The 55,539-nt window shown below is 55.7% G+C and carries 63 protein-coding genes and 1 other RNA gene (2 of these 64 running past the window's edge); 31 read left to right on the top strand and 33 right to left on the bottom strand.

Going from position 1 to position 55,539, the window contains the following annotated elements; translation table 11 throughout:
* From ccoG to ccoN, 5 genes are all read right to left on the bottom strand, one after another.
* Positions 1-1,277, bottom strand: the 5' portion of a protein-coding gene (ccoG, locus tag BUC32_RS10505; protein WP_073252343.1) for a cytochrome c oxidase accessory protein CcoG. Its footprint begins 151 nt before the window's first position; only the first 1,277 of its 1,428 coding nucleotides appear in the window; it begins with the start codon at positions 1,275-1,277; its stop codon lies off the left edge, out of view.
* A 566-nt stretch (positions 1,278-1,843) separates the two neighbouring features.
* Positions 1,844-2,710, bottom strand: a complete 867-nt coding sequence (gene ccoP / locus BUC32_RS10500) for a cytochrome-c oxidase, cbb3-type subunit III (protein WP_073252341.1) — start codon at positions 2,708-2,710, stop codon at positions 1,844-1,846.
* Positions 2,707-2,892 carry a CcoQ/FixQ family Cbb3-type cytochrome c oxidase assembly chaperone gene (locus BUC32_RS10495; protein WP_073252339.1) on the bottom strand — a complete coding sequence of 62 codons (186 nt, stop codon included), beginning with the start codon at positions 2,890-2,892 and terminating at the stop codon, positions 2,707-2,709. Before BUC32_RS10495 ends, ccoP begins: the two co-directional genes overlap by 4 nt.
* A gap of 12 nt (positions 2,893-2,904) precedes the next feature.
* Positions 2,905-3,633, bottom strand: a complete 729-nt coding sequence (ccoO, locus tag BUC32_RS10490) for a cytochrome-c oxidase, cbb3-type subunit II (RefSeq protein ID WP_073252337.1) — start codon at positions 3,631-3,633, stop codon at positions 2,905-2,907.
* Between the two features lie 13 nt (positions 3,634-3,646).
* A complete protein-coding gene (gene ccoN / locus BUC32_RS10485; protein ID WP_073252410.1) occupies positions 3,647-5,248 on the bottom strand; it encodes a cytochrome-c oxidase, cbb3-type subunit I in 1,602 nt (533 codons plus the stop codon).
* 208 nt (positions 5,249-5,456) lie between these two features.
* Here ccoN and BUC32_RS10480 point away from each other — a divergent pair, with 208 nt between their 5' ends.
* On the top strand, positions 5,457-6,296 hold the full coding sequence (locus BUC32_RS10480) for a universal stress protein (protein ID WP_073252335.1): 840 nt from the start codon (positions 5,457-5,459) through the stop codon (positions 6,294-6,296).
* A gap of 70 nt (positions 6,297-6,366) precedes the next feature.
* Here the strand turns inward: BUC32_RS10480 and fnrL are convergent, their stop codons facing one another.
* Positions 6,367-7,113: a transcriptional regulator FnrL gene (fnrL, locus tag BUC32_RS10475; protein WP_073252333.1), complete on the bottom strand. Its 747-nt coding sequence runs from the start codon at positions 7,111-7,113 to the stop codon at positions 6,367-6,369.
* Between the two features lie 64 nt (positions 7,114-7,177).
* Between fnrL and hemN the strand changes: the two genes are divergently transcribed.
* Entirely contained in the window at positions 7,178-8,533 is a 1,356-nt protein-coding gene (gene hemN, locus BUC32_RS10470) for an oxygen-independent coproporphyrinogen III oxidase (RefSeq protein WP_073252331.1), read from the top strand.
* A 102-nt stretch (positions 8,534-8,635) separates the two neighbouring features.
* On the opposite strand, the gene BUC32_RS10465 is transcribed toward hemN, so the two are convergent.
* The 5 genes from BUC32_RS10465 to BUC32_RS10440 all read right to left on the bottom strand — a co-directional run bounded on the left by BUC32_RS10465 (position 8,636) and on the right by BUC32_RS10440 (position 15,154).
* Positions 8,636-10,219 carry an ABC transporter ATP-binding protein gene (locus tag BUC32_RS10465; protein ID WP_073252329.1) on the bottom strand — a complete coding sequence of 528 codons (1,584 nt, stop codon included), beginning with the start codon at positions 10,217-10,219 and terminating at the stop codon, positions 8,636-8,638.
* Positions 10,216-11,322 carry an ABC transporter permease gene (locus BUC32_RS10460; RefSeq protein WP_073252327.1) on the bottom strand — a complete coding sequence of 369 codons (1,107 nt, stop codon included), beginning with the start codon at positions 11,320-11,322 and terminating at the stop codon, positions 10,216-10,218. The genes BUC32_RS10465 and BUC32_RS10460 overlap by 4 nt, the downstream gene beginning before the upstream one ends.
* Before the next feature lie 4 nt (positions 11,323-11,326).
* Positions 11,327-12,430, bottom strand: a complete 1,104-nt coding sequence (locus BUC32_RS10455) for a microcin C ABC transporter permease YejB (protein ID WP_073252325.1) — start codon at positions 12,428-12,430, stop codon at positions 11,327-11,329.
* Positions 12,431-12,437: 7 nt separating this feature from the next.
* Positions 12,438-14,372, bottom strand: a complete 1,935-nt coding sequence (locus tag BUC32_RS10450; RefSeq protein ID WP_073252323.1) for an extracellular solute-binding protein — start codon at positions 14,370-14,372, stop codon at positions 12,438-12,440.
* A gap of 251 nt (positions 14,373-14,623) precedes the next feature.
* Positions 14,624-15,154, bottom strand: coding sequence for a c-type cytochrome (locus BUC32_RS10440; protein ID WP_073252319.1), 531 nt, complete (start codon positions 15,152-15,154; stop codon positions 14,624-14,626).
* A gap of 120 nt (positions 15,155-15,274) precedes the next feature.
* Here BUC32_RS10440 and BUC32_RS10435 point away from each other — a divergent pair, with 120 nt between their 5' ends.
* The gene (locus tag BUC32_RS10435; RefSeq protein ID WP_073252317.1) at positions 15,275-16,111 is read left to right on the top strand and encodes a prephenate dehydratase; all 837 of its coding nucleotides are present in this window, start codon (positions 15,275-15,277) and stop codon (positions 16,109-16,111) included.
* 6 nt (positions 16,112-16,117) lie between these two features.
* On the opposite strand, the gene BUC32_RS10430 is transcribed toward BUC32_RS10435, so the two are convergent.
* Together BUC32_RS10430 and nudC are read right to left on the bottom strand one after the other, a co-directional pair.
* Positions 16,118-16,585 (bottom strand): SRPBCC family protein, encoded by a 468-nt coding sequence (locus tag BUC32_RS10430; protein WP_073252315.1) that lies wholly within the window; start codon positions 16,583-16,585, stop codon positions 16,118-16,120.
* A gap of 46 nt (positions 16,586-16,631) precedes the next feature.
* Positions 16,632-17,600 carry an NAD(+) diphosphatase gene (nudC, locus tag BUC32_RS10425; RefSeq protein ID WP_073252313.1) on the bottom strand — a complete coding sequence of 323 codons (969 nt, stop codon included), beginning with the start codon at positions 17,598-17,600 and terminating at the stop codon, positions 16,632-16,634.
* Between the two features lie 209 nt (positions 17,601-17,809).
* Between nudC and BUC32_RS10420 the strand changes: the two genes are divergently transcribed.
* From BUC32_RS10420 to rsgA, 3 genes are all read left to right on the top strand, one after another.
* Positions 17,810-19,696, top strand: a complete 1,887-nt coding sequence (locus BUC32_RS10420; RefSeq protein ID WP_073252311.1) for a bifunctional 2',3'-cyclic-nucleotide 2'-phosphodiesterase/3'-nucleotidase — start codon at positions 17,810-17,812, stop codon at positions 19,694-19,696.
* Positions 19,697-19,736: 40 nt separating this feature from the next.
* Positions 19,737-19,835, top strand: an RNA gene (ffs, locus tag BUC32_RS10415) — signal recognition particle sRNA small type.
* A gap of 145 nt (positions 19,836-19,980) precedes the next feature.
* Positions 19,981-21,015, top strand: a complete 1,035-nt coding sequence (rsgA, locus tag BUC32_RS10410; protein WP_245815163.1) for a ribosome small subunit-dependent GTPase A — start codon at positions 19,981-19,983, stop codon at positions 21,013-21,015.
* A 3-nt stretch (positions 21,016-21,018) separates the two neighbouring features.
* Here the strand turns inward: rsgA and BUC32_RS10405 are convergent, their stop codons facing one another.
* Positions 21,019-21,498, bottom strand: a complete 480-nt coding sequence (locus BUC32_RS10405) for a dual specificity protein phosphatase family protein (protein ID WP_073252307.1) — start codon at positions 21,496-21,498, stop codon at positions 21,019-21,021.
* Complete coding sequence (gene ypfJ / locus BUC32_RS10400) at positions 21,495-22,331, bottom strand: KPN_02809 family neutral zinc metallopeptidase (RefSeq protein ID WP_073252305.1); 837 nt, start codon at positions 22,329-22,331, stop codon at positions 21,495-21,497. Before ypfJ ends, BUC32_RS10405 begins: the two co-directional genes overlap by 4 nt.
* Positions 22,332-22,523: 192 nt before the next feature.
* Between ypfJ and BUC32_RS10395 the strand changes: the two genes are divergently transcribed.
* The 4 genes from BUC32_RS10395 (at position 22,524) to BUC32_RS10380 (ending at position 26,500) form a co-directional block, all read left to right on the top strand.
* Positions 22,524-24,275 (top strand): DNA polymerase III subunit gamma/tau, encoded by a 1,752-nt coding sequence (locus BUC32_RS10395; RefSeq protein ID WP_073252299.1) that lies wholly within the window; start codon positions 22,524-22,526, stop codon positions 24,273-24,275.
* 183 nt (positions 24,276-24,458) lie between these two features.
* Positions 24,459-24,803: a YbaB/EbfC family nucleoid-associated protein gene (locus BUC32_RS10390; protein WP_073252297.1), complete on the top strand. Its 345-nt coding sequence runs from the start codon at positions 24,459-24,461 to the stop codon at positions 24,801-24,803.
* 87 nt (positions 24,804-24,890) lie between these two features.
* Positions 24,891-25,481: a recombination mediator RecR gene (recR, locus tag BUC32_RS10385; RefSeq protein WP_073252295.1), complete on the top strand. Its 591-nt coding sequence runs from the start codon at positions 24,891-24,893 to the stop codon at positions 25,479-25,481.
* Between the two features lie 68 nt (positions 25,482-25,549).
* Complete coding sequence (locus BUC32_RS10380; protein ID WP_073252293.1) at positions 25,550-26,500, top strand: DMT family transporter; 951 nt, start codon at positions 25,550-25,552, stop codon at positions 26,498-26,500.
* 23 nt (positions 26,501-26,523) lie between these two features.
* On the opposite strand, the gene BUC32_RS10375 is transcribed toward BUC32_RS10380, so the two are convergent.
* Positions 26,524-27,273: a DUF1013 domain-containing protein gene (locus BUC32_RS10375; protein ID WP_073252291.1), complete on the bottom strand. Its 750-nt coding sequence runs from the start codon at positions 27,271-27,273 to the stop codon at positions 26,524-26,526.
* Positions 27,274-27,405: 132 nt separating this feature from the next.
* Here BUC32_RS10375 and BUC32_RS10370 point away from each other — a divergent pair, with 132 nt between their 5' ends.
* The gene (locus BUC32_RS10370) at positions 27,406-28,044 is read left to right on the top strand and encodes a ribonuclease T2 family protein (RefSeq protein WP_073252289.1); all 639 of its coding nucleotides are present in this window, start codon (positions 27,406-27,408) and stop codon (positions 28,042-28,044) included.
* A 16-nt stretch (positions 28,045-28,060) separates the two neighbouring features.
* On the opposite strand, the gene BUC32_RS10365 is transcribed toward BUC32_RS10370, so the two are convergent.
* The 7 genes from BUC32_RS10365 to BUC32_RS10335 all read right to left on the bottom strand — a co-directional run bounded on the left by BUC32_RS10365 (position 28,061) and on the right by BUC32_RS10335 (position 32,369).
* The gene (locus BUC32_RS10365; protein WP_073252287.1) at positions 28,061-28,447 is read right to left on the bottom strand and encodes a hypothetical protein; all 387 of its coding nucleotides are present in this window, start codon (positions 28,445-28,447) and stop codon (positions 28,061-28,063) included.
* A gap of 254 nt (positions 28,448-28,701) precedes the next feature.
* Positions 28,702-29,259, bottom strand: a complete 558-nt coding sequence (locus tag BUC32_RS10360) for a F0F1 ATP synthase subunit B (RefSeq protein WP_073252286.1) — start codon at positions 29,257-29,259, stop codon at positions 28,702-28,704.
* A gap of 5 nt (positions 29,260-29,264) precedes the next feature.
* The gene (locus BUC32_RS10355) at positions 29,265-29,810 is read right to left on the bottom strand and encodes a F0F1 ATP synthase subunit B' (RefSeq protein ID WP_073252284.1); all 546 of its coding nucleotides are present in this window, start codon (positions 29,808-29,810) and stop codon (positions 29,265-29,267) included.
* A gap of 89 nt (positions 29,811-29,899) precedes the next feature.
* Positions 29,900-30,124 carry a F0F1 ATP synthase subunit C gene (locus BUC32_RS10350; protein ID WP_022572950.1) on the bottom strand — a complete coding sequence of 75 codons (225 nt, stop codon included), beginning with the start codon at positions 30,122-30,124 and terminating at the stop codon, positions 29,900-29,902.
* Between the two features lie 55 nt (positions 30,125-30,179).
* Positions 30,180-30,938 (bottom strand): F0F1 ATP synthase subunit A, encoded by a 759-nt coding sequence (locus BUC32_RS10345; protein WP_073252282.1) that lies wholly within the window; start codon positions 30,936-30,938, stop codon positions 30,180-30,182.
* Positions 30,939-30,941: 3 nt separating this feature from the next.
* The gene (locus BUC32_RS10340) at positions 30,942-31,271 is read right to left on the bottom strand and encodes an AtpZ/AtpI family protein (RefSeq protein WP_073252409.1); all 330 of its coding nucleotides are present in this window, start codon (positions 31,269-31,271) and stop codon (positions 30,942-30,944) included.
* A 201-nt stretch (positions 31,272-31,472) separates the two neighbouring features.
* A complete protein-coding gene (locus BUC32_RS10335) occupies positions 31,473-32,369 on the bottom strand; it encodes a LysR substrate-binding domain-containing protein (protein WP_073252280.1) in 897 nt (298 codons plus the stop codon).
* A gap of 371 nt (positions 32,370-32,740) precedes the next feature.
* Here BUC32_RS10335 and BUC32_RS10330 point away from each other — a divergent pair, with 371 nt between their 5' ends.
* Positions 32,741-33,085, top strand: a complete 345-nt coding sequence (locus BUC32_RS10330; protein WP_073252278.1) for an ArsR/SmtB family transcription factor — start codon at positions 32,741-32,743, stop codon at positions 33,083-33,085.
* A 5-nt stretch (positions 33,086-33,090) separates the two neighbouring features.
* Positions 33,091-33,381 (top strand): hypothetical protein, encoded by a 291-nt coding sequence (locus BUC32_RS10325; RefSeq protein ID WP_139280695.1) that lies wholly within the window; start codon positions 33,091-33,093, stop codon positions 33,379-33,381.
* Positions 33,382-33,431: 50 nt separating this feature from the next.
* Here the strand turns inward: BUC32_RS10325 and BUC32_RS10320 are convergent, their stop codons facing one another.
* From BUC32_RS10320 to BUC32_RS10310, 3 genes are all read right to left on the bottom strand, one after another.
* The gene (locus BUC32_RS10320) at positions 33,432-33,635 is read right to left on the bottom strand and encodes a hypothetical protein (protein ID WP_073252274.1); all 204 of its coding nucleotides are present in this window, start codon (positions 33,633-33,635) and stop codon (positions 33,432-33,434) included.
* A 61-nt stretch (positions 33,636-33,696) separates the two neighbouring features.
* Positions 33,697-34,578, bottom strand: coding sequence for a DMT family transporter (locus BUC32_RS10315; RefSeq protein WP_073252272.1), 882 nt, complete (start codon positions 34,576-34,578; stop codon positions 33,697-33,699).
* The gene (locus tag BUC32_RS10310; protein ID WP_073252270.1) at positions 34,575-35,459 is read right to left on the bottom strand and encodes a LysR family transcriptional regulator; all 885 of its coding nucleotides are present in this window, start codon (positions 35,457-35,459) and stop codon (positions 34,575-34,577) included. Before BUC32_RS10310 ends, BUC32_RS10315 begins: the two co-directional genes overlap by 4 nt.
* 118 nt (positions 35,460-35,577) lie before the next feature.
* On the opposite strand from BUC32_RS10310, the gene BUC32_RS10305 reads away from it, so the two are divergent.
* On the top strand, positions 35,578-36,120 hold the full coding sequence (locus tag BUC32_RS10305; protein ID WP_073252268.1) for an FMN-dependent NADH-azoreductase: 543 nt from the start codon (positions 35,578-35,580) through the stop codon (positions 36,118-36,120).
* A gap of 36 nt (positions 36,121-36,156) precedes the next feature.
* Here BUC32_RS10305 and BUC32_RS10300 read toward each other — a convergent pair whose 3' ends face one another.
* Complete coding sequence (locus BUC32_RS10300; RefSeq protein WP_073252266.1) at positions 36,157-36,693, bottom strand: prolyl-tRNA synthetase associated domain-containing protein; 537 nt, start codon at positions 36,691-36,693, stop codon at positions 36,157-36,159.
* A 255-nt stretch (positions 36,694-36,948) separates the two neighbouring features.
* Here BUC32_RS10300 and ffh point away from each other — a divergent pair, with 255 nt between their 5' ends.
* From ffh to BUC32_RS10240, 12 genes are all read left to right on the top strand, one after another.
* Positions 36,949-38,463 (top strand): signal recognition particle protein, encoded by a 1,515-nt coding sequence (gene ffh, locus BUC32_RS10295; protein ID WP_073252264.1) that lies wholly within the window; start codon positions 36,949-36,951, stop codon positions 38,461-38,463.
* Between the two features lie 4 nt (positions 38,464-38,467).
* Positions 38,468-39,019 carry a GNAT family N-acetyltransferase gene (locus tag BUC32_RS10290; RefSeq protein ID WP_073252262.1) on the top strand — a complete coding sequence of 184 codons (552 nt, stop codon included), beginning with the start codon at positions 38,468-38,470 and terminating at the stop codon, positions 39,017-39,019.
* Entirely contained in the window at positions 39,019-39,624 is a 606-nt protein-coding gene (locus BUC32_RS10285; protein WP_073252260.1) for a GNAT family N-acetyltransferase, read from the top strand. Before BUC32_RS10290 ends, BUC32_RS10285 begins: the two co-directional genes overlap by 1 nt.
* Positions 39,617-39,910, top strand: coding sequence for a chorismate mutase (locus BUC32_RS10280; protein WP_073252258.1), 294 nt, complete (start codon positions 39,617-39,619; stop codon positions 39,908-39,910). The genes BUC32_RS10285 and BUC32_RS10280 overlap by 8 nt, the downstream gene beginning before the upstream one ends.
* A gap of 75 nt (positions 39,911-39,985) precedes the next feature.
* Positions 39,986-40,378 (top strand): 30S ribosomal protein S16, encoded by a 393-nt coding sequence (gene rpsP / locus BUC32_RS10275; protein WP_073252256.1) that lies wholly within the window; start codon positions 39,986-39,988, stop codon positions 40,376-40,378.
* A gap of 214 nt (positions 40,379-40,592) precedes the next feature.
* Entirely contained in the window at positions 40,593-41,096 is a 504-nt protein-coding gene (gene rimM, locus BUC32_RS10270; RefSeq protein ID WP_073252254.1) for a ribosome maturation factor RimM, read from the top strand.
* Entirely contained in the window at positions 41,097-41,906 is an 810-nt protein-coding gene (locus BUC32_RS10265) for a hypothetical protein (RefSeq protein WP_073252252.1), read from the top strand.
* Between the two features lie 85 nt (positions 41,907-41,991).
* Positions 41,992-42,825, top strand: a complete 834-nt coding sequence (trmD, locus tag BUC32_RS10260) for a tRNA (guanosine(37)-N1)-methyltransferase TrmD (protein WP_407695247.1) — start codon at positions 41,992-41,994, stop codon at positions 42,823-42,825.
* Between the two features lie 69 nt (positions 42,826-42,894).
* Positions 42,895-43,233, top strand: coding sequence for a YegP family protein (locus BUC32_RS10255; protein WP_456114553.1), 339 nt, complete (start codon positions 42,895-42,897; stop codon positions 43,231-43,233).
* A 342-nt stretch (positions 43,234-43,575) separates the two neighbouring features.
* A complete protein-coding gene (gene rplS, locus BUC32_RS10250) occupies positions 43,576-43,950 on the top strand; it encodes a 50S ribosomal protein L19 (RefSeq protein ID WP_073252250.1) in 375 nt (124 codons plus the stop codon).
* A gap of 11 nt (positions 43,951-43,961) precedes the next feature.
* Positions 43,962-44,183, top strand: coding sequence for a 50S ribosomal protein L31 (gene rpmE, locus BUC32_RS10245; RefSeq protein ID WP_073252248.1), 222 nt, complete (start codon positions 43,962-43,964; stop codon positions 44,181-44,183).
* Between the two features lie 159 nt (positions 44,184-44,342).
* Positions 44,343-45,128, top strand: coding sequence for a formate/nitrite transporter family protein (locus BUC32_RS10240; protein WP_073252246.1), 786 nt, complete (start codon positions 44,343-44,345; stop codon positions 45,126-45,128).
* A 39-nt stretch (positions 45,129-45,167) separates the two neighbouring features.
* Here BUC32_RS10240 and BUC32_RS10235 read toward each other — a convergent pair whose 3' ends face one another.
* Positions 45,168-46,388 (bottom strand): MFS transporter, encoded by a 1,221-nt coding sequence (locus BUC32_RS10235; protein WP_073252244.1) that lies wholly within the window; start codon positions 46,386-46,388, stop codon positions 45,168-45,170.
* A gap of 69 nt (positions 46,389-46,457) precedes the next feature.
* A complete protein-coding gene (locus tag BUC32_RS10230; RefSeq protein WP_073252242.1) occupies positions 46,458-47,600 on the bottom strand; it encodes a trans-sulfuration enzyme family protein in 1,143 nt (380 codons plus the stop codon).
* Positions 47,601-47,704: 104 nt separating this feature from the next.
* Here BUC32_RS10230 and BUC32_RS10225 point away from each other — a divergent pair, with 104 nt between their 5' ends.
* Positions 47,705-48,298, top strand: coding sequence for a pseudouridine synthase (locus BUC32_RS10225; protein ID WP_073252241.1), 594 nt, complete (start codon positions 47,705-47,707; stop codon positions 48,296-48,298).
* A 75-nt stretch (positions 48,299-48,373) separates the two neighbouring features.
* On the opposite strand, the gene BUC32_RS10220 is transcribed toward BUC32_RS10225, so the two are convergent.
* A complete protein-coding gene (locus tag BUC32_RS10220) occupies positions 48,374-49,831 on the bottom strand; it encodes a sulfatase-like hydrolase/transferase (protein WP_073252239.1) in 1,458 nt (485 codons plus the stop codon).
* Positions 49,832-50,019: 188 nt separating this feature from the next.
* Here BUC32_RS10220 and BUC32_RS10215 point away from each other — a divergent pair, with 188 nt between their 5' ends.
* Complete coding sequence (locus BUC32_RS10215) at positions 50,020-50,829, top strand: division plane positioning ATPase MipZ (RefSeq protein WP_073252237.1); 810 nt, start codon at positions 50,020-50,022, stop codon at positions 50,827-50,829.
* A gap of 11 nt (positions 50,830-50,840) precedes the next feature.
* Here the strand turns inward: BUC32_RS10215 and BUC32_RS10210 are convergent, their stop codons facing one another.
* The 3 genes from BUC32_RS10210 to BUC32_RS10200 form a co-directional block, all read right to left on the bottom strand.
* Positions 50,841-51,698 (bottom strand): DMT family transporter, encoded by an 858-nt coding sequence (locus tag BUC32_RS10210; protein WP_073252235.1) that lies wholly within the window; start codon positions 51,696-51,698, stop codon positions 50,841-50,843.
* Between the two features lie 78 nt (positions 51,699-51,776).
* On the bottom strand, positions 51,777-52,316 hold the full coding sequence (locus BUC32_RS10205) for a cytochrome b (protein ID WP_073252233.1): 540 nt from the start codon (positions 52,314-52,316) through the stop codon (positions 51,777-51,779).
* Positions 52,317-52,356: 40 nt separating this feature from the next.
* Entirely contained in the window at positions 52,357-52,794 is a 438-nt protein-coding gene (locus BUC32_RS10200) for a MarR family winged helix-turn-helix transcriptional regulator (RefSeq protein WP_073252231.1), read from the bottom strand.
* A gap of 79 nt (positions 52,795-52,873) precedes the next feature.
* On the opposite strand from BUC32_RS10200, the gene hmgA reads away from it, so the two are divergent.
* The 3 genes in view from hmgA to BUC32_RS10185 are tightly spaced (at most 11 nt apart) and all read left to right on the top strand, a layout consistent with a single transcriptional unit that may run on beyond the window.
* Positions 52,874-54,235, top strand: coding sequence for a homogentisate 1,2-dioxygenase (hmgA, locus tag BUC32_RS10195; protein WP_073252230.1), 1,362 nt, complete (start codon positions 52,874-52,876; stop codon positions 54,233-54,235).
* An 11-nt stretch (positions 54,236-54,246) separates the two neighbouring features.
* On the top strand, positions 54,247-55,509 hold the full coding sequence (gene fahA / locus BUC32_RS10190; RefSeq protein ID WP_073252228.1) for a fumarylacetoacetase: 1,263 nt from the start codon (positions 54,247-54,249) through the stop codon (positions 55,507-55,509).
* A gap of 4 nt (positions 55,510-55,513) precedes the next feature.
* Positions 55,514-55,539: the start of a dihydrofolate reductase family protein gene (locus BUC32_RS10185; RefSeq protein WP_175556921.1), read on the top strand. 511 nt of this gene lie beyond the right edge of the window; 26 of the gene's 537 nt are visible here — the first part of the coding sequence; its start codon is at positions 55,514-55,516; its stop codon lies off the right edge, out of view.

Raw genomic sequence — 55,539 nt, 5'->3', positions numbered from 1 at the left:
TCGGCCGGAACGATAACGGTATCGCCTTCTGTGCCCTCAAGCTGAACCAGCAGCGACGGATCGCCCTTCACTGAAATCTGGAAGGGACGATCATCGCCATGCTTGTTGCGCAGACGCACTTCATAGGTGTTGCGGATTGTGCCGTCAGATAGGGTGACAAAGGTAGGATTACGCACAGGCGCGACAGTCAGCTCAATGTCCGAGCGCAAGAACAAAGCCACGACCAGCATAACCCCAACCAGCGACCACAGCGTTGTATACAGAATGGTCCGTGGGCGCAGAATGTGTTTCCAAATACTCTTTGGCTGTCCACCCTCTCGTTCGCGGCCCTCGTCCGAAGCTGCCAGATAGTCGATCAAACCGCGTGGCTTTCCGACCTTCTCCATCATTTCGTCGCAGGCATCAATGCAAAGTGCGCAGGTGATGCATTCCAGTTGCTGGCCATCGCGAATGTCGATGCCAGTGGGGCAGACATTCACGCAAGCCATGCAGTCGATACAATCGCCAAGCTCAGTGTCCTGCGTCCGTTTGCCTTTGCCGCGCGGCTCACCACGCCAGTCGCGATAGCCCACGACCAAGGTATCTTCGTCCATCATGGCCGCCTGAATGCGGGGCCATGGACAAGCATAGATACAAATCTGCTCTCGGGCGATAGCGCCAAAGAACACGGTAAAAAAGGTCATCACCGCAATTGTGGTGTAGGCAATTGGGTGTGCTGTGCCCAATAGCAGGCTTTGCAGCAGCGCTGGCGCATCGGTGAAATAAAAGACCCAAGCCCCGCCAGTCGCAAGCCCGATAAAAATCCACGAGAGCACTTTGATAACCCGCAATCGAAACTTGCGAAAATCCCATTTCTTTTGCCGGTGCAGGCGTAACCGCGCGTTACGGTCGCCTTCTATCCATCGTTCCACAAGTAGAAACAAATCTGTCCAGACAGTTTGTGGACAGGCATATCCACACCAGACCCTTCCCAGTGCCGAGGTAAACAAGAACAGCCCCAAGCCTGCCATAATCAACAGACCCGCAACAAAATAAAACTCATGCGGCCAGATTTCGATCATGAAGAAAAAGAAACGGCGATTGGCAATATCAACCAGCACGGCCTGATCAGGAAGGCTTGGCCCCCGATCCCAGCGAATCCACGGGGTCAGGTAATAAATACCCAACGTAAAGGCCATGAGGAACCATTTGAGATTACGGAACTTTCCGTACACACGCTTCGGAAAAATGGGTTCACGGGCCGCATATAGCTCCGGCTCTTGATCGGTTTTACTCACAGGAATCACTCGCGCCTAAAGAATTCTCTGAGTGTCTTTTCGCCAACCTGACGGTCAAGGACTTTGATTTGCATCAAATTCTACATCCTTAATGTAGGTTTTTAATTTTCGACGTCCAGCCACTACCTCGTCGAAACGACGAATGCGAACAGAAAAACCTTCCCAAAGTGGGATTGCATTCAAAGGTGCAGGTGATATGCTTGTTTAGTAAGTGTCGGCTTTCCAGGAAACGCGCGAACAGGACGGAAAGCCGACACCTTTGCCCCACAACGTAAGTCACGGGCAACTCTGAACCCCAGAACACTGAATTTTCAGCAGCGAACAGGGCCTTGATTGCCCTCACTCTTTCCGATTCCCGCCAAATCGCCTTTGACCCAGATCAAACTGCACACATTATCTGCTCGCCCAAGGCGTTATTTTTTTGTGCACAAAACAACTATTTTCAGATGATTTTCTATGGGACCTTGGCCTTGGGTCGCCGCCATTCCTAAAACGGAAAGGGCCCCGGTTTGTAAAACCGGGGCCCTCGTCTGCGGCGCTTACCGCCACAGAGATTTCAAATGTGATTACTCACCGCCACCAAGCTGGTGAACATAAGCTGCGACTGCACGGACCTGAGCTTCGCTCAGACGTGAACCCCAGCTTGGCATTACACCATAACGGCTGTTGCTGACGGTCTCTTTGATGGCATCGTAGTCACCACCATAAAGCCAGATCGCATCGGTCAGGTTAGGTGCACCTTGCTCGCGGTCGCCCGTGCCGTCTTCGGCGTGGCAAGATGTGCATTCTTCAGCAAACACTTCACCACCAGCAGCCACCAGAGAGGCATCCACCGGATCACCGGACAGAGACATCACATAGTTGACCACAGAATCGATTTGCTCGGGCTCGAGGTAATCAACACCAAAGGCGGGCATTTCCGAGTAACGCGCATCGTCGTCTTCTTCGGTGCGAACCCCGTGCTTAACGGTGGCGTAGATGGCTTCGATATCGCCGCCCCACAGCCAGTCGTTGTCCAAGAGGTTCGGATAGCCAACCGCACCAGCAGCCCCAGAACCGTGGCACTGAGCGCACCAGGTTTTGAACACCGCCGCACCAGCCGAAGCAGCATAGCCACTCAGCTCAGCATCGCTGGAAATGGCAGTCAGGTCTGCCGCTTCCAGTTTGGCGTTGATTGGAGCCAGCTTTTCTGACGCAGATGCAATGTCAGCTTCAACATCAGCACGCTGCGACCATCCCAGAACACCCTGAGTGGTGCCCGTAAGACCCGGCCACGCCGGATAGAGGACAGTATAGCCAATGGCCCAGATGATTGTGACATAGAAAGTCCACAGCCACCAACGAGGGAGTGGATTGTTAAACTCTTCGATGCCGTCCCAAACGTGACCGGTGGTTTCCGGATCTTGCTTTTTCTGAACAGGTTTCTTGCTCATGTCCTCGCCTCCTCATCCGTGGCGGGTTTGTCACTGTGCCGGAACGGGATGCCCGCAGTATCGCGGTATTCCTTGGTCGCACCTGGACGGAACACCCAAAAGATGACCCCGATAAAGAATACGAACAAGAACAAGAGCATCCAGCTGTCGGCGAACTCACGCATAAGAGTATATGTTTCCATAATTTCTCTCCCTTACCGGTGCATGTCGGGGTTGAAGGTCGAGAAGTCGACCAGCGTGCCCAACATTTGCAAGTAAGCGATCAGCGCGTCTGCTTCTGAGATGCCCGCTTGGCCATCAAAGTTGCGTACGTTCACCTTGTCACCGTAACGTTCCAGCAAACCATCATAGTCGCTGTCCGGATCAGCCTGAGCCGCAAAGTCAGCCTTGGCATTGGCGATCATGTCCTCAGTATAAGGCACGCCGACAAGTGCGTTGGTCGCCATCAGCTCACCAATGTATTTGCCGTCGATCTTCTTACGCTCGAGGAAGCCATATTTTGGCATGATCGATTCCGGCACAACCGCTTGTGGGTTGCGCATGTGATCCACGTGCCATTCATCCGAATAACGACCACCTACACGAGCCAGATCAGGACCTGTCCGTTTAGAACCCCACTGAAAGGGGTGGTCGTATTTGGATTCCGCAGCCAGCGAATAGTGACCATAGCGTTCAACCTCATCACGCATCGGACGGATCATCTGTGAGTGGCAGACATAGCAGCCTTCACGGATATAAACCTCCCGACCCGCCATCTCGAGGGGTGTGTACGGGCGCATGCCCTCCACATCCTCGATGGTGTTTTCAAGGTAGAACAGTGGTGCCAACTGAACGATGCCACCAATGGTTACAACCAACAGGCTGAAAATCAGCAGGAGGGTCGCGTTGGTTTCTAGAACCTTATGTTTGTCAAGAATTCCCATTGCTCCGGCCCTCCTATTCAGCCGGGACTGCGACAGAAAGGCTCGACTCTTTGGCCGGCGATTTCTTCACAGTCATCCACAGATTGTAGCACATGATCACGGCGCCCGAGAGGAACAGAAGTCCACCCAAACCACGCACGATGTTCATCGGCTGTTTCGCACCAACAGTGTCAGCGAACGAGTTCACCAGGAAGCCGTTGGCATCCACTTCACGCCACATCAGGCCTTCCATGATACCAGTGACCCACATCGATGCGGCGTACAAAACAATACCGATCGTGGCGAGCCAGAAGTGCCATGACACCAGCTTGAGCGAGTAGAGCGCTTCGCGTTTCCACAGAACAGGCACCAGGAAGTACAGAACACCAAAGGTGATCATGCCGTTCCAGCCCAAGGCACCAGAGTGCACGTGGCCAATGGTCCAGTCAGTGTAGTGCGACAGCGAGTTCACAGCGCGGATCGACATCATCGGGCCCTCAAAGGTCGACATGCCATAAAAGCCGATCGAGATCACCATCATGCGGATCACAGGGTCGGTGCGCAGCTTGTCCCATGCGCCCGAGAGCGTCATCAGACCGTTGATCATGCCGCCCCAGGACGGCATCCAAAGCACAATCGAGAACACCATACCCAGTGTCGACGCCCAATCCGGCAGCGCGGTGTAGTGCAGGTGGTGTGGGCCAGCCCAGATGTACAGGAAGATCAGAGCCCAGAAGTGGATAATCGACAGCTTGTACGAGAACACCGGACGTTCGGCTTGCTTTGGCACAAAGTAGTACATCATGCCCAAGAAACCTGCAGTCAGGAAAAAGCCAACAGCGTTGTGGCCGTACCACCACTGGGTCATCGCGTCCTGGACGCCGGCCCAGACGATAACCGATTTCGACCCGAAAATCGAAACAGGGATGGTCGCATTATTCACCAGGTGCAGCATCGCCACGGTGACGATGAACGAAAGGTAAAACCAGTTGGCCACATAGATATGTGGCTCTTTGCGTTTGATGATCGTGCCCAGGAAAACGGCCAGATAGGCCACCCAGACAACCGTCAACCAAAGGTCAACATACCATTCAGGTTCGGCGTATTCTTTCGACTGCGTGCCGCCCAGCAAATAGCCGGTGGCTGCCAGTACGATAAACAGCTGATAGCCCCAGAAGACAAACCAACCAAGGTTGCCGCCCCAGAGGCGAGCAGCACTTGTGCGCTGAACAACATAGAATGACGACGCGATCAATGCGTTGCCGCCAAAGGCGAAGATCACGGCTGACGTGTGCAATGGACGCAGGCGTCCAAAGTTGGCGTAGCCTTCTGCCCATTCAAAGTTCAGTACCGGAAATGCCAGCTGGAAAGCGATGAAAACGCCGGCAAGGAACCCGACGACACCCCAGAAGGCCGTCGCGATTACGCCTGCGCGTACCACGCTATCCAAATATTCATTCTGCGGATGCGACGTTACGTCGCCGACCTTCCGCAAGGTCCAGATAAACAACCCACCTGATACCAGTGCGATGATAATCGCATGCACCAGATAAGCCACATCGCGCGCGTAGTTCGCCGCGATCAACGCACAAAGCGTGACCACCGCAAGCGCGATAAGCTTGATATAATTCAACATATTGCGTCCCTTCGTCTTGCCGGGCACGATTCGAGCGTACCCTGGCGGATTTAGACTGAGTGTCTTTTGATCCTCCGTACCGCTTATCGCCTTGATCTGCATCAAAGCACAACGCGTCAAAAAGCGACCCAATAAAGACCACGCTACAGGGTGGCTCAAACTGGGCCGCTGACAAGTATCGTTTTCCGCAAGTGCCATGGAGAATTGAATGGCCTATAAATCGCTTTTGACGGTCCTGACCGATACAAAACTGGCCGAAGCGCCAATTGATCAGGGCATCTCGCTGGCTGTTGCCAACAACGGCCATCTCGACGTTCTTTCGCTCGGTGTCGACCGCAGCCAGTCAGGGTATTACTATGCGGGGGCCAATGCGATGGTCCTGCAGGAAACCCTGAGCCGCGCGCATGAAGAAGCCGATCAGATTGAAGCTTTTGCCAAATCGCGCCTTGAAGCCGCGGGGATTCGGTGGGGTACTGAATCCGGTGTCGCCCAGATTGCTGACCTTGGTCGCCATGTGGCGCAACGCGCCCGCTTTGCAGATCTGGTGATCCTGCCCAAACCGTATGGTAGCGGCCACGGCTCCGAGCTGGAGCCCACAATCGAAGCTGCCCTTTTCGAAGGTCAGGCCCCTGTTCTGGTCGTTCCAGACGGAGCCACACCATTGGCCGACGCCAAATCCGTCTCGATTGCCTGGAACGAAAGCGCCGAAGCACTGGTTGCCATTCGTGCCGCAATGCCGATTTTGAAAAATGCCGATCTGGTTCGGGTTGTGGTCGTAGACCCGCCCACACATGGACCCAATCGCTCGGACCCAGGCGGTATGCTGTCTCAGTTCCTGTCACGCCACGGCGTCAAAGTCGAAATCGACGTTCTGTCCAAAACGCTACCGCGTGTATCCGATGTTATCATGCGACATGCCAAGGATTCGAACTGCGATATGGTGGTCATGGGGGCTTACGGCCACTCACGGTTCCGCGAAGCCATTCTTGGTGGTGCGACCCGTAATATGCTGGAACAGGCCGAAGTTCCTGTCTTTATGGCGCACTAGTCACGAAAAAGGCGGGGGAAACCCCGCCCACTACGTACCAAGTAAAGGCGGGAAATTCCCGCCTTTTTCTTTAGGCCATAACACCGCCATCGGTATCGTCACCTGCCTCTTCCAGCAGCCGAATAAGATCAGGCACCGTCACATGACGCTTGCCTTCAAGCTGAATGACACCATCTCGTTTTAGGGCCGACATCTGGCGGCTGACAGTTTCCAAAGTCAGACCAAGATAATCCGCCATCGCTTCGCGGGTCAGCGGCAAGTCAAATACTGTTGTCCCTGGATTATCGTTTGGCTTCAACGTGGCATCACGCCGGGCAATAATCGACAGAAGCGACGCAATTTTTTCCCTGGCCGTCTTGCGTCCAAGGACCAGCATCCATTCGCGGGCAGCATCCAGTTCGTCCAGCGTCATTTCCAGCAAACGTTGGGCAATATGCGGCGTCTCCAGCATGATCTGTTCGAACGGTTTCTTGCGAAAACAGCACATGACCAGATTGGTTGTGGCCACGACATCATAGGCAGCACCATTGCGTCCGGGGCGTCCGACAAAGTCACTGGGCAGTAGCAGCCCTACCATTTGTGTGCGGCCATCTTCCATGGTTTGCGTCAGGGATGCGATTCCGGAAACCACAGACCCGACGAAATCCATCTGATCTCCGGACCAGACAACCGTCTGGCCAGCTTCAAAGCTGCGGTAGTATTTGATTTCTTCCAACGCATCCAACTCGTCAGGTTCACAGCGCGCACACACCGCCTGATGACGAATAGGACATTCCGCACAATTGTGCGGTGCAGTAAGGATCGGTTGTTTCAACATAATCGAGTTCGCGCTTGATCTGGGTCAAGGTTGGCCCTGACCGGATGCGACTAAGCGTAGTTCCATGGAAACGAAAACACAATTGGCAAAGCTGGGTCTATTTGACGCGAAAGTACCGCGTTATACGAGTTACCCCACGGCACCACACTTCAAGAACGACGTAACTCCTGACCTATTCGGGGACTGGATCGGCGCGGTTAAAGGTGATTCGAAAATATCACTTTATATCCACGTGCCATTTTGCCGCCGTCTGTGCTGGTTCTGTGCCTGCCGCACACAAGGCACCGCCAGCGCCTCACCGGTCGCGGCCTATGTTGAAACCCTGAAACAGGAACTCGCGATTCTGAAATCGCATCTGGCCGACGGCGTGACCTTGTCTCGCCTGCATTGGGGAGGCGGTACACCAACCCTGCTTGAGCCTGCGATGATGGACGATCTTGCAGGCGCCATTTTTGATGTGGCCCCGATGGCGGACGACGGCGAATTCTCGGTCGAGATCGACCCCAATGAGGTTGATGACGAACGTCTTGCGGTTCTGGCCCGCAACGGCATGAACCGTGCTTCAATCGGGGTGCAGGATTTCGATGACGAAATTCAAAAAACCATCGGTCGCATCCAAGGCTATGATATCACCCGCGACGCAGTGGACATGATCCGGTCGCATGGGGTCAAAAGCCTGAATGCAGATATTCTTTTCGGCCTGCCGCATCAGACACAGGAACGAATCACGGAAAGCGTTCAGAAACTCCTGTCACTTTCCCCCGATCGCGTAGCCCTATACGGATATGCGCATGTTCCTTGGATGGCCAAACGGCAGCAGATGATCCCTTCCGATACTCTGCCCACCCCCCAAGAACGGCTGGATCTGTTTGAAACCGCCCGTAAACTGTTCCTGTGGGACAATTATGACGAGATCGGCATCGACCACTTTGCCACCAAAGAAGACGGCCTGTCCGTTTCTTTGCGTAACGGTACTTTGCGTCGGAATTTCCAAGGCTACACCGACGACACCGCCGACGTCCTGATTGGTGTCGGAGCCTCGTCCATTTCACGCTTCCCACAAGGCTATGCTCAGAACAACCCGGCAACCTCGGGCCACACAGGCGCCATTCGCGACGGCAAGTTCTCAACCAGCCGTGGCCATGCTTTTAAAGGGGAAGACAAACTGCGTTCGCGCCTGATCGAAGCCTTGATGTGCGACTTCCGTATTAACGCGCAAGAGATCATCGATACCTTCGGCATCGCCGAAGCCAAGCTGGCGGCCATGTTTACATCTGTATCTGAACAGTTCCCGGACATGTTGCAGATCACAGAAGACGGGCTTTTCGTACCACTTGAAGCACGCCCGCTCACACGCATGATCGCACGGGCATTTGATGCTTACGGAATGGATCAGGCCGGGCACAGCTCGGCAATCTGATCTAACATCAATCCAAAGAAAGCGCGTCGCCCCATCGGTTGGCGCGCTTTTTGGCTCCGCAGGTTCACTGTTTTGAAAGTACCCCTGCCAGAGGCAACCGCCCTAAACTTTGGGTGCCGCCGCCAAAAGGGCACGGGTGTATTCGGTGCGAGGTGCGTCAAACAACGCTTGCGCTTCGCCCTGTTCGATCACATCGCCCTCTTTCATCACCATGATTTTATGGCTCATCGCACGCACCACGTGCAGGTCATGGCTGATGAACAGATAGGCTAACCCATATTTCTTTTGCAAATCTCGCAGCAAATCCACGATCTGCACCTGAACTGTCATATCCAAGGCAGATGTCGGCTCATCTAGAACCACCAGCTTGGGTCGCAGGATCATCGCCCGCGCAATCGCGATCCGTTGGCGCTGACCACCGGAAAACTCATGCGGATAGCGATCCATGAGCACCGGATCCAGTCCGACCTCGACCATCACTTCTGACACCAGATCACGCGCATCTCGCCCATCAGGTGTGCCATGCACCCCCAACCCTTCGGCGATGATCTGTTCACAGGTCATCCTCGGGCTAAGCGATCCGAATGGATCCTGAAACACAATCTGCATGTCTTTACGAAGATCGCGCAACCGGGATTTGCTCCAACTGCGCACGTCCTGACCATCAAAGGTGATGCCACCTTCTGACGATATCAGCCGCATGATCGCCAGCGCCAAAGTGGTCTTTCCTGACCCCGATTCTCCTACGATCCCAAGAGTTTCACCAGCACGCACGTCGATACTGGCATCATTAACAGCCTTCACATGGCCAACAGTCTTACGAAAAAATCCCTGTTGGATCGGAAACCAAACCTTGAGGTGATCCGTATGCGCCACAACTTGCGCGTTCGGCTTCACAGGGTCCGGCACACCCACGGCTCGTGCACTTAACAATTTCTTAGTGTAATCGTGCTGCGGGTTGGCAAAGACCTTGGCCACAGGCCCGGCTTCCACGATTTCTCCATCCTTCATCACGCAAACCTTGTCGGCGATCTTTTGCACGATGCCAAGGTCATGGGTGATGAACAAAAGCCCCATATCCTCGGTGCGTTTCAACTCGGCCAACAACTCAAGAATCTGCGCCTGAATGGTTACGTCCAACGCCGTCGTCGGCTCGTCCGCGATCAGGACATCCGGCTTATTGGCGAGCGCCATGGCGATCATCACCCGTTGACGCTGGCCGCCGGACAACTGGTGCGGATAAGCCCCAAGGCGGCTTGCGGCGTTACGAATGCCCACCTTTTCCATCAATTCAATGATGCGTCCGCGCGCTTGATCACCGACAACACCCTGATGCAAAGCCAGTGACTCGGCCAATTGTTTTTCCAGCGTGTGTAACGGGTTGAGCGAGGTCATCGGCTCCTGAAAGATGAACGAAATATCGTTGCCTCGCACCTTGCGCAGCATCCGTTCATCGGCCCCAATCATCTGCTGGCCTTCATAGGTGATACTGCCGGTTGTGGTCGCACTTGCGGGCAAGAGCGATACGGTCGACAGCGCTGTCACGGATTTACCCGACCCGGATTCACCAACTAACGCCACAGTCTCTCCGCGATCTACAGTAAAAGACACGCCTTTGACTGCATCCACACCCTTACCGTCCTGACGGAAGGACACGCACAGGTCTTTGACCTCAAGAATACTCATGAAAAGGTCTTTCTTGGGTCAAATGCGTCGCGCACGCCTTCGAATATGAAGACCAGCAGCGACAGCATGATGGCAAAAGTGAAAAACGCCGAGAACGCCAACCAGGGCGCTTGCAGGTTCTGTTTCGCCTGAAGGGTCAGTTCCCCCAGCGACGGCGCTGACGACGGCAACCCATAGCCAAGAAAATCAAGCGAGGCTAACAGGCCGATTGTGCCCGTTACAATAAACGGCAGCATCGTCAGCGTCGCAACCATCGCATTGGGTAACATATGGCGGAACATGATCACCCGGTCACTCACGCCGAGCGCACGCGCAGCACGGACATACTCAAGGTTACGCGCGCGCAGGAACTCGGCGCGCACCACGCCCACCAATGCGGTCCATCCAAACAGCACCGTGACGAAGACTAGTAACCAGAATCCTCGCCCAAGAATCGCGAACAGAATGATGATGACATACAGCTGTGGTGTCGCGCCCCAAATCTCAATCACTCTCTGGAACACCAGATCAACCCAGCCGCCAAAATATCCCTGCACAGCTCCGGCGATGACGCCGACAATACTGGCCACAGTTGTCACAATCAGGGTGAACATGATCGACAGGCGGAACCCATAGATGATCCGCGCCACCACATCGCGTTTGCGATCATCCGTGCCCAGCCAGTTCTGGCCGTTAGGAGGCAAAGGCGCCGCGCCGGGGCGATCAACCGGCGTATCAAAGGAGTAAGGGATCAGTGGCCAAAGCGTCCAACCCTGATGAAATCCTTCTTCCGTAAAACTGTCGTTGGAAACCTGTTCCAGAACCTCTTCGGGTTCATCCAGACAAATCTCCACCCCGCCGGTTTCGATCAGGCATTGCACCACCGGGTCTTTGTAATCAGCCTCGGTTTTGAAATCTCCGCCAAAGGCCGTTTCCGGGTAGAACTTGGCCACCGGCACATAGAATTCCCCCTGATAGCGCACCAGGATCGGGCGATCATTGGCCAGCACTTCGGCAAACATGGTCACCACAAATGCGATGGAGAACAGGATCAAAGACCAATAGGCCCGTCTATTGCGTTTGAAGTTACGCCAGCGGCGTTGATTCAGAGGGGACAAAGCCATGATCTCAGCCCTCCCGCCGTTCAAAGTCGATCCGCGGATCAACCAGCACATACATCAGGTCCGACAGGATACCGACCACAAGTCCAATTAGGCCAAAAATAAACAACGTACCAAATATCACCGGGTAGTCCCGCGCCACAGCGGCCTCGAACCCCAATCGGCCCAACCCATCAAGTGAGAAGATCGTCTCAATAATTAGCGATCCGCCAAAGAACACGCCGATAAACACTGCCGGAAAACCCGCGATGACAATCAGCATGGCATTGCGGAATACATGCCCATACAGCACCTGATTTTCCGATAGCCCTTTGGCGCGTGCGGTCATCACATAGTGTTTCTTGATCTCATCCAAAAACGAGTTCTTGGTCAACAAAGTCAGCGTTGCAAAGGCCGCGATTGTTGATGCCAGAACCGGCAATGTAATGTGCCATGCGTAATCCAGCGCCTTACCAATCATAGTCAGTTGCTCGTAATTGTCAGACGTGAGCCCGCGAAGTGGGAATATCTTCCAGTAAGACCCGCCCGCAAACAGCACCAACAACATGATCGCAAACAAAAAGCCGGGGATAGCATAGGCCACAATGATCACACCCGATGTCCAGGTATCAAAACTTGACCCATCACGGACCGCCTTGCGAATGCCCAAGGGGATCGAGATCAGGTAGGCAATCAATGTCGACCAAAGCCCAAGGGTAATCGACACCGGCATCTTTTCCAGCACAAGATCGGTAACACTTATTTTGCGGAAATAGCTTTCGCCAAAATCCAGGCGCAAATAGTTACCCATCATCGTGAAAAACCGCTCAAGCGGCGGTTTGTCGAACCCAAACTCTTTTTCTAACTGCGCAATGAATTCTGGCGGCAGCCCCTGACCGCCAACATATTTGCTGCCACCAGAACTGCCCGTAAATTCCTCAGTTTGCAGGTTGCCTGCATCCTGCCCGCTTCCAGCAAATCCTTCGAACGCATCGCCTTGTCCTTGAATTTGCGCAATCACCTGTTCCACCGGGCCACCGGGAACAAACTGTACCAGCGTAAAATTGATGATCATGATCCCAAGCAATGTTGGGATGATCAGCAACAGCCGTCTTAGAATATAAGCGCCCATGCGCGATCTACCTCAGCGCACCGGCGGCCTTTAGCTTGGCCGCCTTTTCTGCATTGAACCACCAGAAATCCAATTCGCCCAGCGCATAACGCGGCAATGGATCGGGGTATTCATATTGATCGAAATAGGCCACCCAAGTGCTGTCATTGTACCAGACCGGGATCATGAAACGCTCCCAACGCAACACGCGGTCCAGCGCCATCAATGCCACATCGCGATCTTCACGAGTCTCAGTTTCCAGCGAGATGTCGATTATCCTATCGACCAATGGGCTCGCGAGCCCCGCCGGGTTGAACAGGCTGAAGGCAGCCTCTTCAGATCCATAGCGCTGATGCAGGCCGGTGCCTGTGTCCAAAAACGCCACGTAGCTATCAAAAACCAAGTCATAGTCCCGGTCCCGCTCACGCAAGGTAAACTGCGCAGGGTCGACCTTTTCAACTGTTGCGTCGATCCCCATTTTGCGCAGGTTTTGCACAAAGACTTCGACAAACGCGCCCAAAGTGGCCGACGACGAGGTCGGGATTGGGAAATTCAGCTTCAGCAATTGGCCGTTCGTGTTGCGGCGCATACCATCGTCCCCGACATCCCAGCCCGCCTCATCCAGCAGCCCCATAGCCTTGCGAAGATTACGACGATCGACTTCGCGCTTGGGGCTGGATTCATGGGCGCTTACGACAGGTTCATTCAAAATGCCCTCGGGTACCAGATCACCAAGACTGTCAAACAAGGCCAGTTCTTTACCTTCGGGTAGACCCATGGCTTCATGAGGTGCGCCCTGCACAAAGGAATGACGCTGTTTGAACAATCCAAATTGCAGCGACTCATTGGTCCATTCAAAATTGTATCCCAACGAAATTGCTTCACGAACACGGCGATCTTTCAAAGGCTCTTTGCCAAGGTTGAACACGATTCCCGTCGGTGACGGAGGCGTGCCATCCGGCAATTCTGCCTTCTTCACCCAACCTTTTTCGATCCCGGGAAACTCATATCCCGTGGCCCACTGCTTGGAGTTGCCTTCCTGGCGGAATGTATACTCGCCTGCCTTGAACGCCTCGAAAGCTGCAGAATCATCTGCGAAATACTCGATGCGAATGCGATCAAAGTTGTGCCGCCCCTTGTTGATTGGCAAATGCCAGCCCCAGTAGTCAGGGTTGCGTTTGTAGATAATCCGGCGGTTCACATCATAGCTGTCGATCATATACGGACCTGACCCCGGAGAGGTCTCAAGTCGGGGCTCGTCCAAACGCGCGCCAGTTTCATCGTACCAGGCCTTTGAATACACAGGCACTCCGCCCACCTGATCAATCAAGCTACGCCGCGACATCTCTGTGGCAAAGGTGAATTTGACGGTGTGATCGTCCAGAGCTTCGGCCGTCAGCACCCGCTTTTTCACGGCCTGCCCATAAGACGGCAGCCCTTGGTTGATCAACAGGTTGTGACTAAACACAACGTCGTGCGCAGTCACGGGTGTGCCATCAGAAAACACCGCTTCGGGACGCATGTAAAAAATCACCCAGGTCTTGCCCTCGTCATACTCAAGACGTTCGGCCAAAAGCCCATAAGATTCGCCATACACATCGGCAGGCATCCCACCGCCTGTCGGCGCGTCGCCCAACAGGCTTTCATACATCATCCAGCTATAACGCCCAGCGCGCCCTTTGCGCGAATAGGGATTCATGGAATCAAACGTGCCCGGCGCCCAAAGCGCGATTTCCCCCCCTTTAGGGGCTTCCGGGTTCACATAGTCAAAATGCGTATAATTCGCCGAATACGTCAGATCGCCAAAATAAGAATACCCATGACTTTTGATGATCTTTTCTTCCTCGGCGCGGCTCTGGCCTGCTGCAATCATCAATGCCAACGCACTCAACCCGGCAATCAACCATCGGCCTAACATGTGCGAAAAAGGCTTTTCGGCTGCAAGAACACGGGATCTGGGCATGGCTCTTCCTCTGAACTGTCGGACGATTTGTGTCACTTTAGTTGTGTCTCAAGCTAATGGGCCTTCCCCTACACATTCAAGGTGCGATTGCGTCAATAAGGCGTGATTTCGGTCCGCACCCCCAATTCATCATCTGGTCCCAAATATCCTGGGGTGAATTGGCCAACAACCAAGAGGGGCAAGGCCCCTGCAACCAAAAGAAAAGCCGCTGCGATCTCGCAGCGGCTTTGAAACTTGGTCGGTGAACTGGATCAGTTTCCGATTGTGCTCAGGTACGCGATGATATTGGCGCGATCAGTGGCTTTCTTGAAGCCTGCAAAGGACATCTTGGTGCCCGGAGCGAATTTTTTGGGGTTTTCCAGGAAACCGTTTAGGTTCTCAGCAGACCAGACGTCCGCGACGGCAACAAGGTTGCCGGAATACTTAAAGCCATCGATCGATCCAACTGCACGGTCGACAACACCAAACAAGTGTGGACCGGTGCCATTGGCGCCGTCTTCCAGCTTATGACAGGCTTTGCACTTCGAAAACGCCTTGGCACCTTTTTCGACGTCCGCCGCTGCCATCAGTTCTTCCAATGAAGGGCCTTCTTCAACAGCATGGTCGTCGCCATGGTCGTCAGCGCCTTCCACTTCGATCACATAAGCCTGTTCGGCGTGATCGCCATGGCCACCGCCACCAACGTGATACAGGGTTTCGCCGGCCCATCCGCCCAGCAAGAAAATCAAAAGGGCCCCGCACAGTGCGCCAAGGGCTTTGGTCATTGTCATCGTGTCAAACATGCTACGTTTCCGTCTCGTGGCGTTTTGCCGGGTATCTATCCGCTTCCTCTCGTTAAACGCAAGGTATAGTTACCGCGACGAAACGACCTTTGTTAAGCAATTTGGCGGAAAAGACACGAGATGACCAAACGTATCGCATTTCAGGGAGAGCCCGGAGCCTATTCACATCAGGCCTGCCACGAAGCCCGTCCCGATATGGAAGCCCTGCCCTGCCAGTCTTTTGAAGACGTGATCAATGCTGTCCGTTCGGGCGACGCTGACCTTGCCATGCTGCCGATCGAGAACTCAACCTATGGGCGGGTTGCCGACATTCACCGCCTTCTTCCCGAAAGCGGCCTGCACATCGTCGAGGAAGCCTTTGTGCGTGTCCGGATCAGCCTGATGGGTCTGCCTGGTGTCGCTCTTAACGAAATTGACACTGTGCGCGCGCATCTGGTGTTGCTGCCGCAATCTTCAAACTTTCTGGCCAAACATAATATTCATGGCATTTCCGCAGCGGACAGCGCCGGTGCCGCCAAAGAGCTTGTCGAATCCAAACGCCGCAACGAAGGCGTTTTGGCCTCTCAGCTGGCGGCTGATATCTATGGGCTTGAGGTGCTTGCCACCGATATCGAAGACCACGGCCACAACACGACTCGGTTTGTTATCATGTCGAACGAGCCCAACCACACCCGGCGCGGCGAGTTGGGAATGATGACCACATTTGTCTTTGAAGTGCGCAACATTCCCGCCGCGCTTTACAAAGGCATGGGCGGGTTTGCCACCAATGGCGTCAACATGACCAAACTGGAAAGCTATATGGTGGACGGGTCCTTCACCGCGACCCGGTTTTATGCCGACATCGAAGGTCATCCTGACGATGCACCTGTGCGTCGCGCTCTGGAAGAGCTGGAGTACTTCACCAACTCACTGACCATTCTCGGGGTCTATCCCGCGGTGAAGCTTCGCCACACTTAAGCGGCGTTACGCCAGTCGGGTAAACCGCTCTTCCATATCGCGCGCCTGTGTTGCCAGACGTTGATTAAAGCGTTTATTGATGTTGCCTTTGGCCAGCTTAAAGGACTGCACCAAAAGTCGGGCAGACAGGGTCTGCGGCGCCAAATTCGTTTCCACGTTCAGGCGCGTCAACGTCCGCGACAACGCCACCAGCTGCAGGCTGATCCGGGCATCGAGTCCTTGCATCTTAGCCTGAAGGGTCATGTCATACGGGTGATCAAATTCAATCACTTCAAGATCCAGCTTTCGGTCCTTACCACGAAAGGGAAACACGATTTTCCAGGACGCCCCGACACCGGGGGTTTTCAGGTTATCCGTTCGAACAACGTCTGCCCCACGGCGCATCGCTGACCGTTCGTGACGTTCAAAATCCGTGAGCATTTCGAAAACCTTATCGATTGGTACATCGATATTTTCCTGGGCCCCGAAATCCATCTCAGCTAATCCTACTGGTCGTTCACCTTTGGATTTCAGTTACGCCTTAATCCAACCGATCCGCAAGCCAGTTGCGCAGTAAAAAATGCGCAATGGCCCCTTTTCGCGCAGGTTTCAGGACCGGGTGCCTCCCAGAGAATGCCTGCATCATGTCTTCGCGGTTTACCCAAATGGCGTCTTCAAGCTCAACAGGATCCAGTGTGATTTCCTCAGTCACGGCATCCCCTCGGCAGCCAAACATCAAGGAAGACGGAAACGCCCAAGGCTGGCTGGACAGGTATTCGACCGCACCAACTGTAATGCCCGCTTCCTCCATCACCTCTCGCCGTACGGCAGCTTCAAGAGTTTCCCCCGGTTCCACAAATCCCGCCAGCAATGAATACATTCCTTCTGGCCAAATCGGTGAGCGTCCCATCAGGACCTTGTTTCCGTGGGTGATCAGCATGATGACAACAGGATCAGTGCGGGGAAAATGGCTACTGTTGCAAGACGGGCAATTGCGCTGCCAGCCAGCCATAGCCATTTCACTTTCATGGCCACAAACCGCGCAGAACCGGTGCGACCTATGCCAACTTAGGACCGCTTTGGCCGTTGCCGCCAGTTCCGCGTCACGCTGATCCAGTCGCGTCATGACCCCCCGCAGCTCGCAAAATACCTGTTCCGCTGACAAGGCAGGGTGATGTTGCTCGCTCTGGTCCAGAAAACTGCCCAATGCCTCCGTGTCCAAATCATCCGGTTTCCAGCTTGATATGTCGAACGCAAAACAATGTCCGCTTCCATCTCGGCCCAAGTAAATCGGCGGCATACGCGCTTCGGCCAGAATTGGATGGCCCGCTGGCAACCGCGCCAGCATGTCGCGATCAGCACCCGCCAAAAGAGGCTTACCACGCCAAAGAACGATCACCGTTGCCTCTGGTTCTGCCAGGGCCTTTTCCAGTGCTTCGGGATTGCCGCGCAACTCTGCTGCGCGGTCCAAACCAGAACCGCCAAATGTCACTGTCTCTGCGTGCCGCATGCCTTAACCCTTCGTAAACCCTCAACGGGCTTGCCACGGAAATGGTGCTGCGGCAATGCTTCGTCAGCCCAAGGGAGGTGTCACTTCTCTGCGGAATTTAAAAAAAGAACCAAATCTCCCTTGTATTACGCGCCTACGAATGCTCCCTTGCGCGAAGTGCCTTGCAAGTATTCGCTGTGTTTTCATAACTTTATCCCGAACGAGACATCGTGCCCGAACCTGACTCTTCCAAAATCAATTCAAATGATATCAGACTGACTTTGCTTGCAACAACAGACGTGCACGCCCATTTGCTTGCCTACGATTATTACAGCGACCACCCTGCAAAAGAAAAATCGGCCCTTTCGCGCCTCGCCACTTTGATCGCCTCGGAACGATCAAAAAACCAGAATGTCATTCTGGTCGACAATGGAGATTTTCTGCAGGGCACACCGCTGGCCGATGTATTCACCGATCAGACACCCCCTGAAACGGTCTCACACCCTGTGGTCGAAGCGATGAATGCTCTGGACTATGACGCAGCGGCGTTGGGCAACCATGAGTTCAACGTGCCGCTTGACCGATTGAGCGCCATCCTCAGAGAAATGCAATTCCCCCTGCTTTGTGCCAACCTCACACCGGTTGATCCAGACGAGCAATTTCTGAAAAATTTGTGGCAAAGCCATGTGATTTTAGAACCTCAGATTCAGGATCAGTCGGGACAATTGCAAACAGTCAGGATCGGGCTGTTCGGTGTTTTGCCACCTCAGGTCCTGAATTGGGACTATTCGCGGGTGTCCGGCAAAATTTCAGCGCAAGACAGCGTCGATGCCGCTCAGGTGGCGGTGCAGGATTTGCGCGATCAGGGTGCAGATGTCGTGATTGGCCTTGCCCATACGGGGGTGTCCAACGACACCCGACAGGGCAACATGGAAAACGCCGGGCTTTATATTGCAGGCATTGAAGGGATCGACGCGCTGATCCTCGGGCACTCACACCTTCGGTTTCCGGAAACAGATCAACCAGATCATCCGGAAATCCGGGAACGAGCAGGCACTATCGCCGGTGTGCCCACTGTCATGCCCGGATCGGCGGCCGCCTACTTAGGGAAAATTGACCTGGTTCTTGAAAAATCAGGGGCCTCCTGGAATGTCCGGTCTCATGCGGCTGAACTTATCCCAGGAACCGGTGCAAAGCTGCTTGCAGAAGATCCTAACATCGTGGCCCGCCTAACCCCGGCGCATGAATGGGTCCTGTCGCGGGTGCGAGAGCCCTTGGGAGAAGTGCCCTTTCCTATACACAGCTATTTTTCTTTGCTGCCCGGATGCACGTCTGTGCGTTTGGTGGCACATGCGCAGGCCAAATATCTGCGTAGCCAACTAAAAGGGACTTCGCTTGCGAACCTGCCACTTTTGTCCGCCGCCGCCCCGCAAAAATGCGGTGGGCGTAGCGGGTCGGGCCACTTCACCCACATTCCTGCCGGCCCAATCGCCCTGCGCAATATCTCTGACATTCAGTTCTTTCCAAACGATGTCAGCGCTCTGCAACTCACCGGGTGCGAAATTGTCGATTGGCTGGAAATGTCTGCCAGCATCTACAATCAGGTGCTGCCAGATTGTTCAGAACAACCTTTGCGAAATGATGACTTTCCACCGTACAACAGTGACACAATATTTGGTCTAACCTATGAGATCGATCTGAGCCTCCCACCGCGATTTGATCCGAATGGACATGAGATCAATCCTGAGACCAGACGCGTCCGTAACATTCGACACCACGGCACAGCAATTGACTCCAAGCAAAGCTTTGTTCTGGCCGTGAACAATTACCGATCAGGCGGAGGCGGAGGGTTTCCTCATGTCACACCGGACCGAATCGTCTTTCAAAGCGATACCAAAATCCGCGATCTGCTGGCAGAAACCGTGGCCAGACCTCTGTCTTTGGATGCCCTGCCCCCGTCACCCTGGAGCTTTTTGCCCATTGCAGGCGCTTCGGTCGTATTTGACACGGGGCCCGGCGTAAAACCCTTTCTAAATCAACTGAGCATTCCCGGATTGGAAGAAATCGGCCCGACGCACGACGGTTTCTTGCGCATGCGCCTGTCGATGAACCTTTAGGCGGCTTGCATCCTTACTCTGTGGCGATTATATCGTCGGTTGAGAGGTTGGCGCGGGCAGGCGCCTCGCCAACCTGGTCAGATCCGGAAGGAAGCAGCCACAACGAGCCCCGCTTGGGTCGATGTCCAGCCTCTCACCCAATACAATCCCCGGAGGATACATGGAGAATGTAGCACCCTTCCGGGCCGTCGCCGCATAATTACCATCGCGACCGTCCGACCGTTTATTGCCAGCCTGCACCTTTTGGGTCAGGCTCGACTATGACACGTATCGGGAATACCCCATTGACCAATTTTACACTGACCGACCTTGGATGGTCGCCCCACTTCGCCGCCCAATGCGACGATGATGATCTTTGCCACGCCGCCCGCGTCACCTCTATTGCCCGCGACAGGGTTTTCGTTCTGACAACAGACGGCCCTTTGACGGTACTTGCGCCATCTGACGCTCAAACATCTCATTTTGCCGTCGGCGACTGGGTGATTTTGACCACAGATCATGTGAGTATTGAGCGTCGACTGACGCCACACACGAACCTTGAACGCCGCGCAGCGGGCACCGGCGTTGAAACGCAGTTGATCGCTGCGAATGTTGACACGCTGGCCATCGTCTCATCTTGCAATGCTGACTTCAACGAAGCTCGTTTGGAACGCTATCTTGCGCTGGCGCTGACCTCTGGCTGCCTGCCGCTTGTGGTTCTGACAAAATCCGACCTATGCGACGACCCGCGTGATTACGTGCGCCGGGCTGAACGCCTTTCGCCTTTGGTGACAGCGCTGGCATTGAATGCCACTGCGGCGGACGAGGCCGAATTGTTGGCGCCTTGGTGCAAAGACGGTCAGACGATTGCCTTGCTGGGCTCCTCAGGTGTGGGGAAATCAACCTTATCCAACGCACTAACGGCCTCTCAGATCGAGACACAGGCGATCCGCGAAGATGATGCCAAGGGTCGCCATACCACAACGGTTCGCGAACTGTTTCGAACCCGTTTTGGTGGATGGCTGATCGACACGCCCGGCATGCGCGCTCTGCGCCTTGCCGATGCGTCCGAAGGCATTGAGGCGGTGTTTGGCGACATTGAAGATCTGGCGCGCAATTGCCGGTTTTCAAACTGCGCCCATGAAACCGAACCTGATTGCGCCGTTCTGAACGCAGTTGAAAGGGGTGAACTCACACCCGATCGCCTTGATCGGTGGCGCAAACTGTTGCGGGAAGATGCCCACAACAGTGCCACGCTACATGAAGCACACAGAAATGACCGTAACTTTGGGAAAATGGTGCGCTCCGCGATGAAAGATAAGCACGGCCGACGGCGTTAAATCTCAGAGGTGCAGAGCCCACTGCATCTGCGCCTCTGTCTCCACTGCGCAAGGCCGCACCACCCGCAATCGGTTCAACGCTTCAGCGCCGTTCTCGCCCATCTCAACCAGCAGACGCAAAATGGCCATCCCGGATCGGCCACAGCCTCCAAAGCAATGCACTAAAACGCGCCCTCCTTTATCGAGCGTTGCCCGCACCTGCTGAGACGTTTCTGGCCAGTGAGCAAGCGTCTTGCCTTCAGGTGCACCAAAATCACGGATCGGCAGATAGGCCCATTCGATCCCTGCGTGAGCCAGTTTGTCAGGAAAGCTTTCGGCCCCGATGCGATCAAGTTCCGCAAGCTCGGTCACCGACAAAACCAAAGCCGGTTGCCACGCCAGAAGGGTATCCAGATCGGCCGCAAAATCCCCATACCGTCCCGGAGCAGGGCAAATACCGATCACACCCCGCCCAGCACTCAACGATGTAATGACAAAGTTCACAGGCGTTTGGCCCCAAAGGTATCACATTGCTGCACATCGCCACTGTCATATCCGCGTTTGAACCAACGTGATCTCTGGGCAGATGTGCCATGGGTAAACGTATGTGGTTGTGGTATCCGGCCTGCGCGTTTTTGCAAGTGATCGTCCCCAATCATACGCGCCGCATTCAGCGCTTCCTCCAGATCGCCGGGTTCCAGCAGTCCGTCGACGGCGCGCGCCCAGACACCGGAAAGGCAATCGGCCTGCAACTCAAGCCGCACAGTTAGCGCATTGGCGTCCCGCTTGCTGGATTGCTGACGTGCTTGATGCACCTTGGAAAGGATACCCAATTCGTTTTGCACATGATGGGCGACCTCATGAGCAATCACATAAGCGGCAGCAAAATCGCCTTTGGCCCCCAGCTGGCGCGGCAAAGTCGCAAAGAATTGCGTGTCCAGATAGGCTTTGCGGTCACCGGGACAGTAAAACGGTCCCGTGGCCCCGCTGGCACCACCGCAGGGGCTTTGGGTCGTGCCAGAAAACAGCACCAGAACAGGTGGGGTATAGCTGCGCCCCAATTGCTCAGAAAACACCTGATCCCAAACCTCTTCGGTAGACCCCAGTACGGCCGCACTAAACGCCCCGGCCTTTTGTTCTTCGGCGCTCAATTCACCAGTGGCTTGTTGCTGTGGCTGGGCCATATCGTTCAGCAACGGTGACACATCAATGCCTGCAAAATATCCGATGGCCAGAATGACCAACAGACCGACACCGCCAATCCCGGCGCCCTTGGCACCCCCTGAGCGGCGGCGGTCCTCAACATTCTGGCTTTTCCGCACACCTCGTAAACGCATAACTTCCCTCACTCACAAACTGGCGCAAACCTAGCGCACCCCTTGCAGCCCCATCAACCCATAGGCTTAGTGCGCCTTGACCCGTACGGCGAGGGCAATGCACGCAAGGCAGGGTTCTTCGGTAGACGCGCCGCCCTGCCCGTCATACCTTATCTCAAACCGCGAATCCCGCACCAACGTGACAGGCCCCGCATGACCGACACCCAAGACACCGGCTATCAGGTTCTCGCCCGCAAATACCGACCCGAGACCTTTGCTGATCTCGTCGGACAGGACGCAATGGTGCGCACGCTGAAAAACGCGTTTGAGGCCGACCGCATCGCGCAAGCCTTTATCATGACCGGTATCCGCGGCACCGGCAAAACCACCACCGCACGGATCATTGCCAAGGGTATGAATTGTATCGGCCCGGACGGCGCTGGTGGCCCCACAACCGAACCTTGCGGGGAATGCGAAAACTGCGTTGCGATCATGGAAGGCCGTCATGTCGATGTGATGGAGATGGACGCCGCCTCTCGTACAGGTGTGAATGATATCCGCGAGATTATCGACTCGGTACATTACCGCGCGGCCTCGGCGCGTTACAAAATCTACATCATCGACGAAGTGCACATGCTTTCAACCAGCGCGTTTAACGCGTTGCTGAAAACCCTCGAAGAGCCTCCTGCACACGTCAAATTTGTCTTTGCCACCACCGAGATTCGGAAAGTCCCCGTAACGGTTCTGTCTCGCTGTCAGCGGTTTGATCTGCGCCGAATAGAACCCGAAGACATGATTGCCATGCTGCGCCGCATTGCCATCGCTGAATCTGCGGAAATCACTGACGATGCGCTCGCTCTGATCACCCGCGCCGCCGAAGGTTCGGCCCGCGACGCGCAATCCCTGCTGGATCAGGCCATCAGCCACGGCGCAGGCGAAACCAGCGCCGAGCAAGTGCGCGCCATGCTGGGGCTGGCTGATCGGGGTCGAGTGCTCGATCTGTTTGACATGATCATGCAAGGTGACGCAGGCGGCGCATTGGCCGAGTTGTCCGCGCAGTATGCAGACGGGGCTGACCCTATGGCGGTTCTGCGCGATCTCGCCGAGATCACCCATTGGGTCAGCGTGGTGCAAATCACCCCGGATGCCGCCGATGACCCCACCATTGGCCCGGACGAACGGGCCCGTGGTCAGACCATGGCCCATAAACTGCCGATGCGTGTGCTCACCCGGATGTGGCAGATGCTTCTCAAGGCACTGGAAGAGGTTGCTGCCGCCCCCAATGCGATGATGGCCGCCGAAATGGCGATCATCCGCCTGACACATGTGGCTGACCTGCCCAGCCCCGAAGAACTTTTGCGCAAGCTGAAAGACACTCCCGTTCCCCCTGCCCCCTCTGGTGGCCCGGGTGGTGGAGCCCCCACATCAGGCGGCACCGGCAGAGGCGCCCAGGCCGTGTCGACCACACAAACGGCTGGCGCACCCGGAGGCACTGTTACGGCCTTGGCGCAACAGCCGGAAACGGCGCTGGCAAGGTTCGCTACCTTTGATCATGTGATTGAGTTGATCCGTAAAAATCGCGATGGCAAGCTTTTGATGGATATCGAGGCCGACATGCGTCTGGTGTCTTATCGTCCGGGGCGAATCGAATTTGTCCCCACCGCCACAGCGCCCTCTGATCTCGCGCAACGCCTTGGTGCACGTCTACAAAGCTGGACTGGCAATCGCTGGGCCGTGATCATTGTGAACGAAGGTGGCACCGAAACCATCGTTGAAAAGCGCAACGCCGCACGCACCGCGCTTGAGGCCGAGGCGCTCAAACACCCCATGGTACAAGCGGTCAAAGATGCTTTCCCGCGAGCCAAGATCATCGACATCAAAACCCAGCAGGAAATTGTGGCCGAAGCCCAAGCGGACGCACTGCCCGAAGTTGATGAAGAATGGGACCCATTTGAGGAAGACTAGTCCCACCCGCGAGTCTCAGGTTGTGCTAAGACATTAGAAACGGGGCCTCCATCTGGACCCGGATCAATTCTCTCAGCACGATCAATCAAGCGCAAGGAATCTGGCCACTCGGCCTTGTCCCGATGGCCTGGTCACCGTATTTAAGGCTCAAACATTAACGCTACCCGATCAGGAGATCCCAGAATGCTTAAAGGACTCGGCCAAATGGGCGACATGGCCAAAATGATGAAGCAGGCGCAGGAACTGCAAACCAAAATGACCCAGATGCAGGACGATCTGCAAGACATCCTGGTTGTCGGTGAAAGCGGTGCAGGCCTTGTCAAAGCCACGGCTTCGGCCAAGGGTGAGCTTAAAGGCCTCGACATCGACCCTTCGATCTTTAATGGCGATGACAAAGAAGTTGTCGAAGACCTGATCCTTGCCGCGATCAAAGATGCTCAGACCAAAGCCGCGGATCGGGCGCAGTCAGAAATGGGCAAAATCAGCGAAGCCGTTGGCTTGCCTGCTGATTTCAAGATGCCGTTCTAATTTCTTGCCTCTGTTCCGGCTTCTTGCTTGTATAAATACTCAGAACCGGCGGCCTCATGGCTGCCGGAACAATAAGAGGGTCGGGCAATGAGCAGCAACGAAATCGACACCCTGATTGAGTTGATGGCCAAGCTGCCGGGCCTTGGACCCCGTAGTGCGCGACGGGCCGTTCTGCATCTGATCCGCAAACGTGCCCTTTTGCTGACCCCTTTGGCGGACGCCATGCAAGAGGTGGCCGTGACAGCCCGCGAATGCCTGAACTGCGGCAACGTTGGCACCACAGATATCTGTGAGATTTGCGCCAGTGAAAAGCGTGCCAATGGTGAACTTTGCGTGGTCGAGGATGTCTCGGATCTCTGGGCGATGGAGCGCGCCGGGGTATTCAAGGGTCGCTATCATGTTCTGGGTGGCACGCTTTCGGCTCTGGACAGTATTGGCCCCGAAGACCTGTCGATCCCTAAACTAATCGACCGGATCACCTCCGAAAACATCACCGAAGTTATTCTGGCGTTAAATGCCACCGTCGATGGCCAGACCACAGCGCATTATATCGCGGATCAACTGGAAGATCGCGTTCGGTTGACCTCTCTTGCCCAAGGTGTGCCTGTTGGGGGTGAACTGGACTATCTTGATGAAGGCACCATCAGCGCCGCTCTGTCTGCAAGACGCGCCTTGTAAGGTTGCGCACGGGTGATAGTGTTTCTTTTGGTCGGCGCTAAGGTCGGCTGGTCGGAACAGACAATATCATGACACCACCCCATAGTGATCCACGCGCCAGTCGGGACAACCTGCCCTTGGCCATCGGCAGTATTCTGTTTTCGGTACTGGCGCTGTCGCTTGGCGATGCCCTCATCAAATTGACCAGCAGCAGCTTTGCCCTTTGGCAGATTTTTTTCCTGCGGTCTTTGATAGCGATCCCTGTGTTGCTGATACTTCATCGCTTGTCCGGAAAAGGCGCCAGCCTGCGCCCTATTCGGGGGGTCTGGACCATTCTGCGAAGCCTGTTGTTGGTGGTGATGTGGGTGATCTATTACACCGCGTTGCCGCATTTGCAGCTTCCCGTTGCCGCCGCCGCTTTTTATACATTACCGTTCTTTATAACCCTGTTTTCGGCCCTGTTGCTGGGGGACAAAATCAGCCGTGTGGGGTGGATCGCGGTGGCTATCGGGTTTGTGGGCATACTGCTGATCCTGCAACCCAGCGCCAGCGATTTCAGCGTCTACGCCCTGCTGCCGCTTATCTCAGCGATGCTTTATGCGTTGGCCATGATCCTCACGCGCAGCAAATGTCAGGGGGAACATCCGATGACCTTGGCGGTTGGGTTGAATGTTAGCTTTGTTGTGGTCGGTGGCGTCATGTCACTCTTGGTCAGCCTTTCGCCAAACGCGACAGACGGCGGCTTTTTTCTCAGCCAGTGGAGCCCCATGTCAGGCTTGGCTTGGCTGGCGATGACCATCCTCGCCACTTCGATTTTGATTGGTAGCCTCGGGGCCGCAATTGCCTATCAAAAGGGGCCACCCGCCATCGTAGGTATCTTTGACTTTGCCTATGTTGGCTTTGCCGTGATCTGGGGCGTGGTGATTATTGGCGAGGTTCCGAGCATGGGTGCCTTTGCCGGCATCGCTTTGATCACTATGGCCGGAGCATTGTCCGTCAAACGAAAAAGCCCCGACGCGAAATCCGCACCGGGGCTTTGAAACTTAGGCCTAATCCACTTTGATTAAGGCTGCTCTTCACCGTCGCCAGATGGCAGGTTAAAGAAGCTGTCCGCGTCCGAGAAATCACCCTTGGTGGTGTCTTCGCCGTCTTCATCGTCATCATCCGACAACGAGAAGGTTTCGAGACCCTCAATCGCGGTTGGGATTTTGGGTTCAGCTTCCATGCCCAAAGATTGTTCAGTCGACACCAGTTTACGACGTTCGTCATCGCTCATGACAGCGTCGCCAACGTTCTTGGAGGCTGCCTTCTGGACGACCGCATCCAATTCAGACTGTTTACACAGCCCCAAAGCGACCGGATCAATTGGTTGAATGTTTGAGATATTCCAGTGAGTGCGCTCACGGATCGCCTGAATGGTGGGCTTGGTGGTGCCGACCAGTTTGCTGATCTGACCGTCGGTCAGTTCTGGGTGGAATTTGACCAGCCACAGAATAGATGCCGGACGGTCCTGACGTTTCGACAGAGGCGTGTAACGCGGTCCGCGACGCTTATCTTCACCGGCAGCAGCTGCGTTAAACTTAACCACCAGTTTGAAAGCTGGATTGTCTTGTGCGTTATCGATGTCTTCCTGATCCAGCTGATGGTTGGTCACCGGGTCAAATCCTTTGACGCCCGCCGCCACATCACCGTCTGCAATGCCTTGGACTTCCAGCTCGTGCATGCCAACAAAATCGGCAATCTGCTTGAAGCTGATCGTTGTGTTATCTACCAGCCAAACAGCGGTGGCCTTGGGGTGCAGCAATTTGGTCATTTGCAGGTCTCCTTAGAACATATCTTCCCCGGCGCCTGACTTTGCAGGCAGCACCTTTTGAGGGGTGCGGGTTTCCATTGTCGGGGAACTTGGCGCCTATATAATGGCATCTGTCAGATAAGGAAAGAGTGAATGCGGTACCTGAAAATCCTTGCGGGCATGATCCTGCTTGCCTCCCCAGCCATGGCCCAAACACACAAAGCGGGCGAATTCGACTACTATGTTCTGGCGCTCAGCTGGTCGCCCAATTGGTGCCGGATTGAAGGCGATGCAAAACAGTCTCCGCAATGCGATACGTCCGAGGATTTTGGTTGGGTCATGCATGGACTTTGGCCGCAATACCATCGTGGATGGCCGGAACATTGCACTACAAACCACCGCAATCCGCCTCGGGGTTTAACCGAACAAATGGCTGATATTATGGGAACTTCTGGTCTTGCCTGGTATCAATGGAAAAAGCATGGGCGGTGTTCAGGGCTGTCCGCCGAAGACTATTACGCCTTGTCCCGCAAGGCCTATGGAAGCGTGACCCGCCCGGCCATTTTTCGCAAACTGGACAAACCCGTCAGACTGCCCGCATCAGTGGTGGAGGATGCCTTTCTCAAGGCCAATCCACAGCTTGAGAAAGACATGCTGACGATCACCTGCCGCGATGGTTTCATTCAGGAAGCCCGCGTCTGTCTGTCGCGCGACCTCACCCCGGTGCCTTGCGGTCGGGATGTGATCCGGGACTGTTCGCTAAAGGATGCCCTGTTTGACCCGGTGCGCTAATTGACCCTGTCGCCAATCAGTCAGGGCTGATCATCAAGCCGCCATTGCGGGCCTCGGTGCATTTCTTGTCTGCGAAATCCGCTGATTTTTCAGTGTAATGCACTGATTTAATGGTACTACCGCTGCGCCGGATATAAAACGGTTGGTAGCCCAGATAGCCGCCAACTTCGTCCATCGCATTCATCTGCCCGCAATAGACCCTGTCGCCGTTGCTCAGTTGATAGGCCTTAAAATCATCAAATTTGGCGCCGTTCGGGTTTGCGGTTTCCGCCGCCACAATGTTCTTGGCATAGAAAACCTCGCGCGGCTCGGGCGTGGCGGGTGCGGTCGTTACCTGCAGTGTGTTCGGGTTCGAACATCCGGCCACGGTCAATACGCCTGCTAACAAAATAAGTTTCTTCATAGTCTCTGCTTTCTGTCGAATCTGTCGCTTGCAGCAGAGGAACACACCATTTTGGCAGGAACGGGGCGGATCTAGGACAATCGGCAAAATGTCCATTTTGTACAAAATTTTCAGAGCAAATATCCGTTTTGTACAAAACAATTGCGGTAGATTTGTTAACTTTTCTTTCAGAAGTTCTTCTGCGTGCAGGACAGCAAAACAAAAAACCCGGTCACATGGACCGGGTTTTTCTAATTCTGTGCCGATGTCAAAGCTTAGTGCAGCTTGGCATCTACATCTGCGATCGCATCTTCGATCAGCTTGTTGCCTTGTGCTGCCGTCATCTGCTTGGCGATCACATCTTTGGCGGCACCAATTGCGATGGTGATGGCCTGATCGCGCACTTCTTTGACGGCACCATCCTGAGCAGATTTGATCTGATCTTCAGCGGCGGCCAGACGGCGCGCAATCGAAGATTTCAGATCTTCCTTGGCCAGCTCGGCTGCGGTGGCAGCTTCGGACTTGGCGTGCTCAACGATACGGTCAGCTTGTTCCTGAACTTCTTTTTGCTTGCGCTCATAAGACGCCAGAATGGTCTGGGCCTCTTCGCGCAGGGCACGGGCTTCATCCAGTTCGCTCTGAATGCCTTCGGAACGCTTGTCCAGCATTCCACCCAGCATACCGGGCACCTTGAACTTCATCAGAACAAGGATGAACAGAATGAACGCCATCAACACGATAAAATTGGTGTTGTGCAGCGAGAAGAAAGGACCGCTTGCGGCAAATGCCGGGCTGGCAGCGGTGAGGGCGAGGAGAATTGCTAGTTTACGCATGATCCTTACCCCTTGATCCGTGTGTCGACAGCGGCGCCTACGGCCTTGACGTCTGCTTTGCCACCCAGCGTCGAGACGATCTCGGTGGCCGTATCAGATGCAACTTCTTTGACAGCGACCAGTGCACCAGCGCGGATTTCGGCAATTGCCTTTTCCGACTCGGCTGCCTTGGCGGCAATCTCTGCATCCGCCTTGGCGATTGCTGCATCCAGTTCGACCTGAATCTCGGCCTTTGCTTCTGCGACGATGGCCTGTGCTTGAGCACGGGCATCTGCGAGCGCCTTGTTATAGGCCTCTTCCGCTTCGGCGGCTTTCACCTTCAGCCCTTCGGCTGCGGCGATGTCATTTGTAATTGTCCCCTGGCGCTCGGCCAGAACCGCAGCGATGCGCGGTAGCGCGATGCGCGACAGGACGAAGTAGATCGCGACAAGCGTGATCATCAGCCAGAAAATCTGGTTTCCCCAGTTCGAAAAATCGAGCTGTGGCATGCCGGGCGCGGATGCGGCTGCATCTGCGGCGTGGCTTGTGGCTTCGTGCGTTTCGGTCGCCATGTCGTCCTCCTGGGAACTTCCGTTTGATTACGGGCGGGGCGCTATCATTTGACGCGCCCGCGCCCGCACGTAAGGATATTCCAGTTGGCTTAGACGGCGAACATCAGCAGCAATGCAACCAGGAACGAGAAAATGCCCAGTGCTTCTGCAAATGCGATACCGATAAACAGAGTGGCAGTTTGCGAAGCAGCTGCCGAAGGGTTGCGCAGAGCGCCTGCGAGGTAGTTGCCTGCAACGTTACCAACACCGATTGCGGCAGCGCCGGAACCGATAGCTGCGAGACCTGCGCCGATGTGTGCGAGTTGACCTTCCATTGATGTATCTCCTTACGATTGGAAGTTAGAAACTGTAGTGAAGTATGTTCAGACCTTAGTGCGAAGGATGCAGGGCATCTTTCAGATACACACAAGTCAGAATGGTAAAGACGTAGGCCTGGATAAAGGCCACCAGGACCTCAAGACCATACATGGCGGTGATGGCGACAACCGACAGTGGGCTGACCACTGCGATCGCGGCAAAACCGGCGAAAACTTTGAGAACGGCGTGACCGGCCATGATGTTACCAGCCAGACGAATGCTGTGGCTGACGGGGCGCACAAAGTAGCTGATGATTTCGATCAGGGCCAGAACCGGGCGCAGTGCCAATGGTGCTGACGAGACCCAGAACAGGCCCAGAAAACCGGCGCCATTCTTGACGAAACCCACGATGGTCACAGTCAGGAACACCATCAGCGCCAGAACTATGGTCACGGCAAAATGCGATGTGGTTGCAAAGCTCATCGGCAGCAGACCAAGGAAGTTGGCCATCACGATGAACATGAACAGGGTCATGATGTAGGGGAAGAATTTGATCGCGTCCTTACCGGCCACGTCTTCCACCATCTTGTAAACAAAGCCGTAGGCCAGCTCACCGATTGATTGCGAGCGGCTGGGAACAACCGCGCGACGACGGGTGCCCAGAACCATCAGGCCAATCACTGCAACGACGGACAATGCCATCCACAGGGTGACGTTGGTGACAGTGTACCAGTGGATTGTGTCGCCACCAAACAGGGGCTTTACAATGAACTGATCCATTGGGTGGAATACCAGACCGCCTGTCTCGGCGCCGTGTGCTTCGCTTGCCACGTCTTAGTCCCTCTCGTCTCTCTCGGCCTGTTCGGCCAATTGGTCCTCTTGGATCTCTTTGGCGCTGCGCAGCATCGTCTTGATACCGGCCGCGAGACCCAACATTGTAAACAGCACCAGGAAAATCGGTATGGTTCCAAGCAGGAGATCCAACCCGTATCCGATGCCAAAGCCGATCCCAAGACCGGCCACTAATTCAATCACCATGCGCCAGGCCAGATTGGCCGCCGAATAGTGTTCGTCCACCCGGGGTTTCGGTGCCTGGGCCAGTTTGGCCGCCTCGATCTTTGCTTCCAGCTGCGCCAGGCGCTCTTTCTGGTCGGGATCGGTCACGCGTTTTTCCCCATTCGGAACTTGGCGCATTGCTACGGCGCGAGGGGCTGTGAGTCAACCGCGCTGAAAGCCGCCGAAACTTCTGGTTAAGACCTTGTAATTATGTATATTTTTTAAAAATCGAATAGGGATGTCGAGTCTGTCGCAGGTCAGGTTTTTGCAATTGGGGTGGATTTGGCACATTCAACCTTTTGGTTGAGTTTAATTTGCTGAAAGCGGCTGACGGTAGGGACGCGCTTCGTCCAGCAACCAGGCTCGAAACTGTTTCACCGCGGAGCGACGTGGGCCACGGCTGCCGTAGACCAGAAAGAATGCCCCATCCCGGACGCCGATATCAAAACAGCGCACCAGCCGCCCCATTTCGAGATCGAAGGACACACATTCCGATGAACCGAGATAAACCCCAAGGCCATTCAGACCGGCTTCGTAGGCCAGTGGCGACTTCAAACGCCAGCCTCCTTCCGTCACCTCGTGGGCCTCGACCTTGGCGGCGGCGAACCATTGGCGCCAAATGTTGTTGGTTCGGTCCCGATAGCGGGGCACATTCAGCAAGTCTTTGGGTTCGCGAATGTGACGCTCCATGAACTCAGGCGTGGCATGCGGATACAAAGGCGAGGATGACAACAGTTCGCAGGGGCCATCCAAAGCGCCCGTATGCGCAAAGCGGATCGCGATATCGGCCTCATAGCGTTCGACATCCGCCAAGCGTGCCGAAGCCTCCAGCCGGACTTCGATCTCTGGATAGGCCGCCTGAAACGTCGCAAGTCTTGGGATGATGAAACGTTCGGCAAAAAGCGGTTCGCTATTCACGGTAACCTGACCGCTTGGCGTCGCGATCAGATCGTCGGTGGCGTCAGCGATCATATCCAAGGCAGGTAGAACCCGTTCGAGGTAACTGCGCCCTTCGAGCGTCAATTCGACCCCTCGCGGCAGATCGCGGAACAGTTTTACGCCCAGCCGATCCTCGAGGCCACGCACGTGGCGGCTGATGGCGGAATGGCTAACACGCAATTCGTCGGCCGCGCGGCTGAAGCTTTGATGACGGCCCGCAGCATCAAATGCGCGCAAGGCATTAAGTGGTGGCAGTGAGCGAGACATGAGTACTTGTGCCTTTTTAGCACACGTACTGTCAAGCAAAGGTCTTTGAACTTGCGCAGTGGAGTGACCATACTGCCCTTGTAAATCAATCATATTGCGAGAAAATCATGTCGATTTCTGATTACAACACGCCTTTGCGTGCACCTAGAACCATTGCCTTTTTGATGCGTGTACCTTTGCGCTGGGTTTTGCCCGTTTTGCAGGGCCTTGCCGCCGGGACAGGGCCGAGTGAACCCTATATCAGCGACAGGACGGCGCGTGACATTGGCCTGCGGGGACCAGAACTTGAGAGACGACGGATCAAGTGGCCATCGCACCAAAATAGGCTGTGAGCGGCTTTTCACGCCGCACGTTCAAGGCTATCAAGGCGCATGTCTGATCCTCTTGATACCGCTTTTGCAGCCCTTGCCGATCCAACCCGCCGGGCGATCCTTGGGATGTTGCTTGAGGATGACATGGCTGTGACGGATGTGGCTGAACCATTTGAGATGTCATTGGCCGCGATTTCCAAACATCTGGTGATCCTCACACGAGCGGGGCTGATCTCTCAGGAAAAGCGCGGGCGAGTGAAATGGTGCAAACTGGAGCCGGACGCCTTGCGGGCCGCGTCGGTGTGGATGCAGGGATTTGGGCAGTTTGAACCTGTTAATCTGGATGCGTTTGAGCGTTTTCTGGAAGGGGAATTGGACGAGCATCGCAAAGATGACGAAAAATGACGCCCGTGCCGGACAAAGCAACGGTTGCCCGCTTTGTTTTCGGTTTTTATGATCGCCTGATGAAAAACTTGATCAGGAAATCAGCCTTTGCATTGTCCTTAGGGTTTTCAGCAGCGATGTCTTTTGCTTACTACGATTTCTACTTTAAGTGGCGGAGCTGTTTCAATGAACTTGGCCGGTGCATCGACAGCAAAACCGGCATCGTTTATCTGGAACAGTCGGGAGTAGTCTGGCTGTCTCTGGCATTGCTTGCGACCTGCGCGACGCTGTATCAATTTAAACGGTTGATCCGCTGAATCCTCGAAAATGGGGAGCAAGCCAAACATTGATTATCAACACCTATTCTTCACCCCGCCCAAACGCGTAAACGCCCTGACAAATTTCGCAGCGGGGCGATAGTGCGAAGGGCAATGACATCTTTGATGCTCCAACCGTCGTCAAACGAGTGCGGAATGAGGTCAGCACCAAGATCATCAAGCAGCGGAACCAGTTTGGCGAACTCTTTTTCTGTGACAGCCAAAAGATCAGTCTTGTTGGTGGCGGCGAGCATGGGATTCTCCTGTGCCCGTGATCCTTCACAAACTGGCACCCACTGCCTTGATCCGTCGCAATCAGTGTTCGTTTCGAAGCAACAGAAGCAACGCAGCAACGGTCATCGCGACGCCGACCAGCACCAATCCTGTCGGAGCCCCGTGACCCAGTATGATCTCCCAGCAAATCACCCAACTGGGCACCAGATAGGTATAGGCCATGACCTTGGCGCTGGGCAGCTTCATGGTCGCAAATTGCAACAGAACAAAGGTGGCCGCTGAGGCAAAGATCGCCAGATAAAATGCGGTGATCCAAACGATCCCCGGCAACGCGACCCAATCGGTGGCGCGGATGTCAGACCAGCCGTAAACTAGCAGAATGACAAAACCGGCGATCAACATGCCAAAGGTGAACACCACGGGATGCTCGCCGCGATTGAGCTTGCGCACCATGGGCGTATAGATCGCATGCGCCATGCAGCCCCAGAAATAGTAGATTTCCCCCTGCCCGACACGAAACTGCAGAAACGCGGCCCAGTCGGCACGAAAAATCACCCAAAGCGCCCCTGCCGCGCCAATAGACAATGCCACCGCCATTCGGGCAGTCAAAATCTGGCGCAACAGCAGATATCCGAACCCGGCGGACATGAGGGGAGTCAGAGTGAACACCGCCGCCGTGCTGATGGGTGCAGCCGTTTTGAGACCTTCGAACATCAAAACAAAGTAGGCTGCAAACAGCCCGCCCAGCACCAGATAGCGCCAGGGCGCACGCCAGGCATCGCGGGGCAAGCCTTTGGTTGCCAGCGCGGCCACCCCAATGACAACCGCCGCAATCAGAAACCGCAGAGCGTTCAGCGCCGCGGGGGCAATTTCATTTGCCGTCATTGAGCCGAGCGAGAACGACCCGGCCACCAGCGCCGAAAACAGCAGCATGGCCAAATGGCCGCGCGCAAGTGCGTTCATGAACAGACCCAGTCAGCCGCCGCGCGGTCTTTGAGGAAGTTCACAAAGGCCTGCACTTTGGTGGTGCGGTGCAGATCGACATGCGTGACCAGCCACAATTCGCCGCTCCATTCGTCCAGCGCCGGCATCACTTCTTGCAGTTCGGGATGGTCATGCGACACCCACAACGGCAAGAAACCAATGCCTGCCCCGGCAATCACCGCTTGTTCGGTTGCGATAGCGTCCATCGTACGAAAGACGATTTGCTCGGGCTTCAGATTGTCCTTCATCCAGGTCAGAAACGGCGCGCGCAGGCGGGTCTCATCCGGCCCGACAAAGCGATGCCCGGCCAGATCATCCGCGCCCGAAGGTTTGCCGTGACGTTCAATATAAGACGGACTGGCAAATAGGCCCAACCGCAAGCGCCCCAAAGATTGCACGACATTGTCCAGCTCTTGCGGCTTGGGGCCCGCGCGAAGGGCGACATGCGCCTCGCCGTATTCCAAGCGGAAAAGTCGCGCGCCGGTAAGGTAACGCACAATGACTTCCGGGTATTCCGCCTGAAAATCCGTCATGATCGGAGCCAGCAATCGAGCCATGGATTCCAACGAAGTGACAACCAGCTCGCCCGAAACCGCATCGCCGCTACCTTTGATACGACCTTCAAGCTGACTGAACTGATCGTCGGTCGCCTTGGCGACCAACAACAGATCCTCACCCGCTTCGGTCGCGGTATAGCCGCGCGCATGGCGTTGAAACAGTTTCACGCCCAGCTTGCCCTCAAGTGCATCGATGTGACGAATGACTGTCGCGTGATGCACGCCTAGAACATCCGCAGCACCGCTGACTGTGCCCATACGCGCGACCTGAAAAGCTGTTCGTACTTCGTCCCAGTTATCCATCACTCACCCCTATGCCCCTCTCTGTGCAAATACTCACAATAGATGCGCAATTATCGCGATTGTGTTCAATTTCGCAATATCTATTTCTGTTGGGAAACACCAAACCCAAGGAAACCCCATGACCCACACTGTATTGCACATTAATGCCTCTGCCCGCTCCGAAGGCTCTGTCTCGCGGATCAAATCTGCCGAACTGGTCGCCGCCCAGAATGCCGACACGGTTGTAGCCCGCGATCTGGCGGATGGCCTGCCCTTCCTGGATCCCATCTGGGTGCAATCTACGTTCATCGCACCCGACGAAAGAGACGCCGCGCAAGCTAAGGCGCTTGAGCTTTCCGATAAACTGGTTGCGGAGCTTCAAAATGCGGACACGATTGTGATCGGCACCGCGATGTACAACTTTTCAATCCCGGCTGTTCTGAAAGCCTGGATCGATCAGATCAGCCGCGCAGGCGTCACCTTTGCCTATACCGAAAATGGTCCCAAGGGCCTATTGGAAGGTAAAAAGGCGATTATCACCATCGCCAGCGGCGGCACACCTTTGGGGTCGGGTTATGATTTTGCCAGCGACTATCTGCGCTTTGCTTTGGGCTTTGTCGGGATCACGGATGTGACCATCCTGGACAAAGACGGCAACACGGCTGACGCCAAAGCGGCCTGAGGATCAGACAGGCCCGCCCCGCGCGGGCCTTGTCACCTAGTCGAGATCAAGCCACTCGACGGTCACGCCCAATTTCTCGAACAATGTGTCCAGCGCGGCCACGGGCAATCCGAGGGTCCGGTCATTGACCAGCGGGTGCATATAGACCCGATCAGCGCCAAGTGCAGCACGATCCATGAAAAATCGCACCCCCATATCGACGCCTGTAACCATGGCCAGCGGGCTGACGGCGCCTGGGCGAATACCCAAATGCTGCATCAATCGATCCGCCGATCCAAAGGACAGGTTCCCAACGCCCAGCTTTGCGCCCAGCGCCTTGAGATCAATCTCGCGGTCCTGTTGCAACGTCACCAGGTAGTTGCGTTTTTTCTTGTCGCGAAGATACAGGTTCTTAAGGCGAAACCCATTCTCTCCGTCGATCACAAAAGCATCTTCGACGGTCTTCGATTCTGCCACGGTGCGCAGCGGCACGTGATCGTGGCGGGTGTATGAAAGCCCCCAGCCGTCAAGCCGTTCCAACAAGGCATCTGAGCTGACAGGCAGGCTGTCCTGATAGGCGGATGAGGCGTCCATGATGTGTCCTTTTTTGTCCTTGTTTACCTCATGCCGCGAGATGCGGACCGCTTCAAGGGCTTTGACTTGACTCTGCGCGCGACCGGGTCTAAATCCCCCCTCAATTCCGGAAGTCTGTCAAAACTTCCGGTCCCATGGCCATTTGGCCGGGATCGCCCCCCGTCAGCGCGTTGCGCCCACGGGGGACATTGGCGTTTGGGCGGTTCGTGCTTAGGTTCGGGCCATATGGAAACGGTGATTAGGAGCCGATGAGCGATGTTTGAGAATCTAAGCGAACGCCTGTCTGGTGTCTTTGACCGTCTGACCAAACAGGGCGCGCTGTCTGACGATGATGTCAAAACCGCCCTTCGCGAAGTGCGCGTGGCATTGCTTGAGGCGGACGTCTCGCTGCCGGTGGCCCGCGATTTTGTCAAAGCGGTTCAGGAAAAAGCCACCGGTCAGTCCGTCACCAAATCGGTGACCCCCGGCCAGCAGGTTGTCAAAATCGTTCATGACGAATTGCAACATGTTCTGGCAGGCGACGACGATCAGCGCGGCGAGTTGAAAATTGATAACGCCCCTGCCCCGATCCTGATGGTCGGCCTGCAAGGCTCGGGTAAGACCACCACCACTGGTAAGCTGGCCAAACGCCTGACGGAAAAAAACGGCAAGCGCGTGCTGATGGCCTCGCTGGACATCTATCGTCCGGCGGCGATGCAGCAGTTGCAAATTCTGGGCACCCAGATTGGCGTCGACACATTGCCCATCGTGGCCGGTGAAAACGCCGTTCAGATCGCCAAACGCGCCAAACAACAGGCCACTTTGGGTGGCTATGACGTCTATATGCTCGATACTGCGGGTCGTTTGCAGATCGACGAGACCCTCATGCAAGAGGTCGAAGACGTGCGCGATGCGGTGAACCCGCGCGAAACCTTGTTGGTCGTTGATGGCCTGACCGGCCAGGTCGCCGTCGAAGTTGCCGAAGAGTTCGACGGCAAGATCGGCATCTCGGGCGTGGTTCTGACCCGTATGGACGGTGATGGTCGTGGCGGTGCGGCGTTGTCGATGCGCGCGGTCACAGGCAAGCCGATCAAATTCGTCGGTCTTGGCGAAAAGATGGACGCGCTGGAAACCTTTGAACCCGAGCGTGTCGCTGGCCGTATCCTTGGCATGGGCGACATTGTTGCGCTGGTCGAGAAGGCGCAGGAAAGCATTGAGGCCGAACAGGCCGAACGCATGATGAAACGGTTCCAAAAGGGCCGCTTCAACATGAACGACATGAAAATGCAGCTTGAGCAGATGATCAAGATGGGCGGCATGGAAGGTGTCATGGGCATGATGCCGGGCATGGGCAAGATGGCCAAACAGGTTCAGGACGCGGGCTTTGACGACAAAGTCATGCTGCGCCAGATCGCCATGATCCAGTCGATGACCAAGATGGAGCGCGCCAACCCACAGATCCTGCAAGCCAGCCGCAAAAAACGGATTGCCCAGGGATCGGGCATGGAAGTGTCTGACCTTAACAAGCTTCTGAAGATGCAGCGCCAGATGGGCGACATGATGAAGAAGATGGGCAAGATGGGCAAAGGCGGCATGCTCAAACAAGCCATGAAAGGCATGGTTGGCAAAGGCGGCGACCCGATGGCGGGTATGGACCCGTCAGCCATGGACCCCAAAGCGTTGGAACAAGCCGCCAAGGCAATGGGCGGCAAAATGCCCGGCGGTCTGCCCGGTTTGGGCGGTGGCGGCGGATTGCCTCCGGGCCTCAGCGGTTTTGGGAAAAAGAAATAACCCGATGACCGCCACGTTCACCATCCCAACGCTCGAAACCGAGCGTCTTATCCTTCGCGCCCCGCGTGAAGAAGATATGGCGTCCGAGATCGCGTTTTTTCAAACCGAAGCCTCGCATTTTGTGGGTGGCCCGAAAAAACCGCACGAAACATGGCGGTTGATGGCGACGGTGGTTGGGCATTGGGCGTTGCGCGGGTTTGGGTTCTGGGCTTTGGAAGCCAAAGACAGTGGTACGTATCTGGGCCGCGTTGGCCTTTGGTATCCACACGGATGGTTTGAGCGCGAAGTTGGCTGGACCCTGATGCCAACGGCGACAGGCAAAGGCTATGCCACCGAGGCAGCCGTGGCAGCACGCGTGCACGCCTATGACATTCTGGGCTGGGACACGGCGATTTCACAGATTGATCCGGTCAATGAACCCTCCAAGGGCGTGGCCCGCCGATTGGGCGCGCGTTTTGAGCAGATGTATGATGATCCGGCTTATGGCCAGATTGAAATCTGGCGTCACCCGGCACCCGATGAGCTGGAAAATGGCGGCATGGAGGCCTACGCGTAATGGCAACTCAAAACATCCCCGTCATCGAGACGCAGCGCCTGATCCTGCGCGGCCCCGAGCCCGAGGATTATCCAAACTTCAAGGCAACCTTTGCCTCGTACCGCTCGCGTTTTATGGGTGGTCCGCTAAATGCATATGAAACATGGATGCTCTATGCGGCTGAAATTGGCCACTGGAACATTCGCGGCTATGGCATGTGGATGATCCACGACAAGGTCACAGACGAGACCTATGGCATGGCCGGTGGCTGGATGCCCGCGCAATGGCCGGAAAAGGAAATCGCCTGGATCATCTGGCCGGATAAGGCCGGGCATGGCTACGCACTTGAGGCAGCACATGCGGCGCGCAAGTATTTCTATTCTCAGCTCGGCTGGGAGGGTGCGGTGTCTTACCTTGACCCCAAGAACCTCGACTCGATCCGTCTCGCGGAGCGGTTGGGTGCCAAGCACGACAAAAGCGCGGGCTCTGTGGATGGCAACGACGTTGTTTATCGCCACCCAAGTGCCGCGCAACTGGCCGACAGCCAGATCAACCACGGCATCGAAATGGAAATCAGCCACTATGCTGATCCGATGTTCAAGCCGAAAGGATGGGCCCTTGACTGATGCAGTGACCCGCGCCGCAGAGGTGCTGAAAGAACACCGCGAAAGCATCGATCGTTTGGATGCGATCCTGGTTTATACATTGGGTGAGCGGTTCAAGCACACCCAGGCTGTAGGCAAGTTAAAAGCAGAGCACGACCTGCCCGCATCCGACCCCGACCGCGAAGCCAAACAGATCGCGCGTCTTGAAGACATGGCGGAACAGGCCAACCTGGACCCTGAATTTGCCAAGAAATTCCTGAACTTCATCATTGATGAGGTCATCAGGCACCACAAGAAACACCAGTGAGTATTGCTGGTTAAGACACCACAGGAATGACGGGGCAGTGCCCCTCAATTAGCTTAGGAACAGGAGATACAAACCATGGCTATGAAAATTCGTCTCGCCCGCGGCGGCTCAAAAAAGCGTCCTTTTTATCGCGTTGTTGCGGCTGACAGCCGTATGCCTCGCGATGGCCGTTTCATCGAAAAGCTTGGCACATATAACCCGCTTTTGCCAAAAGACAGCGAAGAGCGCGTGAAACTGGACATGGAACGTGTTCAGTACTGGCTCGACCAAGGCGCTCAGCCTTCGGATCGTGTTGCACGTTTCCTCGAAGCGTCGGGCACTCTGGCCAAAACCGAGCGCGCCAACCCGCAGAAAGCCGAGCCTGGCCAGAAAGCAAAAGACCGCGCTGAAGAAAAAGCTGCTAAGGCCGCTGAAGCTGCTGAAGCTCCGGCAGAAGCACCTGCTGAAGAAGCCGCAGCAGAAGAATAAGAAAAGTTGGTGGGTGCAGTTCGGGTCTCCGGGCTGTGACACGACTTGTCTCAAATCAAGACCAATACGGGGCGCTCAGGATCGGGCGCCCCGTTGCCTTTCGGGGCCCGGATCAAAGCAGACTGCGTCAAATGCATTGCTTTGCGGCACAAGTGCTTGCCCTTCGGCGGCGTATGAACGAAAATAATGACGTAAGAAGAGCTGGGAAATTCGAATGACGGAAATGGTCTGTGTTGGTGCTGTTGCGGGAGCCTATGGTGTCCGCGGAGAAGTGCGGCTCAAAAGCTTTACGGCTGAATCCGAGGCCATCGCCGACTATGCCCCTTTGTCGACCGAAGACGGAACCCAGGAGTTCACAGTCACCCTGACGCGCGCCATCAAGAACGGGATCGTTGCCCGCCTGTCCGGTGTCTCAAGCAAGGAACAGGCAGATGCTTTGAAGGGTCAAAAACTCTATGCTCCGCGCGACAGACTGCCCTCGCTTCCGGATGACGAATACTATTATGCCGATCTGGTTGGCGTTGAAGTGCGCGACACAGGCGGCAATGTTCTTGGCCACGTGGCCTCTGTCCAGAACCACGGCGCTGCTGACCTTTTGGAAATCACCGGACCGGGATTAAAGGCAACGGTTTTGTTGCCCTTCACCCATGCTTCGGTGCCGACTGTGGATCTTGAAGCTGGCCGTATCATTGCCGATCCGCCGGACGGGTTGTTCTGAATGGCAAGGATGGTCATACACGCGGGTTTTCACAAAACCGGCACGACAAGTGTGCAAAAAATGCTTGGGCAGAACAGGCGGCGCCTGAGCGAACACGCCGATATTTTTCTACGCAAGAATATGACACCCGTCTGTGAAGCGGCCCGGACCTATTCGGCCACCCGTGCTTCTGAAGATTTGATCCATTTCACCTATGAACTCGGAAAATTCCTTGAACAGATAAAAGACGCGCCGGACCGCCAGATTTGCATCAGCTCCGAAGACCTTGCCGGGCACATGCCCGGGCGCCGCAGCCTGCAAACTTATGCGGCAACACCCATTCTGATGAAGGCCTTTGTTCACACCGTAGAAAAAACCATGCCCACCCCACCGGAGATGATTTTCTATTTCTCAACCCGCGCGGCAGATGCATGGCTCAAGAGTTGCTATGGTCAACATCTTGGCGTTGTGCGCCTGTCTATGGATCTGGAAGAATACAAGCACGCCTACGCAGAGTCCGCGCGATTGGATCGGATTATCGACAAAGTCCGTCTTGCAGTCGCACCGCATCGCGTGGAGTTCCGAGCCTTGGAAACCACTCAGGACACGCCGCTTGGTCCGCTGACGCCATTGCTTGATCTGCTTGAAATCCCGGCGGAAACCCGAAGCAAACTGTTGCCCTTGCCGCCGGCAAATGTCGCCCTGCCAGATGCACTTCAGGCTGAATACCTGCGCATCAATAAAAGCGATCTGGATATGGAAGCGGTCAGGCTTGCCAAGAAAGATGCCCATCAACAATGGCGCAAGGCGTGTCGGACAGAACAGGCATAGCGGCCTGACTCCAGGGCTTGTCTGAGCAGGAAATGCTGGACCTCGAAGACATTTTCAGCGACATGACATCACGCACAGTTTGATGATGAAAGAAAGCCACGTGTCAGAAAAATCCCGCTCACATGGGCGCAAATCCATTTCGGTTTCGCTGAAGCCGCGCGAATTGATGACCCACAATCCGCAGCTCGCCGGGGTCTGGACCGCACGTATCATTACGCTTTTCCCCCAGGCCTTTCCCGGCGTTCTGGGCGAAAGCCTGACGGGCAAGGCTTTGAAGGATGGCAAATGGCAGATGGAAACCACCGATCTGCGCCCCTTTGGTGACGGCAAACATCGCAATGTGGATGACACGCCAGCAGGGGGTGGCGCCGGTATGGTATTGCGCGCCGACGTGTTGGGCAATGCCATCGACCACACCTTGCGTGGCGTGCGCGGCAAGTGCCCGATGGTCTATCTGTCCCCGCGCGGTAAACGGTTTGATCAGGCGATGGCGCGATCCTGGGCGCAATGCGATGGCATCACCATGCTGTGTGGACGCTTTGAGGGTGTCGATCAGCGGGTGCTGGATCACTACAATATTCAAGAGGTGTCATTGGGCGACTTTGTCCTGACCGGTGGTGAGATCGCTGCGCAGGCGATGATCGATGCGACCGTGCGGCTGTTGCCGGATGTCCTGGGCAATGCCGACAGTATCGAGGACGAAAGCCACTCAAACGGGTTGTTGGAACACCCCCAGTACACCCGCCCGGCTGAATGGATGGGTCACGCGATACCTGACATCCTGATGTCGGGCCATCACGGTAAAATCGCCGAGTGGCGCAAGGAAATGGCCCAGGATCTGACCCGAGAGCGCCGCCCGGATATGTGGGAGGCTTATGCCCGCAAAATGGGCCTCAAATCCGAAGCTGACCCAGAGTAAACCGGAATTCGTTGCGAACCGGCCCAAAGCCATGTTTAAATCACTCAGACATGTTTCGTTAATGGGAGAATGGCAGTGGCCGGTAAATTTGAACTCTACACCGATAAAGCAGGTGAATTCCGTTTCCGTCTAAAGGCAGGCAATGGCGAAATTATCCTCGCCAGCGAAGGCTATAAGCAACGCGCGAGCGCCGAAAACGGTATTGAGTCCGTTAAGAAAAACGCCCCTGATGATGCGCGCTATGAGCGCAAAGAAACCAAGGCGGGCAAGCAGATGTTCAACCTCAAGGCCACCAATGGTCAGGTAATTGGCGCATCCGAAAGCTATGAAAGCACCTCGGGCCGCGACAACGGTATCGCGTCTGTCATGAAGAACGCGCCAGACGCAGAAACCAAAGACCTGACCTGAAAACTGGCTGTCCAATGATTACAACGAACGGGCGCATGTAAATTGCGCCCGTTCGTATTCGAATCCCCTTGCCAAGCAGGCAAACCTTGCCTAAAAGCCGCCCATTCCTGATCGGTTTCTGCCGACTCGGGCGTTTTTGGTGTTTGTGCCAATTGTTGCAATGAGTTTTCTTCTGCTCTGCGCGACTATGGCAAAAGCAAACTCAGGAACATTCTAAGTAAAGACGACCTGACCTCTGGCGGGCGCCCACTGTTTAACATGGCGGACCCGGACGAAGACCAAGAGCAATGAGGCGCGCAAATCTTCGTGGAATAACCACGGGCAAAATAAGGAGCGTTTCAGATGAACCTGATCGCACAGATCGAGGCGGAACAAATTGCCGCCCTGGGGAAAGACATCCCCGACTTCAAAGCCGGTGACACCATCCGTGTCGGCTATAAAGTGACCGAAGGCTCGCGTTCGCGGGTTCAGAACTACGAAGGCGTTTGCATCGCCCGTAACAACGGCAAAGGCATTGCCGGTTCGTTCACTGTTCGCAAGATTTCCTTTGGCGAAGGTGTGGAACGTAACTTCCCACTGTTCTCGACCAACATCGACAGCATCACTGTTGTGCGTCGTGGTCGCGTGCGCCGCGCCAAACTGTACTATCTGCGTGCACGTCGTGGTAAATCCGCACGTATCGCAGAAGACACCAACTACAAGCCCAAGTCGGCCTAAGGAGCGGTATCATGAAAAAAGACACCCATCCCGAATACCACACAATCGAAGTCAAACTGACCGATGGCACAGCGTATCAGATGCGCTCGACATGGGGCAAAGAAGGCGACACAATGCAACTCGACATCGACCCAACCGTGCACCCTGCATGGACCGGCGGCACATCGCGCCTGCTGGATGCTGGCGGTCGTGTATCGAAGTTCAAAAAGAAATACGAAGGTCTGGGTTTCTAAGCACCCCTTCTTGTTTTCAAAAGAAACGCCGTTCTGGAAACAGAGCGGCGTTTTTCGTTTGGGGGCACCGATTGAGCCCGACACCAATATGCCAGCACCTTGGGCTTTGGTTCAAATTCACACTTCTCAACACCGCAAAGTTGGTTATCGTTCCAGAGTATGAAAAACACATTCGAGCACGACCCGCACCGACCGGCCGAAATCGCCACCTTGATGGAAACTGTTGGGGTCGCCAAGGCTGCGATGCCGGCGCAACAAATGATGGTGTTGGCGTTGCTTGCTGGCGCATTCATCGGTTTTGGCGCTGCGGCCTACACAATGGTGATGACGGGTGTTGATACATCATTTGGCCCTGCGCGCATGCTCGGGGGCGTCATTTTCTCTTTGGGATTGATCCTCGTTATTGTTGGTGGAGCGGAGCTGTTTACTGGCAATGCTCTGATGGTCATGGCCGCGGTGGAACGAAAGATCTCGTTAAAGCAGTTGTTTCGAAATTGGGCGATTGTCTATGTTGGCAACCTGATTGGCGCAGTGGGTCTTGCCGTCGCTTTTGGGTTTTCGGGCGTGCTTGATGCCCCGATGGGGGCGACGGCGGTCAAGTTTGCCGAAGCGAAAGCCAACCTGCCTCTGCAAGAAGCATTTGTACGTGGGGCATTGTGCAACGCGCTGGTTTGCCTTGCGGTCTGGTTGACGTTTGCAGCCCGCACTGTGACCGGGAAAATCTTTGCGATGCTGTGGCCCATTACGGGGTTTGTTTTGCTTGGCCTCGAACATTCGGTCGCGAATATGTTCTTCTTTCCACAGGGCTGGGCGGCAGGTGCGGATGTCTCTGCAAGCGATGCGGTCATGAACCTGATCGTCGTGACATTGGGCAATATCGTCGGCGGGGCTGGTGGTGTCGCGCTGGCTTATCGTTTTGCCTATCTTGGGTCGAACAAAGCCTGAGCCATCTGGTTCACACCAAAACTGGTCTGTCTGTCTATCTCAAACCGCAACAGGCGCCGCTGGATGTCCGCCACGGCGCCCCCGCATCAGGATCAGAAACATGATGCCGATGTTCAGGAAGTTCCAGATGATGCCGTTCCAGAACGCCAGTTGATAGCTGCCGGACACGTCGTAAATCCAACCCGACATCCATCCGCCCAGCGCCATGCCCATGATGGTCGCCATCATCACAAAGCCAACCCGGGCTCCGGCCTCGCGCGCAGGCATGTATTCGCGCACGATCACCGCATAGGCCGGAACGATGCCACCTTGTGCCAGCCCAAAGATCATGCTGATCACATAAAGCGGCACAAGCGCATCGAACGGCAGATATAAAAACAGCGCGATACATTGCAGGACAGAGCCAATCAGCAAGGTGATCACCCCACCCACCTTGTCGGTCACCAGTCCCGAGATCAGGCGCGACACCACACCCCCAAGCAACATCAGCGCCAGCATCTCGGCTCCTACGGCGGGGCCATAGCCAAGGTCAACGCAGAACGACACGATATGGACCTGCGGCATCGACATGGCGACACAACAGCCAACCCCCGCCAGCCCCAACATCCATTGCAACGCTGTTGGCGAAAAGGCCTTTCCCCGGTTCACCGGGCCTGTGGCCAAAACCGCCTCACCATCTAAGGGCGCGCGTTTCCTCAACAAAAAGGCCAGCGGCACCACAATGGCGACGGTCAGGGCCGCCAGCACCAGATAGACGCTGCGCCAACCATAGTCGCTCAGAATACCACTTAGCAGGATGGGCCAGATCGCGCCGGACAGATAGTTCCCACTGGCCGCAATCGCCACCGCGATACCGCGCCGCCGTTGGAACCACAGCGAAATGTCAGCAATCAACGGCCCAAACCCGGCAGCTGTGCCGAACCCAAGGAAAAAGTGCAGGCCCGAGACCACCATAAAGGAGCCACTGGCCGCGATCAGAACGTAACTGACCGCCGCCAGCAAAGCCGCGGCAATCAGCGACCAGGCCACGCCGAACCGATCAACAGCACGGCCAATCACCAGATTGCCCAGCGCAAAGCCAATCATGGTAAATGTATAAGGCATCGAGGCATCCGCCCGATCGATACCAAATTCATTCTGCACTGATGGCATCACCACGATGACCGCCCACATGCCGACATTAACGACCACAGCAATCGCCAGCGTCACGCCAAGGCGTGTCCACGAATAGCGGCTGTCCAGATGAGTGTCCTGTTCCATTCGGGTCACGCTAGGCGCAGGCCGATCTTGTGTATAGCCCGTTTACGACGTTGGCCTTACGAAGTTGGTTTACTGGCCCAATGCCTGAGCAAGGTCTGCAATGAGATCGCCTGCGTCCTCAATGCCGACAGAAATCCTGAGCAGACCTTCGGGCAGGCCCGAGTGTGGCTCAATCGTGGGGCGATGCTCGACAAGGCTTTCGACGCCTCCCAGTGACGTGGCCCGGTGGAACAGGTTCAAACGCCCTGCCGCTCTCAGCGCCTGCTCTGCGCCGCCTTTGACCACAAAGGACATCAGGAACCCAAACCCACCCGGCATTTGTCTGGCGGCCAGCGCGTGGTCCTGGTGGCTGGGCAATCCAGGAAAAAGAACTGTCTCAATCGCCGGATGGTCCTGAAGAAACTCTGCCACCGCCATGGCGTTGGCGCACATTTGTTTCACCCTCAACGGCAGCGTGCGCATACCGCGCAACAACAACCACGCCTCAAACGGGCCCATCACCGCACCCGCGCTGCCGCGATCTTCGGCAATCATCTCCCAGACGGAGCCAGGCTCGCGGGTGATCAAAACACCGCCCAACACATCGGAATGCCCGTTGATGGCCTTGGTGGCCGAATGCATGACCATATCGGCGCCCATTTTAAGAGGCTGAGACAAGATCGGGGTGGCGGCCGTGCTGTCCACCACCAAAAGTGCATTGGCAGCGTGGGCAAGGCCCGCGGCGGCCTCAATGTCCACGATTTTCATCCATGGATTTGACGGGGATTCCACCCAGACCAATTGCGCCGGAACCTCGGCGCAGGCCTTGGACAAAGCGTCAAGATCGCTGGCGTCGACCTCACAGAGCGTGATGTCCCGGCGCGTGCAAAAATCCCGGATCCACTGGGTGGTGCCCCAATAGATGCCAGATTGCACGACGACGCGGCCACCGTTTGGAACGGTGCGAAACAATCCGGCAATGGCCGCCATACCGGACGGAAACAACATCGCCTCGGCCCCACCTTCAAGCCCGGCCAACACCAATTCGGCGTGGCGCACGGCCTCATTGTGATACCGAAGATAGGTATTGTCCGGGTTGACCGGCGCATAGTCCCGATCCCTCACAAAAGTGGTCGAAGGCTGAATGGGAGGCACCACACCGCCGCTTTGCGGGTCGATCATTCCACCAGCCTGTGCGGCCAGTGTTGCCGGGTGCATTTCTTTGGGGTCCATCAGGCTTCTCCATTCCAAGGCTTGCCTATCTGCGGCCAAACCGCGGCGACTTGCAAGGCCCCCATAACGCACTCTATGACGAGACACCCAAAACCGGAAAGCACATGCCCCGCACCATCCTGTTCAACAAGCCTTTTGACGTCCTGTCGCAATTCACCGACAAGGGCAGCGAAGGCAGCACCCGCCGCACTTTGTCGGATTTCATCGATGTCCCCGGTGTTTATGCCGCTGGTCGGCTCGATCGGGACAGCGAAGGGCTGATGGTTTTGACCGATGACGGCAAACTTCAGCAACGCATCGCCAATCCCCGCAACAAATGGCCCAAAACCTACTGGGTGCAGGTTGAGGGAGACATATCTGACCAAGCCATTCACAATCTGCGCAAGGGGGTCGACCTTAAAGACGGAAAAACCCTACCTGCAGACGTGGCGCGCATGGACGAACCCGACATCCTCTGGCCGCGCACACCACCGATCCGCGTGCGCAAATCCATTCCCGACAGCTGGCTCAAAATCACCATCCGCGAGGGCAAAAACCGTCAGGTGCGCCGGATGACCGCCGCTGTTGGCCACCCGACCTTGCGCCTGATCCGCTACTCAATTGGCGACTGGACGCTGGACGGCCTGTTATCCGGCACCTGGAATGACGCGCCCATCCACCGGATCCCACCGCAGAAAACGGCGCGCTCCGCACGGTAACTCCGGCTCTTCATCTTGCCAGAAATACTCCCGCCGGAGGCATTCCGTATTGTCCGCACAAACGCCGGTCAGATGTTATGCGCCACCCTCGCCTTTTAACTTTTGCTGCTCCACCGGAGTTGGCGTGTGGTTGAACAGATAAGCCGTCAAACAGGCCTCTTCCCCACCCAATTCAGCAATTTTACGTTTTTGATCTGCAAAAGCCCGTGCATTCACGGCTTCAGGATCACAAATCTCGCGCAGACGTTTGTCGCCTTCGACCAGTGCCGCCCGCACCGCCGGATCCCTCAGGCCCCGCACCGCGAGGTTCACCCGCTCATCAGGGTCTGACGCCAGATTGAACAGCTGTGGATCATGCCCCACGTAATGCACGTACTTCCAATCCGCCCAGCGCACCATAAAGGTGCCGGTGGTCGACCCGCCATCATGGTACTCTGAAAACCCGGTGCGGTTCGGATCATCCGGTGCCGCCGCCAACTCACACAGTGACCTGCCCTTGGCCACACCATCAACGCCTGTCACATCCATCGCCGTAGCCGCGATATCGCGCAGGTTGGCACAGGTATTCACCCGCCGCCCCTCGGGCACGCCGGGGCCTGCGACAATCATCGGCACACCGGCGGATTGCTCGTACATCACCTGCTTTGTCCAAAACCCCTGATCGCCCATCATGTCACCGTGGTCCGAGATATAGATCACAACGGTGTCCTCGGCCTGACCACTGTCCTCCAAAGCGGCCAGAATGCGACCGACGCAATCGTCCATAAAAGACGTCAGCCCGTAATAGGCCGCCTTGGCCTCGCGTGTCTTTTGCGCGTCGAAATAGTCGTCATAATTCCAGAAGCCGCGAAGACTTCGCAACTCGGTATGGGCCGGTGGGTCTTCACCATAAACAACCGGCAGGTCCATTTCGGCGGGATCATAAAGATTGTACCATTCTTCGGGGCAGGTTAGCGGATAATGCGGGCTGACCATCGACACGAAGGCCGCCCAGGGCTGATCGCTGTCCTTACGGGCGCGTAGCCAGTCTTCGGCCCTGACTGTGACATCACGGTCATAATCGGTGTAAGAGCTGTCGCCCACACCCACGTCGCCAGCCAGTTCCGAGGCCGCATCATAGTCCGGCAGAGGTGAGCGCAAGAGGTCGATTGGCCAGCCGACGCCGCCAACCACATGCATTGGAATGATCTCTTTGGAAAACCCATTGTCGTCCTTATCGGATCGAAAATGCAGCTTACCGATAGACACCACCTCAACGCCTGCGTCACGCAGCTGGTGCATCCAGCTGGTCTGTTGCCCGGCATAGGGTGTGGCGCTGTCCCAGTGGCCAACCGCATGCACCCACTCTCCGGTGGCCAGCGCGGCACGGGCGGGCACGCAGATCGGTGAGGGCGTATAAGCATGTTCAAAAACCGCACCGCGCGCCGCCAAAGCGTCCAGATGGGGCGTCTTCACGATAGGATGCCCCATACAGCCCATCGCATCCCGGCGATGCTCGTCAGACATGATGATCAGCAGATTCTTTTCACGCATAATGGGCCTCCTAACTCTCTTGAACCTAACCGCCACAAAACAACCGGGGTTGTGCAAAAGCGACAATCAAATGGCACACCCGCAGGCGCGCTTCCCCTCTTGCCAGCCTCAACATATAGTGTGCATAACAGCCTTATCGCGCCATAGAGCGTGGGTGGCAGGCCAAATCGGCGAGCGGAGACAGACAGATGGCGCATATCATTGTCGTAGGCAACGAAAAGGGCGGAGCGGGCAAATCCACCATGTCCATGCATATCGCCACAGCACTTGCCCGGTTGGGCCACAAAGTCAGCGCGTTGGATCTGGATCTGCGCCAAAAGACGTTTGGTCGCTATGTCGAAAACCGCAAAGCGTTTCTGCATGAAAACGGCCTTGATCTGCCCAGCCCGGATTACCACGATCTCCCCGAGATTGACCCGGCCTCTCTGAAACCCGGCGAAAACATCTATGACCACCGGCTTTCGGCGGCCGTCGCCACGCTGGAACCAGACTGCGATTTCATTCTGATCGACTGTCCGGGGTCACACACCCGGCTGAGTCAGGTGGCGCACTCATTGGCCGACACGTTGGTCACGCCACTGAACGACAGCTTTGTGGATTTTGACCTTTTGGCCCACACCGATCCGATGGGTGAAAAAATCCTTGGGCCGTCGGTCTATTCCGAAATGGTCTGGAACGCGCGGCAGTTGCGCGCGCAAGCCGGTTTGAAACCGATTGACTGGGTGGTCTTGCGCAATCGCATGGGCGCCCAGCAGATGGTCAACAAGGAAAAGATGGGCAAGGCGCTGGACAATCTGGCGCGGCGCATTGGGTTTCGCGTGGCGCCCGGTTTTAACGAGCGAGTCATTTTCCGTGAATTGTTCCCGCGCGGCCTGACGCTTTTGGATCTGCGCGATATTGGCGTGAAGCAATTGAACATCTCGAACGTCGCGGCCCGTCAGGAACTGCGTGACCTGATGAAAGCGCTGAAATTGCCGGGTGTCGAGATCAGCTTTTAAGGCAGGCGCATCTATCGACGTCGCATCAGCACCACCAAGTTGGACACAGCCAAAGCTCCGATCACAACGCCGCCCCCAATCAGCGCCCACACGCCCGGATTTTCGCCCAAAACCACCCAGACAAGAATGGGGGCGAACACCGACTCCAAAAGGATCAGCAAGGCGACCTCGGCCGAGGTGATGTAGCGGGGTCCCAAGGCAAGACCTGAGGCACTCCCGACGATCAATGCGCCATAAACTGGCAAAAGCCAGAACTGCCAGCCCTCAAGGCCGAAAGGGTTGATAAAGGGCAGAATAAGAATCGCAGAGCCCAGATAAGCCACCGATACCCCCGGCACCATCGAGACATGCCGCACTTTGCGTGCCGCCGTCAGCCCACCGGCAAACGTCGCTGCCACACAAACCGCCACCAGATCGCCGTGCCAGTGCGCATTCTCGGTTTCGCCAGACCCATAGGCGATAACCCCCAGCCCCGGCACCACAACAGCCATGGTGATCAGCATTCTGGGACTGAGACGCTCACCCAAAAAGATGCGGCTGAACAAAGCCGCAAACATCGGCATCGATGCGATAATAAAGACAACGTTGGCGACACTGGTCAGGTTGACGGCGACCACGAACAGAACACCGCTAACTCCCTGAGCAATGATAAAAATGGCTCCGTGGTGCCCGGTTGATGCTACCTCGCGGAACGGTTTGGTCCCCTGAAACGCCAGAATACCCAAAAGGATCAGAAGCCCCGAAATGCCATTACGCCAAAACGCGGCCACCAACGGGTCAGTGTCCAGAAGACGCACAAACAGAGAATCCGGTACCACACAAAGGACACCGAGCGTCGTGATCAAAAGCCCTTTGGCCTGAATGTTCATGAAGCGGATGTCCAAAATAGAAAAAGGCGACTAATTCATCAGTCGCCTTTCCTATTCCACAAGTAAAGAGTGGGATGCTCAGGAGCGCCCCACCATACGTTTCAACGTATCGTCCTTGTCAATCAGGTGATGCTTGTAGGCTCCGGCGACATGCAACACCAACGACAGGATGGTCAGTTTGGCAAATGCGCCGTGCATCCCCATAAAGATGTTGCCTGTCGCCTTGCTGGGCTCCATCGCACCATAGACAGTGAACAGACCAAAGACATCAATATCGTGGCCCCCAAAATACGACCCAATGAGCCCGCTGAGAGGCATCGCAATCACGCTGATCAGCAGCACCCAATGCACCACCTTTGCAGAAACCGACTGCCATTTTGGCATTGGTGATGCATCTTCAAGGAACCCATTGAACAACCGATACCCAACCCGCCACAAACCGAAGATCAGGACCAGAACACCTGCGGCCTTGTGATATCCAATCAGCAAGCCCTTGTCTGGACCGCGAGGCACAAATTCATGCAGGTAAATGCCAAAGGCCAGCATTGCGATCATGGCAAGGCCAAAGATCCAGTGATTTAAGCGCGAAATCACGCTCCAATTTTTGCCTGCCGTCATGAAAAATCTCCTTAGTTGATGCAATCGAGAGGCGCCGAATTCAATCTATTCCAGCGAGCCTTTTGAGCATCATACGTAACAGACGCACTTCTCCGTCGGTAAATTTGCGCGACATTTCAGCGTCGTAGGATTCTGCAACTCCGCGCAGGTCCAGATAGGCCGTTTCGCCTGCGGAGGTGAGTGTCAGAAACTCTTGGCGGCGGTCGTCCTCTGAGCGCTCTCGCACGACGAATCGTTTCTCAACCAACTTGTTCACCGCCCGTGAAGTTTTGGTTTTGTGAATCTTCGCTCTGATCACAATATCTGTGGCCGTCATCTGCCCAAAGGCCCCAAGATGGAACAAAACCCGCCACTCGGTTCTCAGCATTCCGTATTTGTTTTTATAGAGTTGCGTGAAAGACAGACTGCTTTCCTCAGCCGCCTGATTCAGCAAATATGGCAGAAATGTCTGCAGATCGAAGTCATCATTTTTTATCATGTTTTTACGCTCCTTTGCTTGTTAGTTACAAAAAGAACTATTAATAAAGCAACTAGTTTCTCAACAGGAGCGCGCGAAAATGACCAAACATACTGTTCCGACCCGCATGCAAATGGCCCCCTCTATGACAGGCCCGCATGAAGGCTATATGCCCGGTTTTGGCAATGACTATGAATCCGAGGTTCTGCCGGGCGCCCTGCCCCAAGGCATGAACTCTCCCCAGAAATGCAACTATGGCCTTTACGGCGAGCAGCTTTCGGGCACGGCGTTTACTGCCCCCAGCCACCAGAACGAACGCACATGGTGCTATCGCATCCGCCCGTCGGTGAAGCACTCGCATCGTTACGAAAAGATCGACGTGCCACATTGGAAATCGGCACCGAATGTTGACCCTGATGTGACCAGTCTTGGTCAGTATCGTTGGGATCCGGTGCCCCATTCGGATGAGGCGCTGAATTGGATCAATGGCATGTACACCATGACCACAGCAGGGGATGTAAACACCCAAGTGGGCATGGCCACACATATCTATCTGGTCAACGAGTCGATGGAGGATGACTATTTCTTCTCAGCTGATTCCGAACTGCTGGTAGTTCCGCAAGAGGGCGTTCTGCGCTTTTCGACCGAGCTGGGAATCATTGACTTAGAGCCAAAAGAAATCGCCATTATCCCGCGTGGGCTGCTGTATCGCGTTGAGGTTCTGGAAGGACCTGCGCGCGGCTTTGTCTGCGAAAACTATGGTCAGAAGTTTGAATTGCCTGGCCGTGGGCCGATTGGGGCCAACTGCATGGCCAACCCGCGCGACTTCAAAGCGCCCGTGGCGGCCTATGAAGACCGCGAAGTGCCCTCGACCGTGACCGTCAAATGGTGCGGCCAGTTCCACAAAACAGAAATCGGCCAGTCGCCGCTGGACGTGGTGGCGTGGCACGGCAACTATGCACCCGTGAAGTACGACCTGCGCACCTATTGCCCGGTCGGCGCGATCCTGTTTGACCACCCGGATCCCTCGATCTTTACTGTGCTGACCGCGCCTTCGGGCCAGCCGGGTACGGCCAACATCGATTTCGTGCTGTTTCGCGAACGTTGGATGGTCGCCGAAGACACATTCCGCCCACCGTGGTATCATAAGAACATCATGTCCGAGCTGATGGGCAACATCTATGGTCAGTACGACGCCAAACCCAAAGGGTTCATCCCCGGCGGCCTGTCCCTGCACAACATGATGCTGCCACATGGTCCTGACAAGAACGCCTTTGAAGGTGCGTCGAACGCCAATCTGGGCCCGGATAAGTTGGACAACACCATGTCCTTCATGTTCGAAACCCGCTTTCCGCAGCATCTGACCGCATTTGCCGCAGATGAAGCACCGCTACAGGATGATTACATTGATTGTTGGTCGGACATCGAAAAGAAATTCGATGGCACTCCGGGCAAGAAGTAAGGAAAACAAATATGTCTTTGATGAAATCTTGGGTGGCTTCGGCCAATGATGCCAACCACCCTTTCCCCCTGAACAACCTGCCGTATGGCGTGTTCTCGACCGACGGCACAGAAGAGCGCTGTGGTGTAGCCATTGGCGACATGATCCTCGACATGGCCGCCGCCGAAGAGGCCGGTCTGGTCAAAGTGTCTGACATCGAAGTCTTCGACGCGCCTTACTGGAACGAGTTTATGGATCTGGGCAGCGACGCCTGGAATGAACTGCGTGCCCGTCTGAACGAAATGCTCGCCGAAGGCAGCGCCGATCAGGACAAAGTTGAGCCTCTGCTGGTGCCGATGGCCGATGCTGAATTGCACATGCCAATTGTTGTCAGCGAATACACCGATTTCTACGCCGGCATGCAGCACGCCAAAAACATGGGTGCGATCCTGCGTGGCTCGCCTGATCTGCCAGCCAACTGGCTGCACATTCCAATCGGTTACAATGGCCGTGCGTCTTCGGTTGTGATCTCGGGCACCGACATTCACCGCCCCAACGGCCAGCGCAAAGCGCCAGACGCAGACATGCCGTCGTTTGGCCCGTCTATGCGTTTGGACATCGAATTGGAAATGGGTGCCATCGTCGGCACGCCGTCCGAGTTTGGCCAACCCATCACGGTGGATCAGGCGGATGACATGATCTTTGGCTACGTTTTGCTGAACGACTGGTCCGCACGCGACATTCAAGGCTGGGAGTATCAGCCGCTGGGTCCGTTCCAAGGCAAAGCCTTTGGCACCTCGATCAGCCCGTGGATCGTCACAGCTGCCGCGTTGGAAGCGTTCCGTGCGCCCACACCTGAGCGCGAAAAGGAATTGCTGCCCTACCTCGATGGCTCCAAAGATGGTCTTTATGACATTGAACTTCAGGTTCTGATGCAGCCCGAAGGGGCCGAAAAAGCCAGCGTTATTGGCGAGACCAACTACAGCCGTATGTATTATTCGGCAGCTGAGCAACTTTGCCATCACGCCATTGGTGGCTGTGCCATGAATGTCGGCGATCTGTTGGGATCGGGCACGATCTCGGGGCCAACCAAGACCGAATTCGGCTCACTCATGGAAATGAGCTGGGCCGGGCGCGAGCCTTTCACGCTTGATACAGGCGAGACCCGCGGCTTCATCGAAGACGGCGACACGCTCACACTGCGCGGCAATGCTCGTGGCGATGGCTTCACCATCGGCTTTGGCGACTGCGTGGGCAAAATTCTGCCCTCCGTGGCATGGCCGGCAAAAGGTTAAGGCATTGAGCACCCGCCCCACATATGCCGG

This window comes from Shimia gijangensis (assembly GCF_900142085.1).
Lineage (GTDB): Bacteria > Pseudomonadota > Alphaproteobacteria > Rhodobacterales > Rhodobacteraceae > Shimia > Shimia gijangensis.
This window is presented reverse-complemented; position numbering and strand designations above follow the sequence as displayed.

Coding starts and splice junctions, on each gene's coding strand:
- BUC32_RS10440 (WP_073252319.1), bottom strand. CDS start 15,154: ATGTTTGACACGATGACAATGACCAAAGCCCTTGGCGCACTGTGCGGG.
- nudC (WP_073252313.1), bottom strand. CDS start 17,600: ATGCGGCACGCAGAGACAGTGACATTTGGCGGTTCTGGTTTGGACCGC.
- BUC32_RS10380 (WP_073252293.1), top strand. CDS start 25,550: ATGACACCACCCCATAGTGATCCACGCGCCAGTCGGGACAACCTGCCC.
- BUC32_RS10480 (WP_073252335.1), top strand. CDS start 5,457: ATGGCCTATAAATCGCTTTTGACGGTCCTGACCGATACAAAACTGGCC.
- BUC32_RS10495 (WP_073252339.1), bottom strand. CDS start 2,892: ATGGAAACATATACTCTTATGCGTGAGTTCGCCGACAGCTGGATGCTC.
- ffh (WP_073252264.1), top strand. CDS start 36,949: ATGTTTGAGAATCTAAGCGAACGCCTGTCTGGTGTCTTTGACCGTCTG.
- trmD (WP_407695247.1), top strand. CDS start 41,992: ATGAAAGAAAGCCACGTGTCAGAAAAATCCCGCTCACATGGGCGCAAA.
- fahA (WP_073252228.1), top strand. CDS start 54,247: ATGTCTTTGATGAAATCTTGGGTGGCTTCGGCCAATGATGCCAACCAC.
- BUC32_RS10365 (WP_073252287.1), bottom strand. CDS start 28,447: ATGAAGAAACTTATTTTGTTAGCAGGCGTATTGACCGTGGCCGGATGT.
- BUC32_RS10290 (WP_073252262.1), top strand. CDS start 38,468: ATGACCGCCACGTTCACCATCCCAACGCTCGAAACCGAGCGTCTTATC.
- BUC32_RS10450 (WP_073252323.1), bottom strand. CDS start 14,372: ATGCCCAGATCCCGTGTTCTTGCAGCCGAAAAGCCTTTTTCGCACATG.
- BUC32_RS10375 (WP_073252291.1), bottom strand. CDS start 27,273: ATGACCAAATTGCTGCACCCCAAGGCCACCGCTGTTTGGCTGGTAGAT.
- rpmE (WP_073252248.1), top strand. CDS start 43,962: ATGAAAAAAGACACCCATCCCGAATACCACACAATCGAAGTCAAACTG.
- BUC32_RS10460 (WP_073252327.1), bottom strand. CDS start 11,322: ATGGCTTTGTCCCCTCTGAATCAACGCCGCTGGCGTAACTTCAAACGC.
- BUC32_RS10390 (WP_073252297.1), top strand. CDS start 24,459: ATGCTTAAAGGACTCGGCCAAATGGGCGACATGGCCAAAATGATGAAG.
- BUC32_RS10215 (WP_073252237.1), top strand. CDS start 50,020: ATGGCGCATATCATTGTCGTAGGCAACGAAAAGGGCGGAGCGGGCAAA.
- rplS (WP_073252250.1), top strand. CDS start 43,576: ATGAACCTGATCGCACAGATCGAGGCGGAACAAATTGCCGCCCTGGGG.
- BUC32_RS10210 (WP_073252235.1), bottom strand. CDS start 51,698: ATGAACATTCAGGCCAAAGGGCTTTTGATCACGACGCTCGGTGTCCTT.
- BUC32_RS10300 (WP_073252266.1), bottom strand. CDS start 36,693: ATGGACGCCTCATCCGCCTATCAGGACAGCCTGCCTGTCAGCTCAGAT.
- BUC32_RS10220 (WP_073252239.1), bottom strand. CDS start 49,831: ATGCGTGAAAAGAATCTGCTGATCATCATGTCTGACGAGCATCGCCGG.
- BUC32_RS10225 (WP_073252241.1), top strand. CDS start 47,705: ATGCCCCGCACCATCCTGTTCAACAAGCCTTTTGACGTCCTGTCGCAA.
- BUC32_RS10435 (WP_073252317.1), top strand. CDS start 15,275: ATGACCAAACGTATCGCATTTCAGGGAGAGCCCGGAGCCTATTCACAT.
- hmgA (WP_073252230.1), top strand. CDS start 52,874: ATGACCAAACATACTGTTCCGACCCGCATGCAAATGGCCCCCTCTATG.
- rpsP (WP_073252256.1), top strand. CDS start 39,986: ATGGCTATGAAAATTCGTCTCGCCCGCGGCGGCTCAAAAAAGCGTCCT.
- ccoP (WP_073252341.1), bottom strand. CDS start 2,710: ATGAGCAAGAAACCTGTTCAGAAAAAGCAAGATCCGGAAACCACCGGT.
- BUC32_RS10320 (WP_073252274.1), bottom strand. CDS start 33,635: ATGCTCGCCGCCACCAACAAGACTGATCTTTTGGCTGTCACAGAAAAA.
- BUC32_RS10205 (WP_073252233.1), bottom strand. CDS start 52,316: ATGACGGCAGGCAAAAATTGGAGCGTGATTTCGCGCTTAAATCACTGG.
- BUC32_RS10395 (WP_073252299.1), top strand. CDS start 22,524: ATGACCGACACCCAAGACACCGGCTATCAGGTTCTCGCCCGCAAATAC.
- BUC32_RS10370 (WP_073252289.1), top strand. CDS start 27,406: ATGCGGTACCTGAAAATCCTTGCGGGCATGATCCTGCTTGCCTCCCCA.
- BUC32_RS10230 (WP_073252242.1), bottom strand. CDS start 47,600: ATGGACCCCAAAGAAATGCACCCGGCAACACTGGCCGCACAGGCTGGT.
- BUC32_RS10335 (WP_073252280.1), bottom strand. CDS start 32,369: ATGTCTCGCTCACTGCCACCACTTAATGCCTTGCGCGCATTTGATGCT.
- rimM (WP_073252254.1), top strand. CDS start 40,593: ATGACGGAAATGGTCTGTGTTGGTGCTGTTGCGGGAGCCTATGGTGTC.
- BUC32_RS10315 (WP_073252272.1), bottom strand. CDS start 34,578: ATGAACGCACTTGCGCGCGGCCATTTGGCCATGCTGCTGTTTTCGGCG.
- ccoN (WP_073252410.1), bottom strand. CDS start 5,248: ATGTTGAATTATATCAAGCTTATCGCGCTTGCGGTGGTCACGCTTTGT.
- BUC32_RS10330 (WP_073252278.1), top strand. CDS start 32,741: ATGTCTGATCCTCTTGATACCGCTTTTGCAGCCCTTGCCGATCCAACC.
- BUC32_RS10310 (WP_073252270.1), bottom strand. CDS start 35,459: ATGGATAACTGGGACGAAGTACGAACAGCTTTTCAGGTCGCGCGTATG.
- BUC32_RS10350 (WP_022572950.1), bottom strand. CDS start 30,124: ATGGAAGGTCAACTCGCACACATCGGCGCAGGTCTCGCAGCTATCGGT.
- BUC32_RS10255 (WP_456114553.1), top strand. CDS start 42,895: ATGGCAGTGGCCGGTAAATTTGAACTCTACACCGATAAAGCAGGTGAA.
- BUC32_RS10305 (WP_073252268.1), top strand. CDS start 35,578: ATGACCCACACTGTATTGCACATTAATGCCTCTGCCCGCTCCGAAGGC.
- BUC32_RS10455 (WP_073252325.1), bottom strand. CDS start 12,430: ATGGGCGCTTATATTCTAAGACGGCTGTTGCTGATCATCCCAACATTG.
- BUC32_RS10265 (WP_073252252.1), top strand. CDS start 41,097: ATGGCAAGGATGGTCATACACGCGGGTTTTCACAAAACCGGCACGACA.
- BUC32_RS10360 (WP_073252286.1), bottom strand. CDS start 29,259: ATGCGTAAACTAGCAATTCTCCTCGCCCTCACCGCTGCCAGCCCGGCA.
- recR (WP_073252295.1), top strand. CDS start 24,891: ATGAGCAGCAACGAAATCGACACCCTGATTGAGTTGATGGCCAAGCTG.
- ypfJ (WP_073252305.1), bottom strand. CDS start 22,331: ATGCGTTTACGAGGTGTGCGGAAAAGCCAGAATGTTGAGGACCGCCGC.
- BUC32_RS10200 (WP_073252231.1), bottom strand. CDS start 52,794: ATGATAAAAAATGATGACTTCGATCTGCAGACATTTCTGCCATATTTG.
- BUC32_RS10355 (WP_073252284.1), bottom strand. CDS start 29,810: ATGGCGACCGAAACGCACGAAGCCACAAGCCACGCCGCAGATGCAGCC.
- BUC32_RS10235 (WP_073252244.1), bottom strand. CDS start 46,388: ATGGAACAGGACACTCATCTGGACAGCCGCTATTCGTGGACACGCCTT.
- hemN (WP_073252331.1), top strand. CDS start 7,178: ATGGAAACGAAAACACAATTGGCAAAGCTGGGTCTATTTGACGCGAAA.
- ccoO (WP_073252337.1), bottom strand. CDS start 3,633: ATGGGAATTCTTGACAAACATAAGGTTCTAGAAACCAACGCGACCCTC.
- BUC32_RS10465 (WP_073252329.1), bottom strand. CDS start 10,219: ATGAGTATTCTTGAGGTCAAAGACCTGTGCGTGTCCTTCCGTCAGGAC.
- BUC32_RS10430 (WP_073252315.1), bottom strand. CDS start 16,585: ATGGATTTCGGGGCCCAGGAAAATATCGATGTACCAATCGATAAGGTT.
- fnrL (WP_073252333.1), bottom strand. CDS start 7,113: ATGTTGAAACAACCGATCCTTACTGCACCGCACAATTGTGCGGAATGT.
- BUC32_RS10285 (WP_073252260.1), top strand. CDS start 39,019: ATGGCAACTCAAAACATCCCCGTCATCGAGACGCAGCGCCTGATCCTG.
- BUC32_RS10240 (WP_073252246.1), top strand. CDS start 44,343: ATGAAAAACACATTCGAGCACGACCCGCACCGACCGGCCGAAATCGCC.